Consider the following 56,176-nt stretch of genomic DNA (forward strand, 5'->3'; position numbering starts at 1 on the left):
TCGAACAGGGTCAGCTGGAGTCCGGCGGGGCCCTCCAGGCGGGAGTTCAGGGAGTCCCAGGGGGTTCTGGTCGGTTCGGCGACGAGGGTGGCGCCGGCGTCGGTCAGCTCGCGGGTGACGGCCGTTGAGTCGTCCACCTCGAAGGCGACCCTGATGTGCCCGGCCACGCGCCTGCCCACCTCGACCGCGTCGATGAAGTCCGCCTGGGCGGGGTCGGCGATCTCCAGGGTGGCCCGGCCGGCCTCCAGGATGGTCACGCGGCCGTCCGGCGAGGAGTAGGCGGCGCGCTCGGGCAGGCCGAGCGCGTCGCGGTAGAAACGGACCGCTTCCTCGTAGTCCTCGGCGGTCACGACAAGTCGCAATTCACGTACCTTCATGGGTCAAAGGTAAGACGGGCCGGTCACCCGGTGGCGGAAGGTCCACCACACCCACGCCTGCGAGGCCACCAGGAACGGGATCAGGACCAGGATCACCGGCGTCAGCCAGGCGTTCGCCGCCTCCAGGTGCAGGCCGGAACCGGCCAGGAGACCGACCGCCGCCAGCGCGCCCGCGGTCAGCGCGTACGTGCGCAGCTCGCCGTCGCCGGGGGAGAGCACCCTGGCCCGCTCCCGCAGCGTCCCCGTCAGCCGCAGCGAGGCGAAGGCCAGCCCGTGCGTGCCGAACAGCGCCGCCACCGCCAGCGCCGGCAGGACCGCGGCCGGCCAGGAGATGTTCAGCAGCAGCCCGCTCAGCAGCGTGCCCCATGCCAGCGCCAGTCCCCAGCTCCCCGCCACGATCGCGCCGTCCCAGAACGCCCGCCAGCGGGCCCCCGGCACCCGTCCGCGCAGCCACAGGCCCATGTCGCGGACGATCCACGCGGCCAGCAGCCCCACCACCGCCAGGAAGCCGGGCCAGCCCATCAGCTCACCCTCCACGTGCGGGAACAGCCCCGCGAGCACGCCGCCCGTCGCCACCAGCCACACCTCGTTGCCGAGGAAGAAGGGCGCGATCGCGGCGATCACCTCACGCCGCTCGTCAAGGTCCCTTCCGAGGTACGGCAGCAGCATCCCGACCCCGATGTCGGCCCCGGCCAGGATCAGGTATCCGATGGCGAAGAAGCCCAGAATGAAGATCTCCATGATCGCGTCCTCTCAGAAGGTCAGGGCGGGCCGGACCACGGGAGACTGCTCGACGGCCCCGAGCGCGGCGGCGTCCGGGCCCCGGCGGGCCTGACGGGCCAGCAGCCAGTAGTTGAGCAGGATCAGCACCCCGAACAGGCTCGTGAACACGATCAGCGAGGTGAGCATCTGCCCCGCGCTCACCCGCGAGACCGCGTCCGAGGTCTTCAGCAGTCCGTAGACGGCCCACGGCTGGCGGCCCATCTCGCGGAAGATCCACCCGGCGATCATCGTGACGAACGGCACCGGGATCATCAGCGTCAGCGTCCAGTGCCAGAGCCGGAACCCGCGCACCACCGGCCGGATCAGCATGAACAGGAAGCTCGCCGCCGAGAAGAACAACATCACCGCGAACAGGATCATCATCGTCATGCCCGCCCCCTGCACCCACCCGATCGGCGGCAGGTAGTCACCGGGCCCGAACCGCGCGACCATGTCGGCCTGCGCGCGGGCCATGTCCTCGGCCACTCCCGACCAGACGGCCGCCTTCGCCGGCTGAAGCGTCTCGAAGCCCATCCCGCCGAAGATCGCGGTGAAGAGCGTCGCGGGCAGCGCCACCGCGACGCCGATCCGCAGCGACTTGCGGAAGAAGTCCTGCTCGGTGGTACGCCGCCGCAGGTGGTAGGCGCTCACCCCGGCCATGAAGAACCCGCCCACGACCATCGCGCCGCCCAGCACGTGCCCGAACGCCACCAGCGCCGCCGGGTTGGACACCAGCGCGCCGAAGTCGACGAGCTCCATCACGCCGCCGGTCATCCGGTAGCCGACCGGGTTCTGCAGGAAGCCGTTGGAGATCAGGATCCAGAACGCCGACGCGTACGCGGTCAGCGTCACCACCCAGATCAGCGCCAGGTGCGCCCAGCGGTTCAGCCGGTTCCAGCCGAAGATCCACAGACCCAGGAACGTCGACTCGATGAAGAACGCCACCAGGGTCTCGATCGCCAGCGAGGCGCCGAACACGTTGCCCGCGAACTCCGTCAGCCCGCTCCACGACAGGCCGAACTGGAACTCCATCACGATGCCGGTGACGATGCCCATCGCGTAGTTGATGATGTAGAGCTGGCCCCAGAACCGCGTCATCCGCGTGTGAACCGGGCTGCGCGTCAGCGTCGCCCTGGTCTGGATCACGGCCACCAGCGTGGCCAGGCCCAGCGTCAGGGCGACGAACAGGAAATGCGCCCCTGCCGTGAGGGCGAACTGCAGCCGGGCGAGCTCAACGGTGTCCATGCCAGGGAGAATCCCGGTACGGTCACCTTCCCGGCGTCATGCCCCGGCGGGCACCTGGCCCGCAACTTTCACGGTCCCGGGACGGCCCGGCGTACATCTCAGGGAGTAAGCCACCCCGGCGTGATCATGCCAGCCTCGTACGCCAGCACCACGAGCTGGGCGCGGTCGCGCAGACGCAGCTTGGTCATGATGCGGCTGACGTGCGTCTTCGCGGTGGCGGGGCTGAGCACCAGCTTCTCGGCGATCTCGTCGTTGGACAGGCCCGCGGCCACCAGCACCATCACCTCGCGCTCCCGCTCGGTCAGCGCGTTGAGCTCGGGACCCGGCTCAGGACGCTTGACCCGCCCGGCGAACTCCGCGATCAACCGGCGCGTGACCGACGGCGCGATGAGCGCGTCACCCCTGGCCACGACCCTGACCGCGTGGATGAGCTCGGCCGGTTCCGTGTCCTTGACCAGGAAGCCGCTGGCGCCCGCCTTGAGCGCGCCGTAGACGTAGTCGTCCAGGTCGAACGTGGTCAGGATGATCACCTTCACCCCGTCCAGCCGGGGGTCGGAGACGATCTGGCTGGTGGCCTCCAGGCCGTCGAGCTCGGGCATGCGGATGTCCATGAGCACGACGTCGGGGCGCAGCTCACGGGCTTTGGCGACGGCCTGCGTGCCGTTCGCGGCCTCGCCGACCACCTCGATGTCGTCCTCGTCGGTCAGAATCGACCTGAACCCGGCCCTGACCAGGTTCTGGTCATCGGCGAGCAGCGCGCGGATCATCGCTTTCCATCCTGTACGTGAGTGTCTTCCCTATGCGCCGGTACGGCAGAGCCGCCTCCCGGCCGCCCATCTCCCGGCCGCCCGCCTTCATACCCGGCGCCTTCTTGCCCGGTCGCGCCTGCGCCCTTCTGGGTGGTGGGGGCGGGGCCGTTCCCCTGCGGTGGGGTGGTGATGGGGAGGGTGGCGACGACCGTGAAGCCGCGGCCGGGGCGGGGGCCGACGTCCAGGGTGCCGCCCAGTGCGGTGGCGCGCTCGCGCATGCCCTGCACGCCGAAGCCGCTGCCGTCGGGGTAGACCGCGCCCGGCCCGTCATCCTCCACCCTGATCACGATATTTCCGGACGTGCGGGTGATGGTGAGGTTCGCTTGGTCTGTCCCGGAATGGCGGGTGACGTTGGTCAGCGACTCCTGGATGATGCGGGTGGCGGCCAGATCCACCTGCGCGGGCAGCCCCGACACCTCGCCGGCGACCGTGACCACCACCTTCAGCCCGGAACGTTTCACCAGCTCGTCAAGGCGGTCCAGGCTGTCGGCGGGGGCGGTGGGTGCTTCCTCGTCCACCTGCCGCAGGACGCCGAGCGTGGTCCTCAGTTGTCTGAGCGTCTCCTTGCTGGTGTCCTTGATCGTACGCAGCGCTGACTCGGCGTCCTCCGGCCGCTTCTTCAGCCCGTGGAGCGCCGACCCGGCCTGCACGTTGATCAGGGAGATGTTGTGTCCCAGGACGTCGTGGAGCTCGCGGGCGATGCGCAGGCGTTCCTCGGTCTCGCGGCGCCGGGCCTCTTCCTCCTTGGTGTGCTCGGCGTCGAGGGCGCGTTGCTCGGCCTCGTGCTGGAAGGCCCGCCGGTTCTTGGTCACCCCGCCGAACGCGATGGCGGCCACCACCCAGCCGCCGATCATCACGAACTGCGAGTCGTCCACGTGCCGGGCCTCGCCCATCTCCCCGATCCCCATCCCGAGCACGGAGGCGGCGCCGGTGGCGATCGCGGCGATCAGGTGCCCCTGGTCGGCCGCGCTGTACAGGGCGACCAGGAAGATCAGCAGCAGCGGGCCGTCGAGGTGGGCGTACGGATAGTAGAGCGCCGTGCACACCGCGCTCACCAGCAGCGCGGCCACGGGAAAGCGGCGCCGTAGCAGCAGGGCGCCGCAGGCGATCGCGGGCAGCGCGAAGTCGAGCGCGTTGGGCGTCACCTCGGGCCGCAGGCGACCGGTGAGCACGGTCCCGGCGATCAGCGCCGCGATCACGGCGATCGACGACCACGTGCTCGGCTGCAACCTGGGCATACGCCCATTGTGTACGGCTTCGCCCTCTGGTGGGTAAGTGAGGGGAATGACCATCAAGGATGAACTCCAGCAGGTAGACGATGATCTGGCCAGGTTGCGCCAGTCGACGCTGGAACTGCGGGAGCAGATCGGGGACATGGGAGCGACCGACCAGGTCGAGCGCTCCCAACTGCTGGAGATGGCCGACGGCCAGGACCGGCTGATCGTGGAACTTCAGGGACGACGCGACGATCTCGCCCGCCGCCTGAGGCAGGAGACAGGCTAGGGCGCCCGCCGACGACTACCGGGGATCGGCCCCTCCGGAAGAGGACGGGGCATCCCCGGACCCGGGCAGAACAGATCGGGCCGGAACGCGGCAGCAGAGGCCGGAACGGGGCGGCAGGGGCCAGGTCGGGGCAAGGGGCTGGGCAGCGGGGGTGCGGCGGGGTGGAGCAAGGGGCTCGGGGTCACGGGTGGACGGTGGCCTCGGCGTGGGGCTTGCGGAGGGGGGCGCCGACCTCGTGCAGGTGGCTGAGGGCCTGGCCGTAGGACTCGATCAGGCCGGTCGTCAGGTAGTCGACGCCGATCTCGGCGCAGTAGCGCTCGACGATGGGCTGGGCGCGCCGCAGGTTGACCGCCGGCATGTTCGGGAAGAGGTGGTGCTCGATCTGGTAGTTGAGCTGGCCGGTGGCGATGTCGGTGAACCAGCCGCCGTGTACGTTGCGCGAGGTCAGTACCTGCTTGCGCAGGAAGTCGAGCTTGTCGTCGCTGGTCAGGATCGGCATGCCCTTGTGGTTGGGGGCGAAGGTGCAGCCCAGGTAGATGCCGAAGACGCCCTGGTGGATCACGAGGAAGAGCAGGGCCTTGCCGACCGGCAGGATGGTGAAGATCAGGCCGAGGTACCAGGCGCAGTGGGCGAGCAGCAGCGCCAGTTCCAGGGCGCGGTTGCGCATCGTCGGCTTGGTCAGTGCCTTGAAGCTGGCGATGTGGAGGTGCCAGGCCTCCAGCGTGAGCAGCGGAAAGAACCAGAAAGCCTGATACTTCGCGATAAAACGGGGCAGGCCGCGGCTGCGTTCCACTTGCTCCGTCGACCAGACGATCACCGCGGGTGAGACGTCGGGATCGTGGTCCTCGTGGTTGGGGTTGGCGTGGTGCCGGTTGTGCTTGTCGGTCCACCACGCCCAGCCGAGGCCGACGCCGAGGTTGCCGATCAGCCGTCCGGCGATCTCGCTGGGCCTCCTGGTCCTGAACACCTGCCGGTGCCCCAGGTCATGGGCCAGGAACCCGATCTGGGTGAAGACCAGCGCGAGCAGGACCGCGACTCCCATCTGCCACCATGAGTCGCCGACCCACACGAACAGGGCCCACCCACCGAAGAAGGCGAGGCCCACCAGGCTGCCCCGTACGGCGTAGTACACGAGCCGACGGTCGAGCAGACCGGCTTCCGTGATCTTGCGAGCCAAGCGCGCGAAGTCGCTTCCTCTGATCTCTGTAGTCACGCCCCAACAGTGGCCTATTCGCGGCACATAGGGAAGATCATCGCCGGTCGGACCGTCTTTCCGCAGCTAGAGAACTGATGCGCGCGCGTTGGCGCTCGTACGTTTCCTGGGAGCGCCGGGGGAAATCCACTACGACCGTCGTGGCGGGCACGATCACCTTTCGCCGGTCTCGGAGGTCCGGCCGGGCTGGGGTCAGAGGTCGGCGGCGCGGGCCAGGAGGGCGAGGCGTTCCGACTCACTGTGGGTGCTCTCCGCGGCCCGCCGGAACAGTACGGCCGCGCGCTCCCGGTCACCCGCGCGGGCCGTCAGGTCGGCCTCGGCCGCCACCAGCAACGGGTAGTCGCCCAGCGCCCCACCCGACCGCAGCTCGGCCAGCAGGGCCAGGCCCGCCTCCGGTCCGAAGGCGTACCCGTGCGCCACCGCCCGGTTCAGCTCGATGACCGGGTTCGGCTGGAGCCGTACCAGCTCGTCGTAGCAGCGGGCGATCAGCGGCCAGTCGGTCGCTTCGAGGGTCGGGGCCGTGGCGTGGCAGGCGGCGATCCGGGCCTGCAACGCGTAGGGGCCCGGATGACCGAGCCTGGACAGGATGTCGGTGGCCTCGTGGATCGCGAGGTGGTCCCAGCGGGTGCGGTCCTGCCTGTCGAGGGGGACGAGGCGGCCTTCCGGGTCACGGCGGACGTCGCGCCGCGAGTGCTGCAGGAGGAAAAGCGCGAGCAGCCCCGCCGCCTCCGGCTGCTCGGGCATCAGGCCGGTCAGCAGCCGGGCCAGCCGGATCGCCTCCTCGGCGAAGGCCGGCTCCCCGTCGGCGTTGTACCCCTGCGTGAACAGCAGGTACAGCACCGCGAGCACCCCGGGCAGCCGCTCGCCCAGCGCCGCCCCTTCGGGCACCCGATAGGGGATGCCCGCCTCTGAGATCTTGGTCTTCGCCCTGGTCAGCCGCCTGGTCATCGTCGACTCGCTGACCAGGAAGGCGCGCGCGATGTCGCCCGCCGGCACCGCGCAGATCGTCCGCAGCGTCAGCGCCACCCGTGCCTCCAGCGCCAGCGCGGGATGGCAGCAGGTGAAGATCAGCCGCAACCGGTCGTCCACGACCTCCTCCTGAGGCTCTTCCTCGGTGGCGGCGGTCAGCGCGAGCACCGCCAGTTCCCTCAGCTTGCGCCGCTCGACGGTGGCCCGCCGCAGCACGTCGAGCGCGCGGTTGCGGGCCACCGTCATCAGCCAGCCGCCTGGATTGTCCGGTACGCCCTCACTGGGCCAGCGCCCCAGCGCCACGGCCAGCGCCTCCTGCGCACTGTCCTCGGCCAGCGTCCAGTCGCCGGTGATCCGGATGAGCGCCGCGACGATCCGCGGGTACGCCTCGACGGCGGCCTCGGAAGCGGCGCGGGCGGCGGCGTCCATCAGAGGTCGATCAGCGGCCGGAGCTCCAGGCGGCCGTTGCGTGCCATCGGGTGCGCGCGGGCGACCTCGATCGCCTCGTCCAGGTCGGCGCACTCCAGCAGGTCGAAACCGACGATGACCTCCTTGGTCTCCGCGAACGGCCCGTCGGAGACCAGCAACTGCCCGTCGCGCACCCGCACGGTGGTCGCGCTGGCCGGAGCCGCGAGCGCGGAGCCGTCCAGGCGCCGTCCGGCCGCGTCGTTCTCCGCCACCCACACCTCGATGTCGGGCTCGGGGGTGGTGTCGGTGTCGGGCTCGGTGTCGCTGCAGACGAACATCATGTACTTCATCTTCGGCCTCCTTGGTGTGACTTCACCATGGTGACGATCGGCGGTGGCCGTACCGGACAGCGGGCTTGAAGATTCTTCTCACGTCGCCATCTGGAGCCTGCGGTAGTGGCGGGTGTCCCAGACGGCGACCACGATCAGGATCACCAGGGAAGCGGTGCTCAGGAGCAGCGGCGGCACGACGGGCACCAGGATCGCCAGTACGGCGAAGGCGCACAGCGCGCCGATCGCGGCCAGGCGGGGCACCGAGGGTGTCCCGAAGACGATGTACTTGAACCACGTGTGGCCGGCCAGGTAGAGGGCGGGCCCGCCCAGCGTCATCAGCACGGTCGCCACCCCGGCCCGGCCGCCGGGATGGGCGATCACCAGTTCGTCGCCGACGGCCGAGACGATGATCCCGAGCACCATCGGGATGTGCGCGTAGGTGTACGCGGACCGGCCCAGCCTGCCCGGATCGTCGGAGGACTCGATGCGTTCCGCGGCCAGGTCGGCGGTCAGGTCGAAGTACACCCACCACATGGCGACGCTGCCCAGCAGGCAGATCGTGAACGCCGCCAGCGTCGCCGCGTCCGGCTCGGCCCCGGCCAGCGTGGCGCCGGTGACCAGGATCGACTCGCCCAGGGCGATGATGACGAACAGCTGGCACCGCTCGGCCATGTGCGCGCCGTTGATCTGCCAGTCGCGGGTGGACGTGCGGCCGATGAGCGGAGTGGGGAAGCCGATCATCGGCGCGCCGTAGTCGAGCAGCAGCGCGATGATCCACAGCACCACCTGGAGGGACCCGCCCAGCACGGCGCCGGTGATCCAGAACGCCGCGGAGATCAGGAACCAGAAGCCGACCCCGATGAAGACCTTCTGGAGTTCGGCGCCCGCGGTCGCCCAGATGACCACGGCGGTCCTGCCGCACTGGATCGCCACGTAGGCAAGCGCGAACCACATCGCCCGGTCCCCGAACGCCTCGGGCACCGACGCGGCCATGATCAGGCTGGCCAGCATGAGGCCGCCGAGCATGATGCGGATGACCGGGTGGTTGGGGTCGCAGTAGTTGGTGGTCCACGTCGTGTACATCCACGCCCACCACACGGCCAGCGTCAGGAACAGGGCCTGCGCGGCGCCGCCGACGGTCAGGTGGGCCAGCAGCAGGTGCGACAGCTGGGTGATGGCGAAGACGAAGACGAGGTCGAAGAAGAGCTCGAAGGGGGCGACCCTGGGGCCCTCGGCGCCGTGGTTTCTGATGGCTCTCATCACGGGCCTTCCACAGCGGTGAACAGCGGCAACATGCGGACACCCTAGTGACAGCGGCTGACAGGGCCATGACAGAGGGCCGCGGGAGTGTGTCCGGCATGAGAATCGTACTGATCGTGGGCGCCGGACCGACGGGACTGACCCTGGCCATCGAGCCGGCCCGCCGCGGGCTGGCCTTCCGCGTCATCGAGAGGTCGGCCACTCATCCGGCCGGGGTGCGGGGCAAGGGGCTGCAGCCGCGGACCCTGGAGGTCTTCGACGACCTCGGGGTGGTCGAGGAGATCCTGGCCACCGGCTCCACCTATCCGCCGATCCGCAGCTGGGCCGGTGGGGAGGTGGTCTGGGAGGGGCGGATGAGCGAGATCAGGCAGGCTTCGGCGGCGGTGCCGTACCCGAACCTGATCATGCGGCCGCAGTGGCGGACGGAGCGGATCCTGCGCGAGCGGGGCCGGAGCGGACGAGGCGTTCGAAGACCCACACGTCCACCTCGTCGGAGGTCAGGTCGAGCAGGTAGCCGGAGGGGTGGGAGGCGATCAGGCGACTTTCTGCCCCATGCGGTAGACGCCCAGCGGGCGGCAGAGCGTGGTGACGTCGGACAGCGGGTCGCCCGCCACGACCAGCAGGTCGGCGTCGAACCCGGGCGCGATCCGGCCCTTCCTGGCGCCGACCCGGCAGACGCCGGCCGCCACCGAGGTGACGGCGCGCAGCACGTCAAGCGGCGCGTACCCGGCGTCGACCAGCATCTGCACGCCGTGCGGCAGCAGGCCGTGCGGCTTGATCGGGGCGATGCCCGCGTCACTGCCGATCACGAACGCCACCCCGGCCGTGTACAGGGTCCTGAGCACCTCGATCATCTTCGACAGGCGGGCCCTGATCTCGGGCGGCGGTGCCATGCCGGGCACCGGCACGATACCCGCGGTCAGCGAGACCACGACCGGCGAGTCGGCCAGCGCGGCGATGATGCGCGGATCGGGCTCGATCCCGTCCTCGGTCCAGAAGCCGCAGTGCTCGATCGTGTCGAACCCGGCCCGCAGCGCCTCGGCGATGCCCTCCGGGCTGTGGGCGTGGGCGGCGACGGGCAGGCCGGCGGCGTGCGCCTCGTCCACGGCGGCCTTCAGTTCGGCCGGGCCGTACTGCATGAGGTGGGGTGCCGAGCCCTCGGTCATCTGGCCGCCGGTGACCATCACCTTGATCACGTGGGCGCCGCGCGCGGCCCGCTCGCGTACGGCGGCGCGGACCGGCGCCTCACCGTCGGCCTGGCCGCCGAGCCACCAGCAGTGGCCGCCCGAGGTGGTGATGGGCGGGCCGGAGGCCAGGATCTCCGGGCCTTCCGTGGTGGTCAGGCCGAGGCTGAGCGCCAGGTAGTCGCGGTCGCCGAGGTCGCGCACGGTCGTGACCCCGGCGGCCAGGTGCTGACGGGCGGCCTGGCGCATGCGGGTGGCCAGGTCCGGCCGGTCGAGGTGCGCGACGGGGTCCTCGCTGGCGTCGAAGGCCAGGTGGACGTGGCAGTCGATCAACCCCGGCAGCAGCGTGGCCGTGCCGAGGTCGAGGTCGGCGGGCCCGGGGCCGGAGACCGCGGCGATCCGGCCGTCGCGGATGGTGACCACCCGGTCTTCGTACAGGTCCCGGCCATCGAACAGGCGGCGTGCCCGCATGGTGAACATGCCCTCACCATGGCACCGCGCACGCCGCCTGGCCTGAGTACCCCTTACTCAACCGTCGGCGGCGCCGGCTTCTCGTCGGTCCAGCCGGAGGCCAGTATGGTCTCGATCCGGTCGCCCTTGCCCGGCATGCCGGTGATCTGGTACGACTTCACCATCGAGGTCTCCGGGTCGATGATCACCCGGGCCTGGGTGGGCCGGCCTTCCTGGAGGAGGAAGCCGATCGTGGTCCCCTCGTTCCCGGCGCCTTCGACGATCTTCACCGTCGGCATGCCGGCCAGCGCACGGTAGGCGGCGGCGCGGACGTCGGGCGAGACCGGGAACTGGTAGAGCAGCGACACCAGCATGGCTGCTGTGGAGCCGTCCTCGACCCGGGTGATGTTCGCGGGCGGCTGCCCGGCGGCCGGCCGGTTGAGGTTGGCCAGGAGACGCTCGTTCATCCACGTGGTGAGCTGGCGCGGGTCGGTGGGCAGTTTCTCCAGCTCGGCGAAGCTCACCCTGCCTTCCGCGATGTAGAACGTCCGCGGGCCCTTGCCCTTGAGCAGGGTGGGCTTGTCCGGCCGGGGGAAGCCCCATGAGGTGGGGGAGCCGTTCTCCTTCCACGCCGCCTCGTCGGTCGGCCGGACGGGCAGCCTGATGGAGCCGTGCCAGGTCTGTCCCTTTTTGTCGGTCCAGGTCTCGTAGATGCTCGAGGTCTCCAGGCGGTAGCGGCTGCCCGGCTTGCCGTACTCCTTGGCCCAGCGCATCGTGAACTTCTGCTTGACGTGCCAGTACCGGCCGTCGGGCGCCTTCTCCGCCTGCGCGGCGGCGGCCAGCAGCACCGGCTGTCCGAGCACCGTCGGCGCCTTGCCGGGTTCGGCGGGCAGCATGCCCGGTGCCACGACGACCGCGCCGGTGGCGACCGCGAGCGCCGCCAGCCCGAACTTCCAGGGAAACCTGCGCCGGGCCCCCGCCCGCAGGCGCGCGGCCACCCTGGCCTTGGCGAACGGGTCGCGGGGCGGCTCGCCGTACAGTTCGCGCACCCGCGTCAGGTCATCCATGGTCGCCCTCCATCGGGTTGGCGCCGCCCAGCACGGCGCGGAGCTTGGTGCGGGCACGGCTCAGCCGCGAGCCGACCGTGCCGTAGGAGACGCCGAGCGCGTCGGCGACCTCCTGGTGGGTGAGCCCGGCCAGCGCGACCAGCAGCAGGACGTCGCGCTCGCCCCTGCCGAGCGCGGCGATGGCCGCCGCGAGCGCGGGCCGCAGGCTCTGGGCGCTGACCGAGGCGGTCACGCGCTCCTCATGGCCGGGGAGGTCGGGCGCGGCGCCGTGACGGTTCATGGCGCGAAGGGCTCTGACTTCGGTACGGCGGTGCTTGCCGACCAGGTTGGTGGCGATGCCGTACAGCCAGGAGCGCAGGGCCGCCCGGCCCGGGTCGAAGCGGGCCCGCTTGCGGAAGGCGGTCAGGAAGGTCTCGGCGACCACGTCGTCGGCGTGGTCGGGGCCGAGCCGCTGGGCCACGTAGCGGTGTATCTCGGGGAAGTAGGTGTCGAAGACCGCGTCGAAGTCGTCGAGTGACGCCTCGGGAGGTTTTTCGACGTGAGTGGCTGCCATGCTGAGTATCACCCGATGTGCGGGATCGCTTTCCCTTGCGGCTTCAGGAGAATACGCGGGACTTCAGCGTGGGGAAGCGCTGGACCGTGCGCAGGAAGGTCTTGAATCCGGTTCTGGCCAGGCGGTTGCCGCCGACGAACTGCTTGGCCGCCTTGAGCGAGTCGCGCACGGCGGCGAAGCCGTACCCGCGCATCCGCTCCTCGTACGCGGCGATGGCGGCGAGTTCGTCGCCGTCGCCGGTCAGCGCGAGGCAGAGCAGGCGGGCGTCGCGCAGCGCGGTGTTGGCGCCGATGCCGCGCATCGGGGTCATGCTGTGGATGGCGTCGCCGAGCAGGGTGATGTTGCTCGCCGGCCAGGCCTCGACCGGGATCGAGGTGCGGATCGGCAGCAGGGAGACGGTGTCGGGGTGGGAACGTTCGACCATGGTGCGCAGGTCGGGGTGCCATCCGGAGATCATGTCGCTGACCGCGGCCCGGAGCTCCTCGCCCGGCAGGTCGGCGACGTCGGCGGGGAAGCGGCCTTCGGCGGCGCCGACGGCCCACAGGATGTAGCTCGCGGCGTTGTCCATGAGCGCGCCGTCCTGCTCGGTGGCGCCGATGCCCTCGGCCGGGGCGGTGCCGTCGAGGTCGTGCGGGGCGCAGAACAGGCCGATGCCCTGCGGCGGGATGACGTTGTTCGGGCCGTCGGTGAGCCGCCGGGCGAGCAGGCCGCGGGTCTCGTCGGTCAGCAGGAACTTCCCGGCCACCGTGGTGATGCCGGTGTCGACGCGTTCCGCGTGCGGAAGGTACTGCTTGCGCACCCGTGAGTTGCCGCCGTCGGCCGCCACCACGATGTCGGCCACGGCCGTGTCGCCGTCGGCGAAGTGCAGGCGGACCCGGCCGTCGGGCAGCCGTTCGTAGCGCTCGAAGGACTTGCCGAAGCGCACCACGTCCTCCAGGCCCGCCAGCAGGACCTGCCGGAGCGTGATGCGGCTGACCGAGTGATGGTCGTCGGCGGGGTCGGCGGCCTTGGGCGTCTCGATCAGCGCCAGCACGTCGAGCCGCTCGGTCAGGAAGCCGAAGTCCTGGCCGCTGGTGCCGGTGGTGTCGAGGAAGGCCCGCCACAGCTCGGGCGGCAGGCAGTCGTGCAGGGCGCGGGCGCCGTGCGGGTCGATGTGCACCCGGTAGCCCTGGAGGCGGGCGGCGGGTGTGCGGTCCCGTTCGTAGACGGTGACCTGGACTCCGGCCTTGTGCAGCCCCTGGGCCAGGCAGAGCCCGCCGATGCCGCCGCCGATGATCGCCACATGCTTCTTCGTCGTCATGCCGCTCACTATTATCCGTTCGGATGATTCTGTCAACCAAACGGATGGATGATAGTGTGCGCTCTATGAGACGTGCACCGGAGGAGAAGCAGCGCGACCCCGAGCGCACCAGGGCGCGCATCCTCGACGCGGCCCTGACGGAATTCGCCGCCAAGGGGTTCGCCGGGGCCAGGGTGAGTGAGATCGCCGCGCGCGCCGGAGTCAACAAGCAGCTGATCTCGTACTACTTCGGGGGGAAGGAGGGGCTCTACCGGGAGCTCACCGGGCGGTGGCAGGCGGAGGAGAGCGCGTTCGCCGATCAGGCGGTTTCTCTGGCGTCGCTCGTCGCCGGCTATGCCAGGGCCAACTCCGCCCATCGCGAGCTGGGGAAGCTCATGGTCTGGGAAGGGCTCACCGAGGGGGTGCCCGCCGATCCCGCCTTCGTCGAGGACGTGCGGCGCAACGTGACCGAGCTGGGCAGGCGGCAGAGCGAGGGGGAGTTTCCCGGGGACGTGGATCCGGGGATGTTGCTGGTGGCCTGCTTCGCCATGGCGGCGGCGGGGGTGTCCTTCCCGCAGCTCGTCCAGGCGGCCACCGGGCTCGACCCGGGCTCCGCGGAGTTCGGGGAGCGGTACGCCGAGCAGGTCGCACTGATCGTCGGGCGGCTCGGCTCCTGACCGTTTCCTGCGGTGGGGGTGGTCTGTCCGCGTGCGAAGGTTATCCGCCCCGGTTTGCGGGGGTCTGTCAGCGTGTGGCGGCCTGCCCGACCCCGGTTTGTGGCCGTCTGTCTGCGTGTGGTGGCTTGTCCGGCCCGTTCAGGGCGATCTTTTCGTCTCTGGCGGGCCTTTTCGCGTTCTGTCGGTGATGGGTCCTTTCCGGGAGCCCCCTGTTCCCGGGGGTGACCGGCGGGGGCTATCTGGTGACGAGGCGTTCGAAGAGGTCCAGGGCGGCCTGCCGTACCTCTGCGGGGGCCAGGCCGTCGAGGGTGTTTCTGGCGTGGTTCGTGTCGCGGGTCGTGGCCAGCGTGATGGCCACGGACGAGGCCGCCGCGCGGCTCACCGAACCGGCGGGCGCGTTGTCGGCGAGTTCCTGGGCACTGGCGGCGAGGTCGATGTTGTCAGTCAACGGGGCTCCTCGGCATGGTGGCGGCAGAGGCTCATTGCATCATCTGGGGTGGTGTTCCATCCACCATTCGGTGAATTCCCGGCATCGGCCGTCCTGGCCGAATCTGATCACCCAGAGGTTGCTGAACGTCCGGTCCGGATACACCGTCGTGCCCCGCACGATCGCCAGGTCTCCGGTCACCGTCAGCGGTTGCCAGGTGAAGGAGGTCTGGCCGGGCTCGTCCTGGTTGGCGAGCCAGCCGGCCACGATCGCGTCGCGGCCGTGCCATGGCTGTGCGTGGGGTTCGGTGTAGTAGGACGCGTCCTCGGTGAAGAGCGCGGCTATGTCGGCCGGGTCGTTGGTGTTCCACGCCCGGACATAGTCGGCGATCCACTGTTCGAGGTTCATGTCCCACCAAGGGTAGACCGCGTCAGGCGGCGAGGATGTGGCGGCCCTGGACCGGCGTGGCGGCGGTGCGGGCCAGGGGGATGAACGACACCAGCAGGCACAGGGCGCCCAGCGGCATGAGGTCCTTGTTCATCAGGGGCAGCACGAAGTCGAGCATGACCAGCACGGGGATCCAGTACTTGACCTGCTTGACGACGGCCAGGTGGGTGACCAGCACGAACTGGGCGATGTAGAAGAGGAACGGCCCGCCCTGGTAGACCAGCAGATCGACGCCGGGCACCTCCTGGACGCGGTCGAACAGCACGCCCATCCCGGCGTTGTCGGCGGCCATGAAGCCGACGACGACGTCGATGACGAACTGGGCCATGGCGCAGGCGATGCCGGCGATCCCGGCGACGACGGTGACGGTGGGCAGGACGCCGCCGCCCAGCCTGCGCCTCATGTCCAGAAAAATCGGGACAAAGAGGGCGAGGGCGGCGATGAAGGCCAGGTGGCCGGTCGTCCAGGCGATCCCGGGACCCCGTGAGCCGTCGAGGCCGTCCAGGATGCGGATGACGCCGTAGGCGAGGACGAGGAGCGGGGTGGCGATGTACGCGGTGCGCAGGTTCATGCCTCAATCCTGGGATTTCGCGCCGCGAAAATGATCGCCGGTGCGAGCGATCTCGCCCCTCCCTCGCACGGGGGATCCGAGCGGCTCTCCTTCACACGAGGGGGTCGGTGGAGTTCGGCAGAGACGTCTATCGCGGCGATAGAACTCGCATGGTGGTGTGGGGATTGTCCGAAAGGTAGGCAACCGTTAGCGTCGGACGCCGTGACCCACAACCCCGACGAGGCGGGTCTCGCCCTCCACACCAAGCCCGGCAAGCCCGAACTGCTGGCCGGACCCGCCCTGCGCACGATCCGTGACCGGGGGCCCGCGCGGCGGCTGTCGTGGTTCACCGCCAGTGGCGACGTCGTCATGCATGGTGGCGAACTGCTTGTTTCTTCCTGACGGGAGGTTGACTCCTGTGAAAAGTGCCGGTTTTGGACACACGGTGGGGGAGAACATCTTCTGTGCCTACGTTCCGGCGCAGGTGGCCGCATCTTCCGAGTTCGTGGTGGAAATTATGGGAAACCGGCACCCTGTCCGGCATCACACCGCGCCTCTTTACGACCCTCAAGGTGTAACAATCCGTGCCTAGGCGGGTCGATCATCACCTGTTACGTTCCGAGGGCGACGCGCACCATCGGGGAAATTCTCAGACAAAACCTAGGAGTCCCGTATGCGTACCTCCCTGCGCAGAGGGATCACCGCGATCATCGCGGTGATCACCCTGCCGGTGGCCCTTGCCACCCCGGCCCAAGCCGGGGGTGGTTTGGACGACATCATCGCCAAAGTGATGGTGAAAAAGGTCAAGGGCACGAACGTCAAGAAGCACCTCGACGCACTCCAGGCCATCGCCACCGCCAACGGCGGCACCCGCGCCACCGGCACACCCGGTTACCCGGCATCGCGCGACTACGTGGCCAACAAACTGCGTAAGGCCGGCTACAAGGTCACGCTCCAGCCGACCGACTTCGTCGAAGGCTGGGTGGAGAACAGCCCGCCCACCCTCAACCTGACCGCGCCCAACCAGAAGACCTACGTGCCCAACGAGGACTTCTTCACGTTCCAGCCGTCACCTCCCGGCGACGTGACCGCGCAGGTCCAGGGCGTCGACCTCACCCTGCCGCCCACCCCGACACCCAGCTCCACCAGCGGCTGCGAACCGGCTGACTTCAACGGCTTCGTCGCCGGCCGGATCGCCCTCATCCAGCGCGGCACCTGCGCCTTCGCCCAGAAGATCCGCAACGCCGGCCGGGCCGGCGCCTCCGGCATCATCGTGTTCAACGAGGGCCAGCCCGGACGTACCGAAGCCAACCCCCTCGACATCGGCGAGTGGCGTGGCGGCGTGCCCATGGTCTTCGCCGACTTCGCCGTGGGCAACGAACTGGCCTCCACCCCCGGCGCCACCGTCCGCCTGAAGGTCGACGCCACGCTCACACTCGGCAAGAGTGACAACGTCATCGCCGAGACCCGCGGCGGCGACCCGCGCAACGTCGTCATGGTCGGCGCGCACCTCGACAGCGTCGAGGCCGGGCCCGGCATCAACGACAACGGCTCCGGCAGCGCCGCCATCCTGGAGACCGCGCTGCAGCTCGCGCACTTCCCGGTCAAGAACAAGGTCCGCTTCGCCTTCTGGACCAGCGAGGAGATCGGGCTGCTCGGCTCCGACCAGTACGTCGAACGGCTGAGCGCGGCCGAGCGCAAGCGCATCAGGGTGTACCTGAACTTCGACATGGTCGCCTCGCCCAACTACGCCTTCAAGCTCTACGACGGCGACGACTCCGACGCCACCGGCTCGCCCGCCGGGCCTCCCGGAAGCGCCCACATCGAGAAGCAGCTCAGCAAGTTCTTCAAGTCCCGCAACCTGGCCACCGTCGGCACCGACTTCGACGGGCGCTCCGACTACGGACCGTTCATCGCGGTCGGCATCCCGTCCGGCGGCATCTTCACCGGAGCCGAGGGCATCAAGACCCCGGCCGAGGCCGCGCTGTTCGGCGGGCAGGCGGGCGTCGCCTATGACGTCTGCTACCACCTGGCCTGCGACACCATCTCCAACATCAACATGACCGCCCTGGACGTGGACGCCGACGCCATCGCCGACTCCACCGCCCGGTACGCGTACAACCTGAACGGCATCCCGCAGCACAGCGTCGCCGCGGTAGCGCCGGTGGCGGTGACCACCGCCGAATAGTCCCTGTACGAAAGGGGCCCGGACTCGCCGGAGTCCGGGCCCTTTCCAGGCCCGATTTCAGGGGAAACGAGCGCTCATCCCGCCGTCGACGGCCCACTCCGCGCCCGTGACGAAGCCGGCCGCGTCCGAGGCGAGAAAGCAGACCACCTCGGCCACCTCGTGCGGCGACCCCATCCGCCCCATGGGATGCAGCCCCTCCACCCTGGCCCGCTCGCCCGGATCGGGATGCTTGGCCAGGTACTCCTCCACCAGCCGGGTGGCGGTCCAGCCGGGGCTGACCGCGTTGACCCGCACGCCGTGCGGCCCGACCTCCAGCGCGAGACTCCGCGTCAGCCCGACCAGCCCCGACTTGGCCGCCGCATAGGGAAACATCCCGCGCGTGGTCAGCCGGGCGTGTATGGACGCGACGTTGACGATCGCCCCACGCCCCGCCGCCTTCATCCCCGGCAGCACAGCCTGCGACATCATCCACGCGGCCTTCAGGTCGATCGCGAACACCTCGTCCCACTCGGTCTCCGTCATCTCGACCGGGTCGTGGGAGGCATTGCGCCCCGCGTTGTTGACCAGCACGGAGATCGCCCCCAGCTCGTGCGCGATCTCGGCGACCGCCGACCTCACCTGCTCACCCGACGTGATGTCCGCCCGTACGGCAAAGCCCCGCTCGGCCGCCAGCACATCCACCACCCCGACCCGCGCCCCTTCTCTGGCGGCCACCTCCACCACGGCCGCCCCGATCCCCCGAGCACCCCCGGTAACCAGCACCACCTCTCCCTCAAGCCGCCCACCCATCACCCATCCCACCTCTCATCAGCCATGCCACCCACCCAACACCGGCTTGCCCGGCCTCGCACACCTTCCACCTTCCCTGACCGTCCAGCCACCCCCTCGCCCTCGCTGCCCTGCGACCCCGGCTCCCGCCCCCTGACCCCTCGGGGCCCGCAACCCGAGGGCCCTGCGACCCCGGCCCCCGATCCCCTCGGGCCCGCAACCTGAGGGGCCCTGGCTCCCGTGCCGTCGGCCTCCGGTCCAGGGCCCGGCACCGCCCCGGGGCCCGCCACGCGAGGGTCTCGACTCCCGGCCCGCTGGCCCTCCGGTCCCCGACTTGCCGCCACAAGGCGAGGGGCACAGAAGCGCGAGTGGGCGTGGGGCGTGGGGTGTGGGCTTGGGGGCGGGCTGGGGGGAGGAGGTGGGGTCATGGGGTGGGGTTGAGGGTGGTGAGGAGGGTCTTGACGGTGGTGGTGTCGCCGGAGGTTATGGCGCTGCCTATGCCGCAGGCCACCGCGCCGGCGGCGATCCAGGCCGGGGCGTTTTCCACGGTGATGCCGCCGGTCGGGACCACCGGGGCCTGCGGGAGGGCCTGGAGGAGGTCGCGCAGGACGTCGGGGGAGGAGGCGCGGGCGGGGAACAGCTTCACGGCGTCGGCCCCCGACTCCAACGCGGTCACGATCTCCGTCGCCGTGGCCACGCCAGGCAGTACGGCCAGGCCGTACCGATGACCGGTGGACAGGACCTGCCGGTGCAACGACGGGGAGACCAGGAAGCGGGCGCCGGCCAGGGCGGCGAGGCGGGCGGTGGGTTCGTCCAGGACGGTGCCGGCGCCGATCACCGCGTCCGGGCGGGAGCGGACGATCTCGGCGATGGCGTCGACGGCGCCCGGCGTGGTCAGGGACACCTCGACGACGTCCAGGCCGGCGTCCACGGTGGTGAGGGCGGCCTGTACCGCCGTCTCGGCGTTGATGGCGCGGACGATGCCGACGATGCGGCGTTCGGCGATCCTGTTCATGACCTGCCAGCGGTACATGCTCTTCACTCCACCCGTGCGCCCGACCGAATCGGTTCATCATCCCCGGTTCGGTGGGCTCCGCTACATTCCGTCGCCGTCCCAGCGGCCTCGGGAGCGGGAGCGGACGGGCAGGCTGGAGACGATCGGCGCCGGGATGGGGTCGCCCGGCTTCCACGCCCGCCCGGTGCCCCAGTTGTGCGCGCCCGCGTCGGTGCGTTCGTCCGGATGCTCCAGCGAGGCGGGATCCGCGCCCCAGTCCAAGGCCGCCGCACCCACGTGGTGGGGGTCCTCATCGTGAGGTTCCGCGTGCTCAGGGCCGGTGGCGTGGGAGTGATGGGTGTGGCCGCCCTGGAGGCGGGCGGCGTCGCGGGCCTTGGCGATGGCGAGCAGGCTGTGGTCCGTTCCCTGGCCGTGCGGGACGTAGCCGGCGTCCGTGGAGCCCGTCTGCCGTGAATAGTCCAGCGACGCCCGCAACATCGCCAGTTCTTCCTCGGCCCGCCGTCCCACCCCCAGATCGTGGCTGGACTGCGACCACCGCCCGGCGGGACCGTAGTTGAGCGCCTCACCGCCCCATCGGACCCACTCGTTCTGCGTGTACCAGTTGAACAACTCCCCGTCCGACCGCAGCAGCCACGTGGCTCCGCCCTCCATCGAGGTGAAGTGCCCATGTTTCACCCGGGCGGGCCGGAAGAAGTATGTGCCGAGGTCGAGCGTCCCGAAGTTGTACTCCATGTGCCCCTGAAGCGTGTACGCCTCCTCGTAGCAGGGATGGTGAGCGAGCCGGTGGTCGGCCCAGCCCTCCTGCGCGTGCACCAGCCGGGTGTAGAAGCCCGTCAAAGGGTCCACATGGAGGTATTTAATGAAAAGTCCGGGCATGGGGCCAGGGTTCGGCACCGCGTCCCACTCCATCGCCGCCGAGTCCATCACGATGACGTCCTCCCGGGCCTCCGCCCAGCGCGCGGCACCGGTGTCGAAGCCGGCGTCGCCGTACTCGCGATAGTGGAGGATCCGTGTCCCCTCGGCGAACGTGATCGCCTCGACCGGCACCCCCTTCGGCGCGTACACGTAGCCGCCCTGGCCGAGGTGCCGCCCGCCGTACGTCATCGAGCCTTCGAGCACGTAGAACTCGCTGTCGGCGTGATGCACGCCCGGCCCGCGCCCCCAGCCGGTGTGGAAGTCGACGCGCAGCGACGACGAGCCGTCCTCCTCGTCCACGGACAGGCGCCGCTCGCTCGCCCGCCCCTCGCCGCCGACGAGTTCGGCCGCGTGCCAGATGTAGTCGCCTTCTTGGATCACTTCAACGTGGGGACGCATGCCACTCCTTCAGCTCGCGCTTGAGGATCTTGCCCGCCGCGTTCCGTGGCAGCGCGGGCACGAACTCGATCTGCCGCGGCAGCTTGGCGCCCGACAGCCGCCGGCGGCAGTGCTCGACGAGCTGGGCCGCCTCGACCGCCGCGCCCGGCACCGTGACCACGAACGCCGTCACCCGCTCGCCCCACCGCTCGTCCGGCAGCCCGACGACGGCGGCCTCGGCCACGCCGGGGAAGGCGGCCAGCGCCTCCTCGACCTCGCGCGGCGCGACGTTGACACCGCCAGAGATGATCAGGTCCTTCTTGCGGTCGACGATGTAGAGGAAGCCCTCGTCGTCGCGCTCGACGAGGTCGCCGCTGGTCATGAAGCCGTCGGCGGTGGTGCACGCCGCGGTGGCGCCGGGGTCGCCGAGATAGCCGTTCATGAGGTACGGCGAGCGCGAGAACAGCTCACCCTCGACGATCCTGACCTCGGTCATGAACCAGGGCGTCCCCACGGACCCGACCTTGCGCCGGGCGTCGGCGGGGCGGCAGTCGCTGATGATGCCCGCCTCGGTCGAGCCGTAGAGTTCGTGCACCCCGGCCCCGGGAAAGGCGTCCAGCACCCACTCCTTGAGCGTGCGCGGCAGCGCGGCGGCGTTGAAGAACAGCGTGTCCAGCGAGGACAGGTCGTGCCCGCCGAGCCCGTGCGCGCGCAGCATGTGGGCGTGCGCCGGGACCAGGAACACCGACTGGGCCCGCGTCCCGGCGATCATGGCGAGGAGCCGCTCGGGGTCCCAGGCGCGCAACATCGCGACGGTCCCGCCCGTGTGGACCGGCGCGTACCCGAAGGCGAAGCCCGCGCCGTGGTACATGGGCGCGACCGCGATCGTCCTGCGTCCCGGCCCGAGCCCCCACTCCAGGGCGGCGGCGTAGAAGGTGAGGGCCCGCGAGCGGTGGCTGATGACCACGCCTTTGGGCCGCCCCGTGGTGCCCGAGGTGTAGGCGACGCAGAACGGCTCCCGCTCGTCCACCTCCACCCGCGGGTCGGTGCCCGGCGAGGTGGCGAGCACCGCCTCGTAGGACGGGCCGAGCGACAGAACGGTCCGCGGCAACCGGTCCACGGCCCCGGCGAAGGCCTCGTCGAGCACGATGGCGCGAGCCTGCGAATGGCCGAGGATGTACGCGCTCTCCGCGGCCGTCTGCCGGGGATTCATCGGCACCATGACCAGCCCGGCCTTGGCGATCCCCGCGGCCACCTCCGGATACTCCAGCCGGTTGCCCATCAGCACCGCGACCCGTTCGCCGGTGCGTAACCCGGCCCTGAGCAGGGCGTTGGCCAGCCTGCTCGACCGGTCGTCCAGAGCGCGGAAGGTCAGCTCCCGCCCGCCGTCGATCACTGCGACGGCGGCAGGCGTCGCCGCGGCGAACTCACGCACGCCACCGGCGATCGAGAGCTGCATGTTTCGCATAGTGAAACGCCTTTCCAATACATAGCATGATCCCCGCCCTCGGCGACGTCAACGACAATGGGCGGATGCTGACCATGCGCCCGTACACGGACGCCGACCTGCCCTGGATCCAGGAGACCGTCGCGGAGTGGATCGCCGGCGCCGGCCGCTGCGCCTATGACCACATCGGTGAGCTGCCGCACCGCATCTACGAGAACATCAGGGGCCGCCGCCCGACCGGAGAGGTCGTGCACGTCTGGGAGGACGGCGGCCGCCTGGCCGGCCTGACGGTCAACACCCGCTTCGAGAACGCCTTCGACGTCTTCACCGCCCCGGACCTGCGCGGCAGCCAGGCCGAGGCCGACATGATCGAGGCCGCCTGCGAGACCACCGGCCGGGGCGAGGACGAGGTGCTGACCGATGTCTTCGACTGCGACACGGCCAGGATCGAGGTGCTGGAGCGCCTGGGCTTCACCCGGTTCCGTACCTGGGACGACGTCAACGAGGCCGCACTCACCGACCTGCCCGCGCCGAGCCCGCCCGCGGGCTTCACGCTGCGCGCCGCCCGGCTGGCCGACGCCGATGAGCTGGCCCGCGCCCGCAACAGCGCCTTCGACTCAGAGTGGACCGGCGCGCAGTACCGCGACGAGGTCATGCTCAAGCCCGGCTACGACGTCGAGCGCGAGATCGTCGCCGAGTCGCCGGAGGGCCGGATCGCCTCGTTCCTCGTGTACTGGGTCGACCGGCGCAACGCCATCGGCCACTTCGAACCGGTCGGCACCCACGCCGACTACCACCGCCTGGGCCTGGCCAGGGCGACCATGCTGCACGCCATGCACCGGATGCGCGCCCTCGGCCTGACCACCGTCACCGTCAACCACAACGCGGACAACGTCCCGGCCAGGAGGCTCTACGCCGCGCTCGGCTTCAAGAAGACCCACGAGACCTACGGCTATCGCCGCCCGTCCCGGACATAGCCACGAGCAAGCCCATCACCCCGCCGACGAGCATCAATCCAACGGCGTCCGATCCGTCGGCCAGCCAGTAGCCGCCCCCGCCGAACGCGATGCCGGCGCCGCCCACGATCATGCTGGACCTGTCGACGCCGTGGACGAGCCGCGCACCCCACCAGCAGGTCACGGCCGCGAGGAACGCCCCGCCGACCATGACCACGTTCGCGTCCGTCGCGGGCCGGAGCTCCGCGACGATCGCGGCTACGGTGGGCACGACCACCGCGGCGCCCGCCATGACCAGGCCCGGCTCGGGGTCCCGCCGGTCGAGCGCGTCCCCGACCAGCCCGAGCGCCGTCGCCAGCACCGGCAGGAACAGGACGATCAGCAGAACGATCTGCCAGCCACCGCTGAGGCGGGCGCCGGTCAGGTAGATGACCGCGCTCAACATGCAGACGAAGCCGAGCACGACCAGGTGCCCCGGGACCACCGCCCGCGTCTTCGGCACACGCGGCCGGGACGCGGGCGATGTGGGCGGCACCGGCGGCACGTCCGGCGCGGTCACCGGAGCCACCTCCTCCTCGGCCACCCGTGTGTCCCGTATCTCCATCGCGAGGTGTACGGCGCCGCGTACCACCGCCAGTTCCGGTTCCTCCACCTTCAGCACCGTCACCCCCGAGCGGCGCGAGATCTGCGCGTGCACCATCGGCAACCGGCTGCTCCCGCCCACCGGGATCACCTTGGTCACGTCGTCCCAGGCCAGCTCCTGGTCGCCGAGCAGCCGGTCGCACTCGTCCACGGTCTCGGCCAGCGGCTTGTCGAGGAGTTCACCCAGTTCGTCCCGCGTCATCGTGAACAGGACCGGAGGGTCGAGCTCGGACAGCAGCGCCTGATGCTCCTCCCGCTCCGACAGCGCGTGCTTGATCTTCTCGCAGGTGTCCCTGAGGCCGAGCCGCCTGCGCAGCACGGCCACGCCCGGCTCGGGGTCGGCGAACAGCTCGTCCACCTGCTCGGGGTGGCGCTCCCTGATCGCGGTGAGGATCTCCCGGTCGAAGTCGATCCCGCCCAGCGTGGGGATGCCTCCCGGCCGGCCCACGTCGCGAAAGCCCGCGTCCGTGGTGCCCTTGGTCAGGGCGCAGTCGAAGGTGCCGCCGCCCAGGTCGTAGAGGAGGATCGTCTGCTCGTCGAAGAAGCGCTGCCCGGTGACCGCGCCGCGTACCCCCGCGACCGGCTCGGACACGAGCGTGACCGTCGCCGGGTCGAACCCGGCCAGCCGGGCGGCCTGCGTCATCAGGTCGTGGTTGCCGGCGTCCCAGCTGACCGGCACGGTGATGACGACCGCGTCGGGCTCGCCCGGCGCCGCGCGCCGCGCCTGCGCGCGCAGGAAGCGCAGGACCTCGGCGGCCAGCTCGTGCACGTGGTAGCGGCGGCCGTCGAGGTGGACGGGCGCGTCGTCGCCGAAGTCGCGCTTGAACTCGGTCCGGTAGTTCTGGATGTAGGCGGGCCCGAGCCGTTTCGCGGCCGTGCCCACGTGCAGCCTGCCCCCGGTCGCGAGCACCGCCGTCGGAATCTCGGCCGCGCCCGGCGTCTCCGGATCGGGCACCACGACGACCCGCCCGTCCGCCAGCCCCACCATGATCGAGGAGTTGGACGTGCCGAAGTCGATGCCGTAAACCACTCCCACCGCTGCTGATCCCTCCGTCAGTGGCCGAGCCGCCGCACCCGCTCGCGCGCCGCGGCCAGCTCCCCTCGCACCCGCTCGTACCGCTCCGCCGTGATCGTGAGTTCCGCCATCCGCCGCTGCCGGTCCCGCGCGCTCGCCTCTCGCAGTACGGCCAGCCGTTCGATCGACCGGTCGAGTGCGTCGCGCGTCTGGCGCAGCACGTCGTCGAAGTGCTCCAGCATGAGCACCTTGCACTCCTCGACCGCCTCGGCGAGGTCTTTCTCCGCCTTGGCGGCGTTCCGCTCGACCATGGGCAGCACGGCCTGGCTGAACTGCGCCGACCGCTCCAGTTTGACCTGTGTGAGCACGCGGTGCCGGTGTTCTTGCAACCCGGCCATGACGCCGAGGGCGCCGAGCGCGATCGCCGCGACCGCGCCGATCGCGATGCCGATGCCGGGCAGCAGCGCCCCGGCGCCGGTGAAGATCGCGGTGCCGACGGCGCCGGCCACGGTCACGCCGGAGTTGACCGACGACAGCCGTCCCTCCCTGGCGTGCTCGCGCAGCATGATGTCGGAGACGTCCAGCCGCGGCTGGTAGCCGGGTACCGGCGCGTTGAGCACGCCGATCGGCAGCCGGGTGGCCGTGGCTGTCTCCTCGCCGGTGCGGTCCACGGCGGCCATCAGGTCGGCGCGGGCGGTGTCCAGGGCGTCGGCGAGTGCCCGCGTGGTGGCGTTGATGAGGCCCCCGGCGTCGTCGACGACCGCGCGCGAGTGGATGTGGCCGAGAAAGCGGTCGCGGATCGCCAGGTTGCGCGCGGCCAGCCGTTCGACGACGGGCGCCGCCGCCTCGTCGAACGAGGTCACCAGAGCCTCGCGCCAGGCAGCCCGGCCGGCCAGCAGTTCTTCGGCCCGCCTCCTGTTCTGCCGCAGCTCGGTGGCGATCCTCTCCAGTTCCTCGCCGGCCTCCAGTGCGGCCAGTTCGTTGGTGACCGGAGCCTCGGCCGCGGCCCGTACCTCGTCCAGGAGGTCGAGGGCACGTTCCAGGTGCCGGGCGCCGCAGGTGGCGGCCAGGCGGTCGCGCAGTTGCCGCTCCAGTTCCGGCAGGCCGGACTCGCCGGGCGACTCGGGGCGGCCCTGCTGAAGCGCCCGCAGCCTGCGGTGCGCGGAGACCGGCAGCACGACGAGGTCCTCCGGCGCCAGTCCCGTCGCCGCGGCGATCTTCCGGCGGGCGACCCTGACCTCGTGCTCCTGGTCGAAGACCGACTCCACCTTGGTGATCGCGGTGACCACGACCGGGCAGGCGGCGAACGCCTTCTTGACGTGCGCCAGTTCGTTGACGCTCAGCGTCTCCTCGCTGCTGCCGACATAGAGGATCGCGTCCGCCCGCGACAGGGAGGCGTAGGTGGCGTCGGTGTGGGCGTTGTTCACGGCGCCGATGCCCGGGGTGTCGACCAGGACCAGCCCGTCGCGCAGCAGTTCGGCCGGCACCTCGACGGTGACGACGTGGTCGGCGTTCGCCCGGTCGGCGACGTGCCGGTCGAGCTCGCCGAGCGGGATCTCGCGCCGCTCCCCTGAAGTCTCGTGAACGAACGCGGCCTCCCGCTCGCCCCACCGCAGGACGGTGACGACACAGGTGGTCACGGCCGAGTTCACCGGCAGGAGGCGTTCGCGGCCGAGCAGGGCGTTGATCAGGCTGGACTTCCCGCGGCTGTACTCGCCCATGACGACGACCTGGTACGTCCCGGTCTGAGCCCGCCGGACGCCCTCTTCGAGCTTGGCCCTCAGCGCATCGGTGAGTTCCAGGCCCGCGACCAGGCGCTCGTGCAGGGCGAGGACGTCGGCGCGGACCCTGGCCAGCTCCTCGTGGCTCATCGCGCCTGCTCATCGACGTAGGCGAGCACCTGCTGTGGCCGCAGGACCAGCCCGCGCCGCTGGTAGCCGGGTCGGACGGTCTCGGCGATCGTGCCCGGCAGGCCGGGCTCCGCCGTGGGGCGCACGCCCACGACCTGGTGCCGCTCGGGAACCAGCTCGCCGCTGTCGTCCAGCGGCTCCACCTCGCCCTCGCGCAGCATCAGCGTGAGCTGGCCGGCGACCCAGCCGGCCAGATCGGCCGGCGACTCCGGGCCGGTGGCGAGGTCGCGGCCGCGCAGCTCGTCCAGGCGTTCCGCGAGGTCCACCAGCGCGTTCACCATGCGCGGGGGAGGTTCGTGCGTGCCATTCGCCTGGCGCAGGCGGTCCAGTTCTCCGCGCAGCTCGCGCTGGGTCCGTTCCAGGGTCTCGACCTCGGCCAGCGCGTGCTCCAGCAGGGCAGTGGTGCCGAGGTCGGGCGGGTCCTGGCGGCGGCCGGTGAGGGCGGCCAGCCGTACCAGAAGCTGCTCGGCGAGTTTGCGGGGTTTGACCAGGGGGTCGACCAGCCTGCTCAGCAGGTCTCTGGGTCGAGCAGGCGCCGGGCCACCTGGAGGCGATCCATGATCCGCTCGTAGCTGCGCACCATCGTGTGGGCCGTCTGCTTGTCCACCCTGCCGGTGAGGGGGTCGTTCATCCGGGTGTTCCATTGGTGCGCTCGCTCCTTCGCTCGTCGCATCATCCGGCTGACCGGCTCGTCGTCATCGAAGCCGAGCCGGGCCGCGCATGAGGTGCCCTTCTCGCCGGTGACCTGCAGGAGTTGCTCCGCCTCCGCCGGTCGCAAGCTGGTGGCGCCCTGGTAGTGGGCGGCGAGCGCGGTCAGCTCCGCGAAGCCGTGCTCGGAACGCTGGAACCGCTCGACCCGTTTCGCCACCTCGTCGGCGGCCGTCTTGGCGGCGCCGCCCGGCGGCAGGCCCTCGCGGCAGCTCGCCAGCGCCGCCCGTACCGAGATCATGGCCTGGTCAAGCTTGATGAGTCCGGCGCGGTTGCCGAAGTGCCCGCTGATCAGCCGGCGCAGCCCGCCCACCCCGCTCTCCTCGACCAGGTGCTCGGCGAGGGCCCCGGGGTCGAGGCCGTCGCGCAGCGCGCCGCACGCCAGGTGCACGCCCCAGGCGCCGAGCAGCTCGACGAGCTCTCTCCGGTACGCCGGCCGCAGCGGACCGGCGGCGCCCAGGAACTCGCGCAAATCGCCCAGCTCGCCGGCCAGCTCGGCGGGGGAGACGGCGGCCAGCTCACGCAGCCACGCGAGATGGCGTTCCTCCATCGCCTGCGCGCCGGCGGCGACCTTCGCCGCGATCGGAACGACCAGGTAGAACAGGCGGCTCAGGTCGGTGGCGCCCCGGTAGTGGTCGATGACCTGGCTCGCGCCGTCGCGCAGCGGATGGAAGGCCAGCGGGTCCCCGAACACCGGCGGCCAGCTCTGGTCACACCTGCTGAGCACGCCGAACGCCTTGAACGGCGTCAGCATGCCGGCCCAGTCGCCGAGGAAGGCGGAGACCGCGGCCACGTCCTGGCTGCCGACGTCGCGGCTGAACAGGTACAGGACGGCGTCCGCCTGGTCGAGCTCGTCGATGCTCTCCTGGTGGAGGGTCTGCGGGTCGCGGCCCAGGAGCCGCAGTACGCCGGGGTCCTGGACGCCCATCGTGGCCAGGGTGTTGGCCGAGTCCCGGCCGTAGACGCTGCCCAGGCCGGGGGTGTCGACGAGGTGGAAGTCGTTCAGGAAGGGGTTCGGCAGGCCGTACTCGACCTTGCGGACGCGGACGAGGTCGGCCAGGTGCGCCTCGTCGCGGACGGTCCAGCGCGCGAACTCCGACGGCGCGACCTGCCGCGCCCGCCCGTCGCGGAAGTGCACGGTCAGCTTCGGGCGCGGGGCGTGGACCAGCTCGTTCACGTTGAACGTCAGCTCCTCGCGGCCGGTCACCGCCACCTGTTCGCCGAGCAGCGCGTTGACCAGCGTGGACTTGCCGCGTTTGATCTGGCCCGCCACGGCCAGCCGCATGGGCTCGGCGAGCCGGGCCGCGGCGGTACGCAGGGCGTCGGCCAGCGGGGAGAGTTCGGGGGTTTCGTCCGCCTGGAGCGCGCACTCGCGCAGGATCGTCCCCGCGCGCGCGACCGCGGGCACGAGCAGATGGTCGGGGGATTTCATCAGGCGCATGTTTAGCGACCGAGAGTGACTCCGTCCACCTCTCGCGAGAAAGGACACGTGAAACCAGAAGTTACGGTCGTCCGATACGTAGGTCGGCGAAGACCGCCCGGTGGTCCGTGCCGGGCACGTCGACGATCTCCACCCGGCGCACGCCGATGGAACGATCGACCAGGATGTGGTCGATCGAGATGATCGGCGGGATCGCCCGGCCGCGCGGCCACGTCGGGACGAGCCCCTTGCCCACCTGGGCGGCGGCGTCGGTGTAGCCCCGGTCCAGCAGGGCGCGGAAGGCGTGGTGGTCGAGGCTGGCGTTGAAGTCGCCCGCGAGGATCCGTCCCGGCGCGGCATCCGGAAGCGCCGCCATTGAAACGTTCCACTCCGCGTAGAGGCGGGGCAGAGGCGGGTTCGGGTGCACCGCCACCACCTCGACCGGCCCGGACGGCAGCGCCACCCTGGCCGCCGGCATGTGGTGCCCGATCGGCGTGAACAACCCCTCGATCTTGGTCAGCGGGTAGCGCGAGTAGATGCCGCTGCCGGCCGGCCCCTCCGCCGCCTCCAGCACCGTGTACGGCAGAAGCCGCCCCAGCCCCGCCGCCTCCAGCGCGGCGACCTGGTGGGGTCTGAGCTCCAGTGCGCTGAGGACGTCCACGTCAAGGCGCGTGACCAGATCCACGACCGCGGCGGGGTCGGCCCGCCCGAACAGGTTCGACGAGAGCACACGCAGAGCGGTCCCGCCTTCCGGGGCCGGATCCGATACGACCCTGGGCACGATCACGGCGACCATCGCGATGGCGGCGACCAGGGCGACCAGGGCGGCCAGCCGGTCGCGGAAGAACAGGGCCGCCGCCGAGAGCAGCGCCAGCACGGCGCCGAAGGGCGTCAGCGTCATCAGCTGGGTGATCGGCCAGCCCGCCTCCAGGCCCGTGAGCCGGGCCAGCGCCCAGCCCGCCAGGAGCACCGCCACCAGCCACGACATCAGGCGCGGGCGCCGCTTCTTCGTCGCCGGCTCCGTGGTCGTGTCCAAGGCCACCCGCCCGTCGGTCTCTAGGTTTGTCTGAACTTTAAACGGTCTCGGCATGGCGGCGCGCCCGTTGAGCTGTCCTTATCCGGACATTAGGTACCGTTACACAATTGCGATATAGGGACGACCACTACTACGGACCGCCCGTCCCAGAGCGGCCATCCAACCCCGGCGGACCACCCGACCCGGGTCAGCCCTCGGATCCCCGCCCGAAGGGCAACCACCCGACCGACCCGGCTCCCGGCGACCCGGCTCCCGGCTCCCGGCTCCCGGCTCCCGGCTCACTGCGACCTTAGGTCTGGCGGCCTGGTCCCGGCGATGTTGGGCCGGTCGATCAGGGCGCCGCCGGTGCGAAGCGGCGTACCCTCACGTGGGCTTGGCCGCCGCCCAAGGGACGGCACCACGCGAGCCCCACCAGGCGCACGGCGCTCACCTGACACGGGCGCGGCCCGGCGATCGAGGCCGGGCCGCGCCCCCTCCTTTCCGTGGCGCGAGGACGGATCTAGCCTCGAAGTGGAAGGGACACCGCCATGGAAACCACCATCATCCTTCTGGGGCTCGCCGCGTTCCTCGTCCTGCTGGTCCTGGTGACCGGGTTCAAGGTCGTCAATCAGGTGGAACGCGGGGTCGTCTTCCGCCTGGGCCGGGCGCAGCAGCAGGTACGGCAGCCGGGGCTCAGGGTCCTGATCCCGTTCGTCGACCGGATGACCAAGGTCAACGTCCAGATCGTCACCATGCCCGTCCCGACGCAGGAGGGCATCACCCGCGACAACGTCTCGGTCCGGGTGGACGCCGTCGTCTACTTCCGCGTCCAGGACCCGATGCGGGCCTCGATCGAGGTGCAGAACTACCTGTTCGCGATCGAGCAGGTGGCGCAGACCTCGCTGCGCAACATCATCGGCAAGAGCGAACTGGACGACCTGCTGTCCAACCGCGAGGAACTGCACCGTGGCCTGGCCCTGATGATCGACAGTCCGGCGCTGGGCTGGGGCATCCACATCGACCGCGTGGAGATCAAGGACGTTCAGCTGCCGGAGTCGATGAAGCGCTCGATGTCACGCCAGGCCGAGGCCGAGCGCGAACGGCGGTCCCGGGTGATCGTGGCCGACGGCGAACTGCAGGCCGCCCAGAAGCTGGCCGACGCCTCGGGCATCATGTCCCAGACGCCGGGAGCGCTGCAGTTGCGCCTTCTGCAGACGGTCGTGGAGGTGGCGGCGGAGAAGAACTCCACGCTGATCATGCCGCTGCCGGTGGAACTGCTCCGCTTCTTCGACAAGGCCACACAGACAACCCCGGAAAGGCAGGACACCGCCAAGGAACCGAAGGACACGGCCGAGAAGCCCCGGGCGGTCGGCGAGAGCGAACGGCCCGCGCTCGACGAGGGACAGGGGCCCGCGCCCGAGGCCGCGGGAACCGGCCAGGCGGACGTCGTGGCGGCGAGAACCACGTCCGACGTGAGAAGCGCCTGACGATCGGGCGGTACCGAGGGCGGCGGGGGGCGTGGGCGGTGGCTTGCCGTAACGGGGAGAGGGGGTTGTGGGGTGTACGGGGGGCGAGGGTGCGGGCGGTGGCTTGCCGTAACGGAGGGGGGCGGTTCGGCCTGACGGGATGAGGCGCCGTAACGGATGGTCGTCGGGATGGTGTCAAGAGGTGGCTTGTGGGCGTATGAAACCCGTCAAGAACGGCAAAAACGCATAAATCTCCCGCTTTGCTTACGGAGCAAGCAACTTTCCGGAGCTGAGGAGTGGGGATGGCCGACGTCATCTTCGTCGCCCTGACGATCGCGTTGTTCGTGATCCTGGGGCTAGTGGTGAAGGCGGTGGAGCGCCTGTGAGCGCGATCAATGCCACCGGCCTTGTCGTGGCCGTCGGCCTGGTGATCTTCATGGTCGCGGCCCTGCTGTTCCCGGAGCGGTTCTAGTGGGCTGGATCTTCATCGCCTCCCTCGTCCTCGCGCTGGTCATCACGCACAAGCCGCTGGGCGACTACATGTACCGCGTGTACACGAGCGTCAAGCACAACGTGGTGGAGCGCTTCATCTACCGCCTGCTCGGCGTCCAGGCCGACTCCGAGCAGCGCTGGGCCGTCTACGCGCGCAGTCTTCTCGCGTTCTCGGTCATCTCCCTCCTCGTCCTGTACGGCCTGCAGCGCCTCCAGGACAAGCTCTTCCTGAGCCTGGGCTTCGACCCCGTCCCCGACCACGTCGCCTGGAACACCGCGGTCAGCTTCGTCACCAACACGAACTGGCAGGCCTACTCCGGCGAGTCGACGATGGGCCACCTGGTCCAGATGTCCGGCCTGGCCGTGCAGAACTTCGTCTCGGCCGCGGTCGGCATGGCCGTCGCGATCACGCTGGTCCGCGGCTTCGCCCGCAGGGGCACCGACACCCTCGGCAACTTCTGGGTGGACCTGGTGCGCGGCACCCTGCGCATCCTGCTGCCTATCGCCTTCGTGGGCGCGCTGATCCTCGTGGCCGGCGGCCTGGTGCAGAACTTCACCGGCCCGCACGAGATCGCCGGCCTGACCGGCCCGACGAACATGACCGGCGGCCCCGTGGCCAGCCAGGAGGTCATCAAGGAGCTCGGCACCAACGGCGGCGGTTTCTACAACACCAACTCGGCGCACCCGTTCGAGAACGCCACCAACTGGACCAACTGGTTCGAGATCTTCCTCATCCTGCTGATCCCGTTCGCGCTCCCGCGCACCTTCGGCAAGATGGTCGGCCAGATCCGCCAGGGCTACGCGATCCTCGCCGTCATGGGCGTCATCGCGCTGGTCAGCGTGACGCTGACCAACGTCTTCGAGCTGGCCGGCGATGCCACCGTCCCGCAGGCGATCGGCTCGGCGATGGAGGGCAAGGACGTCAGGTTCGGCGTCGCCAACTCCGCCACGTTCGGCGCGGCCACCACGCTGACCAGCACCGGCGCCGTGGACTCCTTCCACGACTCCTACACGCCGTTCGGCGGCATGATGACGATGTTCAACATGATGCTCGGCGAGGTCGCCCCCGGCGGCGTCGGCGCGGGCCTGTACGGCATGCTCATCCTCGCCGTGATCACCGTATTCGTGGCCGGTCTCATGGTGGGCCGTACCCCCGAGTACCTGGGCAAGAAGATCGGCGCCCGCGAGATCAAGCTGGCCTCGATGTACTTCCTGGTCACCCCGATCCTCGTCCTGGTCGGCACCTCGCTGGCCATGGGCAACGAGGCGGGCCTGGCGGCGATGCTGAACAGCGGGCCGCACGGCTTCTCCGAGATCCTCTACGCCTTCACCAGCGCCTCGAACAACAACGGCTCGGCCTTCGGCGGCGTCACCGTCAACACCCCGTGGTACGACGTGGCGCTCGGCCTGTGCATGCTGCTGGGCCGCTTCCTGCCGATCATCTTCGTACTAGCCCTGGCCGGTTCGCTGGCCAGGCAGACTCCGGTCCCGGAGACGGCGGGCACACTGCCGACGCACCGTCCGCAGTTCGTCGGCATGGTCGTCGGCGTGACGATCATCCTCGTCGCCCTGACCTTCCTCCCGGCGCTCGCGCTGGGGCCGCTCGCAGAAGGACTCCTGTCATGACGACCCAGACGGTCGAGACCCCCAAGAGCACCGGCAAGGTCGGTGGGGGCCTGCTCGATCCACGGCAGATGGTGCGGTCCCTGCCGGACGCGTTCAAGAAGCTGAACCCGGCCACGCTGTGGCGTAACCCGGTGATGCTGATCGTGGAGATCGGCGCGGTCTTCACCACGGTCCTGGCGGTCCTGCGGCCCTCCTTCTTCGCCTGGGCGACGGTGGTGTGGCTCTGGCTGACCGTGATCTTCGCCAACCTGGCGGAGGCGGTCGCGGAGGGACGCGGCAAGGCCCAGGCGGCCACGCTGCGCAAGGCCAAGACCGACACGGTGGCGCGCAGGCAGTCCGGCGAGACGGTCCCGGCGACGCAGCTCCAGCAGGGTGACATCGTGGTCGTCGAGGCCGGGGAGATCATCCCGGGCGACGGCGACGTGATCGAGGGCATCGCCTCGGTGGACGAGTCGGCCATCACCGGCGAGTCCGCCCCGGTCATCCGCGAGTCCGGTGGCGACCGCTCGGCGGTCACCGGCGGCACCAAGGTGCTGTCGGACCGGATCGTCGTCCAGATCACCCAGAAGCCCGGCGAGAGCTTCATCGACCGGATGATCGCCCTCGTCGAGGGCGCCAACCGGCAGAAGACGCCCAACGAGATCGCGCTGAACATCCTGCTGGCCGCGCTCACGATCATCTTCCTGGTCGCGACCGTCACCATGCAGCCGATGGCGATCTGGGCCAAGGGCCAGAACCCCGGCATTCCCGACTCCCTCGCCCTGACCGGCGACGGCGTCAGCGGGATCGTGCTGGTCTCGCTGCTGGTCTGCCTCATCCCGACCACGATCGGCGCGCTGCTGTCGGCCATTGGCATCGCCGGCATGGACCGCCTGGTCCAGCGCAACGTGCTGGCCATGTCGGGCCGTGCGGTCGAGGCCGCGGGCGACGTGTCCACGCTGCTGCTGGACAAGACGGGCACGATCACGCTGGGCAACCGGCAGGCGTCGGAGTTCGTCCCGGTCGCCGGCGTCACCGAGCAGGACCTCGCCGAGGCGGCGCAACTGTCCAGCCTCGCCGACGAGACACCTGAGGGCCGCTCGATCGTGGTCTACGCCAAGGAGAAGTACGGCCTGCGCGAGCGGGACGTGCACAACGCGTCCTGGGTGCCGTTCACCGCCCAGACCCGCATGTCCGGCGTCGACCTGGCGCCGGACCCGGGCGCATCTCACCCCGGCGGGCGCGAGGTCCGCAAGGGCGCGGCCACCGCGGTCATGAAGTGGGTACGCGACGGCGGCGGCCACCCGACCGACGAGGTCGGCCACATCGTGGACGGCATCTCGGCCAGCGGCGGCACCCCGCTGGTGGTGGCCGAGAAGGGCCGCGTCCTGGGCGTCATCCACCTCAAGGACGTCGTCAAGGCGGGCATGCGCGAGCGCTTCGACGAGATGCGCCGCATGGGCATCCGCACCGTCATGATCACCGGTGACAACCCGCTGACCGCCAAGGCGATCGCGGACGAGGCCGGCGTGGACGACTTCCTGGCCGAGGCGACGCCCGAGGACAAGCTCGCGCTGATCAAGCAGGAGCAGGAGGGCGGCCGGCTGGTCGCCATGACCGGTGACGGCACCAACGACGCCCCCGCGCTCGCGCAGTCGGACGTCGGCGTGGCCATGAACACCGGGACCAGTGCCGCCAAGGAAGCTGGCAACATGGTCGACCTCGACTCCAACCCGACCAAGCTCATCGAGATCGTCGAGATCGGCAAGCAGCTCCTCATCACCCGGGGGGCCCTGACCACGTTCTCGATCGCCAACGACATCGCCAAGTACTTCGCGATCATTCCCGCGATGTTCGCGGCGGTGTATCCGGGCCTGGACACGCTCAACGTCATGCGCCTGGCGAGCCCGCAGTCGGCGATCCTGTCCGCGGTCATCTTCAACGCGATCATCATCGTCGCGCTGATCCCGCTGGCCCTGCGCGGCGTCCGCTACCGGCCGTCCAGCGCCTCGAAGCTGCTCAGCCGCAACCTCTATGTCTACGGCCTGGGCGGCATCGTCGCCCCGTTCATCGGGATCAAGATCATTGATCTCCTCATCCAGTTCCTTCCGGGGATGTCTTAAATGGAACGTCTGCCCAGCTGGATCCGCCAGCACCTCGCGGCTGTCCGCGCGGTCGTCGTCCTGACCCTGGTCACCGGCGCGATCTACCCGCTCCTGGTGACCGGGGCGGCGCAGGCCGTGTTCAACCACAAGGCCAACGGCTCGATGACCGGCAAGGGCAGCGAGCTGATCGGCCAGAAGTTCACCGACCAGGACGGCAACCCCGTCAAGAAGTACTTCCAGAGCCGCCCGTCGGCGGCCGGTGACGGCTACGACATGCTGTCCACCGCCGCCAGCAACCTCGGCCCCGAGGACGTCCTGGATGTGCTCCCCGACCCGAACGGCGCCGACGACGCCGCGAAGGAGGGCAAGCAGTCGCTGCTCACCCAGGTCTGCGCCCGCTCCAAGGCGGTCGGCGAGCTGGAGGGCGTCAGCGGCGCCCGGCCGTTCTGCACCGCCGACGGCGTGGGTGCCGTGCTGAAGGTCTTCCCGGCCATCGGCACGCCGACCCGGGCGGTCAGCGTCAACCAGGCCTGCCCCGCCCAGCCCTTCGTCGCCGAGTACCAGGGCGTCAAGGTCGAGTGCGGCAAGCCCGGTGAGGACTACGCGGCCGGCCGTACCGTGCCGGTGCGCGGGAACGTCACCGACGTGAAGGTCCCCGCGGACGCGGTCGCGGCCAGCGGGTCCGGCCTGGACCCGCACATCTCGGTCGCCTACGCGGAGCTGCAGGCGGCCCGCGTGGCCAGGGAGCGCGGCAAGCCCGTCGAGGCGGTCAGGAAGCTGATCGCCGACAACACCACCGGGCGCTCGCTCGGCTTCATGGGTGAGCCCGGGGTCAACGTGCTCATGCTCAACCTGGCACTCGACAAGGAGTAGGGCCATGCCACGCGGCCGGCTGAGGGTCTACCTGGGCGCCGCACCAGGGGTGGGGAAGACCTTCGCGATGCTGGGTGAAGGCCGCCGGGCGCTGGAGCGGGGCAGGGACGTGGTCGTGGGTCTCGTCGAGACCCACGGCCGTCCCAACACCGAGGACCTCCTGGAGGGGATGGAGGTGATCTCCCGCAAGACCATGGTCCACCGGGGGGCCACCTTCACCGAGCTCGACGTGGACGCGGTCCTGGCGCGCGCGCCGAAGATCGCGCTCATCGACGAGCTGGCGCACACCAACGTCCCCGGCTCCAGGAACGCCAAGCGCTGGCAGGACATCGAGGAGATCCTCGACGCCGGCATCAGCGTCATCTCCACCGTGAACGTGCAGCACCTGGAGTCGCTCAACGACGTCGTCCAGCAGATCACCGGTATCCCGCAGCGGGAGACCGTTCCCGACGAGGTGGTCCGCCGTGCCACGCAGATCGAGCTGGTCGACATGTCACCGGAGGCCCTGCGCCGGCGGATGGCTCACGGCAACATCTACGCCCCGGAGAAGGTCGATGCCGCCTTGTCCAACTACTTCAGAGTCGGCAACCTCACCGCCCTGCGCGAGCTGGCCCTGCTGTGGGTCGCGGGAAAGGTCGATGAGCAACTCGACCGTTACCGCAGCGACCACGGCATCAAGGGCACCTGGGAGGCGCGCGAGCGCGTCGTCGTCTGCCTGACCGGCGGTCCCGAAGGCGACACTCTGGTACGGCGGGCCGCCCGCATCGCCGCCCGCACCAAGGGCGCCGACCTGCTCGCGGTCCACGTGACCAGGGCCGACGGCCTGTCCAGCGGCGACCCGGCCAGCCTGGCCAGGCAGCGATCCCTGGTCGAGAGCATGGGTGGCACCTACCACCAGGTGGTCGGCGACGACGTCCCGCGCGCGCTGCTCGACTTCGCCCGCGGCGTCAACGCCACCCAGCTCGTGCTCGGGGCCTCCCGGCGCGGCCGGTTCGCGCAGATCTTCTCGCGCGGCGTCGGCGTGGACACCACGGCGCTGTCCGGCTCCATCGACGTGCACATGATCACGCACGAGGAGGCGAAGAAGGGCCGCCGCCGTCCGCAGCGCACCAGGGCGGCGCTCACCCGCACCCGGCGGCTGATCGGCTGGCTGACGGCCGTGCTGGGCATGCCGCTGCTGACGGCGGGGCTCATCCCGTTCCGCGACGACCTGTCGCTGCCGAGCGAGATTCTCTTCTTCCTGGTCATGACCGTCGGGGTGGCGCTGATCGGCGGCATGTGGCCGGCGATCACGGCGGCGGTGGGCGGGTCGCTGCTGCTCAACTTTTTCTTCACGCCGCCGATCAACGAGTTCACGATCAGCGATCCGGAGAACCTCTTCGCGCTCATCGTGTTCGTGGTGGTGGCGGCGGCCGTGTCCACGATCGTGGATCTGGCGGCCCGCCGTACCAGGGAGGCGGCGCGCGCGAGCGCGGACGCCGAGGTGCTCTCGACGCTGGCCGGGCACGTGCTGCGCGGGGAGTCGGCGGTCTCGGAGCTGCTGGTGCGGGTGCGGGAGACGTTCGGGCTGGCCTCGGTCACGCTGCTCGAACGCCTGCCGGACACCGGCAGGGCGCCCGACGACCACACCGACCCGGCGGCCTGGCGCATCGTCGCCACGACCGGCGGCGCGCCGTGCACGACGCCGTCCGGCGGCGACACCGACGTGGTGATCGAGGAGGACCTCGTGCTCGCCGCGCGGGGCGGCCTGCTGGACGCCTCCGACCGGCGGGTGCTGGAGTCGTTCGCCGCCGAGATCGCGGTGGCATTGCGCCAGCAGCGGCTGGAGGAGGAGGCCGAGCAGGCCAAGCCGCTGGCCGAGGCGGACAAGATGCGCACCGCGCTGCTGGCCGCGGTCAGCCACGACCTGCGTACGCCACTGGCCTCGGCGAAGGCGGCGGTGGAGAGCCTGCGCAACGACGAGATCGACTGGAGCCCCGAGGACCGCCGCGAACTGCTGGCCACGGCCGAGGAGTCGCTGGCTCGCCTCGACCGCCTGGTGGCGAACCTGCTCGACATGAGCCGCCTGCAGGCCGGGGTGCTCGGCGTCGTCCTGCAGGCGGTGGCGCTCGAAGAGGTGGTGCCGCGGGCCGTCGACGACCTGGGCCCGCTGCGCGAGCGGGTCGAGGGCGACATCTCCATCGAACTGCCCGAGATCATCGCCGACCCGGCGCTGCTCGAACGTGTACTGGTCAACCTGATGTCCAACGCGGTCCGCTACAGCCCGCCGGGCAAAAAGGTGATCGTCACCGGGAGCTGGCACGGCGACCACGTGGAGATCCGGGTGATCGACCGCGGTCCCGGCATCCCGCCCGATGCCCACGACCGCGTCTTCCTGCCTTTCCAACGACTGGGTGACCGCGACAACCACACGGGCGTCGGACTGGGCCTGGCTCTCTCCCGGGGCCTGGCCGAGGCGATGGGCGGCACTCTGGTCCCCGACGACACCCCTGGGGGAGGTCTCACCATGATCCTCACGATGCCCATCAAGGAGCTGGCGGCATGACCAGGATTCTCGTCGTCGACGACGAGCCGCAGATCCTGCGGGCGCTGCGCATCAACCTGGTCGCCCGCCACTACGAGGTGGCGGTGGCCCACGACGGCGGCTCGGCCCTGCGCGAGGCCGCCGACTGGCACCCCGACCTGGTCATCCTCGACCTGGGGCTGCCCGACCTGGACGGCGTGGACGTCATCCACGGCCTGCGCGGCTGGACCACCGTCCCGATCATCGTGCTGTCCGGCCGGGCCGGCAATCAGGACAAGGTCGACGCCCTGGACGCCGGCGCCGACGACTACGTCACCAAGCCCTTCGGCATCGACGAGCTCCTGGCCCGCATCAGGGCCGTCACCCGCCGCACCACGCTGCACGAGTCGGAGCTGGCCCGCGTCAAGGTGGGCGAGCACATGGTCGACCTGACCAGCAAAACCATCTCGGGCGAGGTACGGCTGACGCCGACGGAGTGGCACATACTCGAACTCCTGCTGCGCAACCCCGGCAAGCTGGTCAGCCAGCGGCAGATCCTCACCGAGGTCTGGGGCGTGAAGTACGTCAAGGAGACCCACTACCTGCGCCAGTACATGGCCCAGCTGCGCCGCAAGCTGGAGCCCGACGCCGCCCACCCCGCGCACCTGATCACCGAACCCGGCATGGGCTACCGCTTCCAGCCCTGAACACGCCGAAGCCGCGCTCGTGTGTGCACGAGCGCGGCCTTGGTATTGCTAAGGAAGAACCTCCACCAGGAGGGTGATCACCGCGGCGACGGCGATCAGTACGAGGAGCCCAAGCGTTTCGGGGCGCGGCTTCTGCGACCGCATCATGCTCCTTCCGACACGGGTGGGTAGATAATCCGGTATGCCCATCAGAGCCCCACTTCACGCAGGAACAGGGCTTCCGGCTCCTCACGTCTGACGATGAGGTCGTGGCCGAGGGCGCGCATCAGGCCGCTCCGGCGGTGGTGCGGGCCATGACGCCCGCGGGGTCGACGACGACGCCGGTGACGTCGAGGTCGCGGAGCATGCCGCGCAGGGCGGGCTCGCTGAGCCGTACCCAGGTCTGCTCGCTGCCGAGCACCGCGGCCAGGCGCAGCGGCGAGCTGAACGCCACCGCGATCGCCTTTCCCGAGGCGGTGCGGAAGAGTCGCAGCGAAGCGCTGAACCGGCCCTGATGGACCGGGACAAAGAGTGACATTTCATCTCCTGGGATGCGTCGTACCACAGTGACGCTAGGTCGGAGAAGAGCCTCCGGGGGCGTTCGCTACGCGATCCCGACGCGACGGGCCGCAAATGTTGACGCGACGCGCCGCAGGTGTCAACGACGCGCAGCTATCCGGACAAAAGCCGTGCTGAACTCGTAAATGCCGGTTGTGCGAAATGTCGGGACAGGGCTCCTATGGGGGCCGTGAGTTGTGAAGTAGAACATCCCGGTGACCGGCATCGGCTGAGCGTCATCGGCGGGCTGGCCGCGCTGTCGCTCGACGCGATGGCGTCGGTCGCCTACGGTCCCGAGGCGATCGTGCTCGTCCTGGCCCTCGCCGGCGGCGCCGGCCTCGGGTTCACCATCCCGGTCACGCTGACCATCGCCGCGCTGCTGGCCGTGCTGACCTTCTCCTACCGGCAGGTCATCGCCGCCTTCCCCCAGGGCGGCGGCGCGTACGGCGTGGCCAAGGCATACCTGGGCCGCGGGGCCGGTCTGGTGGCCGGGGCCTCGCTCATCATCGACTACGTGCTCAACGTGGCCGTTTCCGTGGCGGCCGGCGTCGCCGCGCTCACCTCGGCGCTACCCGGGCTGCTGCCGTACACCGTGTGGCTGTGCCTGGGGGTGCTGGCGCTCATCACCGCGATCAACCTCAAGGGCATCGCCCACAGCGCCCGCGCGTTCATCGTGCCCACGCTGATCTACGTCGGCTCGATCATGCTCGTGATCGTGGCCGGGCTGGTCCGTGGCGAGGCCGCCGTCGACCCGGGCCATACCGCGACAAGCCTGCAGACGGTCGGCGTGCTCCTGCTGCTGAAGGCGTTCGCGAACGGCTGCGCCTCGCTGACCGGCGTCGAGGCCATCGCCAACGCGGTGCCCTCGTTCAGGCGGCCCAGGGTCAGGCGGGCGCAGAACGCCGAGGTCGCGCTGGGCGCGCTGCTGGCCGTCATGCTGATCGGCATCGCGGCGCTGATCGAGAAGTTCTCGATCGCCCCGGTCGAGGGGGTGACCGTGCTCGCCCAGGTCACGCAGGCGGCGCTGGGCGACGGGTGGTTGTTCTACCTGGTGCAGTTCTCCACCGTCGTGCTGCTCGCGCTGGCCGCCAACACCTCCTTCGGCGGCCTGCCCGTGCTGGCCCAGCTGCTGGCCGCCGACAACAACCTGCCGCACCTGTTCGCGCTGCGCGCCGACCGCCAGGTGCACCGGTACGGCATCGCCTTCCTCACCGTCACCGGCGCCATCCTGCTGATCGTCGCCCAGGGCGACATGAACCTGCTCGTACCCCTGTTCGCCATCGGCGTCTTCGTCGGCTTCACGCTCTCCCAGACCGGCATGGTCCGCCACTGGCTGGCCGAACGACCGGCGGGCTGGAGGTGGCGCGTGGCGCTGAACGGCTTCGGCGCCGTGCTGACGTGCGTGGCGGCGATCGTGGTGACGGTCTCCAAGTTCACCGAGGGCGGCTGGCTCATCGTGGTCGCCCTGCCGCTGATGGTGGCGGCGATGACGTGGGTCAACCGCTCGTACGCGCGGATCGGCGAGCGGCTCGAACTCGGCCGCACGCCCACCCCGCCGCGCCCGCGCCGCTCGCTGGTCGTGGTGCCGGTCCACGCGGTCAACCGGCTCAGCCGCGACGCGCTGGCCGCCGCACTCTCGCTCGGCGACCGCGTGGTGGCCGTCAACATCGCCCACCCCGAGGACGAGGGCGCCGCCCGCCGCTTCGTCGTCGACTGGGAGCTTTGGCATCCCGAGGTCGAGCTGGTCCAGCTCTTCGACGCCCGGCGCCGCCTCGACGACCCGCTGGTCACCTACCTCAGGCAGGTGCCGGAGGCGCACGTGTTCGTGCTGATCGCCGAGGTGGAGCCGGAGCACGCCTGGCAGCGGCTGCTGCAGAACCAGCGCGGTGCCGTCCTGGCCAGGGCGCTGCGCAGGCGTACCGACGCGGTGGTGTGCAGGATGCGCTTCCGGCTGACCGACCCGCTCCGGGTCTAGCCGAAGAACGCGCGGAGGTCGGCGATGAGCAGGTCCGGCTGCTCCAGCGCCAGGTACGCGCCGCCGCGGTCGAACTCGGTCCACCGGGCCACGTTCGTCTCCTGCTCGGCCAGGGCGCGTACGGTCACGTCGCTGGCCGCCACCGCGAACGCGGTCGGCACCGTGATCGGCGCCTTCGGGCCCCAGGCGTTCGGGTCCTCGGAGACGTCGCGGTAGCTCTGCGAGATCGAGCCCTGCGTGCCGGTGAACCACTGGGTGCTGACCTCGGTCAGGATGCGGTCGCGGGAGAAGGCGTCCTCGGGCAGTTCGGCGCTGCCGTCGGTCCACTCCTTGAACTTCTCCACGATCCACGCGGCCTGGCCGACCGGGGAGTCGTGCAGGCCGTGCGAGATGGTCTGCGGCCGGGTGGTCATGATGATGTTGAAGCCCATCCCGTCCTGCATGAAGTGCTGGATGAGGCCCAGCCGCCGCTGCTCGTCCTCGTTCAGCTCGGGCAGGTCCCCGGCCGGGATCGTGACGTAGGCGTTGACGTGGATCCCGGCCAGCCGCTCGGGAACCTGGCGGCCCAGCTCCATGGACAGGTTGGCGCCGCCGCCTCCGCCGTGGGCGCCGTAGCGCTCGTAGCCGAGGCGCGCCATCAGCTCCGCGAACACCCCGGCGGTACGCGGGACCGTCCAGCCGGTGCCGGCCACCGGAGTGGAGAAGCCGAAGCCCGGCATGGTCGGCGCGACGATGTGGAAGTCGCGCGAGAGCGGGGTGAGGACGTCCAGCAGGCCGATGATGCCGCCGGGGTTGTCGTGCAGGAGCAGCAGCGGCAGCGCGTCCTCGCGCTCGGCGCGGAGGTGCCGGAAGTGCACGGTCTGGCCGCTGATCTCGGTCCGGTACTGCGGCCACTGGTTCAGCTCGGCCTCGGCCTTGCGCCAGTCGAAGTCGTTGGCCCAGTAGTCGGCCAGGCCCTTGAGGTAGTCGACGGGTACGCCGCGATCCCAGCCGGCGCCGGGGAGCTCGGGCGACCACCGCGTACGGAGAAGTCGTTCACGCAGGTCATCGAGGGCTTCTTGCGGGATCTCGATCCGGAAAGGCGTCATGGCCGCGACATTAGTTCCCGGGCGAAATGTGGTGAATGAGTCATCTCATAGGTAATAGGCTGCGACTCGTGCTGTGGGGGCGCGACGGCGAGCAGGCCGCGTTGAGCCAGTTGCTGGCGGAGGCCCGTGAGGGCGCCGGCGGCGCTCTGGTGCTGCGTGGCGACCCCGGCATCGGCAAGACCTCCCTCCTCGACCACGCCGCCTCCGTCGCGGGCCCGATGCGCGTCCTGCGCGGCGCCGGTGTCGAGGCCGAGGCCGAACTGCCTTACGCCGGGCTGCACCTGCTGTTACAGCCCGTACTCGGCCACCTGCCGTACCTGCCGCCGCCCCAGGCCGACGCGCTGCGCGGCGCCTTCGGCCTCGGTCCCGCCGCCGCCGACCGCTTCCTCGTCGGGCTCGGCGTGCTGTCCCTGCTGTCGGAACTGGCCGCGGACGGCGGCCTGCTCTGCCTGGTCGACGACGCCCACTGGCTCGACCACGCCTCCGCCGACGCGCTGCTCGTGGCCGCCAGGCGCCTGGACGCCGACGGCGTCTTCCTCCTGTTCGCCGCCCGCGAGCCCGGCTTCCCCGCGCCGGGCCTGTCCGAGGTCAGGCTCGGCGCCCTGCATCCCGCCGACGCCGCCGGCCTGCTCGACGCCACCGCCGGCGACCTGCCGTCCGAGCTGCGCCATCGCGTACTCGCCGAAGCGCGCGGCAACCCGCTGGCCCTCGTCGAACTGCCCAAGTCGCTCGGTCTGCACCCGCTGACCGGACGGCTGCGGGAGGCGTTCCAGCACCGGGCTGACGCCCTGCCCGCCGCCGCCAGGACGCTGCTGACCGTGGCCGCCCTCGACGGCACCGGTCACCTCGACGTGGTGCTGGCCGCCGGACGCGAGCTGGGCTGCACCGCCGCCGACCTGGCGGTGATCAGGGAGAGCGGGCTGGTCACGGTCGAGGGGCGCCGCCTGGAGTTCCGGCATCCGCTCGTGCGGGCCGCCGTTCAGGGCGCCGCCGGTGACGAGGTACGGCTGGCCGTACACGCTGCCTTGGCCGGAGCCCTGACCGACCCGCGCGACGCCGACCGGCGGGCCTGGCACCAGGCGGCCGCCGCGACCGCGCCCGACGAGAAGCTCGCCGACGAACTGGAGAGCACAGCCAAACGGGCGTCCGAGCGCGGCGGCGGAGCGGCCGCCTCCGCCGCCTACCAGCGGGCCGCCGAGCTCAGCGCGGACGCGCACGACCGCGCCAGGCGGCTCACGCTGGCCGCCGAGGCGGCCGAGTACGGCGGGCGCTTCGACCACGCCCGCGCCATCGCCGAGCACGCCACCGGCGCCTACGCCGACCCGGAACTGGCCGCCCGGCTGATCCGGGTGCGCGCCTGCGCCGACTACGGGCTGGGACTGCTGCCGAGCGCCCACGCGCAGCTGTCGATCGGCATCGACCGCCTCGCCGGCGACGATCCCCGTGCCGCGGTCTGGCTGCTGCTCGACGCCTCCTCGCTCGTCTGGCTCGACGGCGACCGCGACATGGCCGCCAGAACCGATCGGCAGCTCGCCGGCCTGCGGCTGCCGGAGGACGATCCGGTGACGCCGGTGTACCTGCTGTGCCGGTGGTTCGCCGCGCTCGCCCTGCGCCGTCCCCCCGAAGGGCTGCCGCCGCTGCCCGAGGTGGTGGCAGCGGGGCGCGAGCTGGCCGCGCTCGACCGGCGGGGGCTGCTGCTGGTCGGCGCTCTGGGCCTGGCCCAGCCCGACCGGCAGACCCACGACCTGGCGACCCGGGCCACCGCCCAGGCCAGGGAGGAGAGCAGGGTCGGACTGTTGCCGCAGTCCTTGACGTACCTGGCCGGCACTCAGCTCGCGCTCGGCTGGCACGCCGACGCCCGTGCCCACGCCGGTGAAGCGGTGCGGATCGCCCGCGACACCGCCCAGCCGCAGTGGGCGACGCAGGCCGGCGCGCTGCTGGCCTACCTGGGCGCGATCGAGGGCGACGAGAACGCGTGCGCGGGATTCGGCGAGGCGCGGGCGCTGCTGGACCTCGGTCTCGGCCGCGCCGAGGCGGCGCTGCTCGCCTTCGAGGATCTCCTGTACGGCAGGGCCCGCAACCAGATCTCCGCCATGCGCGTCGTCCCCGACCTGGTGGAGGCGGCGGTGCGCTGCGGCCGGCCGACCCGGGCGGTCGAGCCGCTGGCCAGGTTCGCCGAGTGGACGGCCATCCTGGACCAGCCGTGGGCGCACGCGCTGGCCCACCGCTGCCGCGCCCTGGTCGAACCGGCGGAGGAGCACTTCACGAGCGCGCTGGCGTTGCACACGCGCCCGTTCGAGCAGGCGCGCACCCAGTTGCTCTACGGCGAGTGGCTCCGCCGGGCCCGCCGCCGGGTGGACGCCCGCCCGCCGTTGACCTCGGCGCTGCAGACCTTCGACCGGCTCGGCGCCCACCCGTGGTCGGCGCGGGCCAGGGCCGAGCTCGACGCGGCCGGATGGTCCACCTCGCGCTCCGGCGCGCGCGACCCGCTGGCCGCGCTCACCCCGCAGGAACGGCAGATCGTGCAGCTCGCGGCGCAGGGGCTGGCCAACCGGGAGATCGCCGCCCGGCTCTTCCTCAGCCCGCGTACCGTGGGCCAGCACCTCTACAAGGCCTTCCCCAAGCTGGGCGTGAGCTCGCGTACCGAGCTGGCCGTGCTGCCGGAGTTCAGTCCTGCCAGGGACGCACCCTGACCCAGCCGGACGCGTCGCCGGTGGCCAGCAGCCCGTCCGGGCTCAAGACCAGGCGCCGGTATCCGCCGCCGCCGGGCAGGAAGGGCGCGTCGTCGCGGCTGTTGACGTCGAGCTGGAGCACCCGGCCCTTGCTCATGTGGAGCAGCCGCCCGCGCGGGGTGCACACCAGGCCCATCGCCTCGGGGAAGAACTGGCTCCACAGGTCCCCGCCGCCCGACCTCGGCATGATCGGTACGCCACGCTCGACGTCGAAGACGCCGGCCCAGCGCGCGGTCATGCCGCCGAGCATGGCGCCGTCGGAGGACAGCGCGATCTGCAGGGCCATGCCGGCCGCCTGGTGCAGCTCGATCGGCGGCCCGGTGGGCACGGGGTTCTGGCCGGGCCGCAGCCGGTAGACCTGGACGTGCCTGCCTCCGCTGACCAGGCCCTTCGCGACGGCCAGCGTGCTCTCGTCGGCTGAGATGGAGGCCGCGACGGCGGTGAAGGAGAGCAGGTCGGCGCCGGTCGCCGTCGAGCGGAGGCGGAAGATCGTGGCCCAGGACAGCAGCGCGTAGGAGGCGGTGCTGGCGAAGTAGAGCTCGCCGGGGTAGGTGACGCCACCCAGGGAGACCGGCGGGTGATCCGGCTCGTCCGGGCGCAGGGCGCGCAGCTGGTAGCCGTCGCGGACCACGACCGGGCCGCCGCCGGGGGAGGCGGCCACGCGCACGCCGTAGCGCGGTGGCATCCAGGTGGCCGCGTGGATCGGGGGCAGTTCCTCGCCGTCGTCGAGCCGCCAGCGGCGGATCGGGCCGCTGAGCGCGGCGGCCAGCAGCGTACGGCCGGGCCCGAAGCACAGGCTGGTGACCGCACCGCCGAGCCTGGCCGCCAGGATCTCCCCGCCGGGGTGGCCGGGCACGGGCTTGACCTTCCTGAGCGTGCCGGCGAAGGCGGCGATGAGGGCGACGGCGAAGGCGGCGGCGTTGGCCGCGGCGCGCTCCTGCGAGCCGGACGCGTCGGCCGCCTGCTTGCGCTCGTCGGCGCGGTCGCTGATGCCGCGGATGGCCAGCGCGTTGGTCTCGCGCTGCTGCGCGCTGATGGCCACGCCCGCCCCCTCCATCTCGATGGCCACCGCGTCCTCGAAGCGCTCGTTCAGCAGGGTGGAGAGCGGGCCGCTGCGACTGGCCAGCAACGTGTCGCCGGAGGCGATCGGCTTGTGGTGCACCCGCGGAGCCTCATCCGGCCAGTCGACGTCAAGGTCGTAGGTGAGGGCGAGGAGGCGGTACCCCGCGTCCCACGTGCGCGGGCGTGACAAGAGCCCCGCGGCCGTCTCCTTGCCGCCGGAGTAGCAGTGCACGCGCTTGGCCACGACGACGTCGCCGAGCCCGACGCTGTCCTTGAGCGAGCCGGCCACGCCCACCAGCAGGACGGCGGCGGGCCGGAACGTCTCGATCGCCCGCTCGGTGATGACCGCCGCCTCTTTGGTGCCGTCGCCGGTGATCACGAGCACGACCTTGGTCCGCACGTCAGGCAACTCGCCGACGTCGAAGACCGTGCCCGACGGGTGCCGGCGGCGTTCCACGTTGCGCATCCGGCGGCGGACCGCGTCGGCCTCCAGGGGCAGCGCCGTCAGCACGACCACCAGGTCGCGCGAGGACCCGTCCTCGCCCTGCCACCACGTCATCGGGTTCACCCCTCACCTTAAAGGTCACCTTGACCTTATCGTACGGCAGTCCTTATAGTCGAACTGACCTAAAACGGGAAGGAGGCTGCATGCGGGACGACTCGGGCCTGCTGCTCCTGGAGTACGAGCACCTCAAGGAGGAGCAGCGGCTGCGCATCTCCACCCGCGACAACCTCGTCTACACCTCGCTCGGCGCGTTCGCCCTGGTGATCGCGGGGGCCATCGAGACGGGCGCGTCCGCCATGCTCACCCTGCTCCCGCCGGTCTGCATGATCCTCGGCTGGACCTATCTCATCAACGACGACCGCATCACCGCCATCGGACGGCACATCCAGCACGCGATCACGCCCGAGCTGGTACGGCTCGGCCACCCGCCCGACGGCGTGTTCACCTGGGAACACCGCCACCGCGGCGACCCGCGCCGGGGGCAGCGCAAGATCCTCCAGCTCGCCGTGGACCTCACCCTGTTCTGCCTCACCGCCTTCATAGCACTCTCGGTCGCCTGGATGAACACCCCGCACTCCGCCGGACTCATGATGCTCATCGCGGTCGAGGCGAGCGGAACCCTGATCCTGGGCGCCCACTTCATCAGAAACACCATGAACGGGCAGGTCTGATGCCTACGATCGACCATGTCCGCGGACAACGCTGACCCTCGTCCAGGCACGGGCCGCGCCTACGCGCCCGCCGTGACCTTCGCCCAGGCAAGGTCCGCCGCCCGAGCCGCCCGCGCTGCCGAACACGGCCGCCAGGTCCGCCGCACCGCCCGGCCGCGCGGCATCTCCGGCGCCATCCGCTCCCGCACTCCGCTGTCACTCCAGCTGTACGGCGCCGCCCTCGAAGGCCGCCTCGTCTGGCGCGGAGAGAACGAGTTCGCGGTGCTGGAACCCCCGCTGGGCCGCCGCCCGCCGCCCGGCACCAGAGGCGGGTGGTTACGCCGGGCCGACCGGCGCTGGGACCTGCTCGTCGCCTTCGTCCTGCCCGCGGTGATGATCGTGCTCAGCCTGGCGTTCATCCCGCTGGTGGTGGCCCAGCGCGGGTTGACGGTCGTGGTGATCGCCCTGCCCGTACTGGCCGTCTGCCATGTGGCCGTCGTCATGCTGGCCATGACGATCAACCTGCTGTGGAAGGCCGTACGCCCGGTCGTGGAACGCGGCCGCGACCACCGCGTCACCACCGAGGAACTGCGCGACGAGCACTGGTCCGTCGCGCTCTGCCACCAGGCGCGGCCCGAGCACGCCGAGCTGCTGATCAGGCAGATCGTGGACCGTCTCACGGCCCTGCCCAAAGGCTGGGGCGACGACCGCGGCAGCCTCGTCTGCGTGCTGAACGGCGTCACCACGGACGCCATGCGCGCCGCCTTCCTCACCCGGGCACGGCACGCCCGTCTCGACGACCAGGGGGACGGCCTGGCGTTCCTGATCTCCCTGCCCCGGCCGCGCCCCCAGGAGCCCACCGAACGCGACGCCACCTCCGGCTTCCTGCTGTACGTGTTCGCCGGCATCACCGTCGTGCTCTGCGGGGCGCTGCCGGTGGCCGACTTCGAGGCCGAGGCCTGCGGGAACGACTGCGCCGGCCGTCCCGCCACCTACTGGGCGGCCGTGCGCTGGCTGTCCCAGCGCGTCCTGCTGACCGACCCGCCCGGCCTGAGCCCCCAGACGCCCCAGGCGGTCGTCGTCGGCTGGCTCACCAGCGTCATGGCCCTCGCCGGCGTCCTGGTCACGCTGACCGCGGGCCGCTGGTACCTGGCGGCCCACCGCCGTCGCCGCGCCAACCTCGACAAGGAGCTCACCGCGATGGACACCACGACGAAGGTACTGCTCCTGGTCGCCACCAGCGTGGAGTACGAGCAGGTCAAGGCGGTGGTGCGCGCGCACACCGAACACGCGCCCGAGGTGGACTTCCACGGCCCGCACGTCGTCTTCGACCTCGGCGTGGTCGGCAAGGCCACCATCCTGCTCGCCCGATCCGAACCCGGCACCACCGCCACCGCCGGAGCCATGCTCACCGCCCAGACCCTCATCGAGGACCTGCGGCCGGACTACGTCATCCTCACCGGCATCTGTTACGGGCTGCGCAAGGGCCCGCAGCGGATCGGTGACGTACTGGTCGCCAGCCAGCTCCGGGTCCTGGACCTCAAGAAGATCGTCGACGGCGAGTCGGGCCCGGTCGAGATCCCGAGGGGCGCCCGCGCGGAGCCGTCGGTCAAGCTGCTCAACGGCTGCTACGCGGTGGACGCCATGAAGCCCCACATAGGAGTCATGCTCTCCGGCAACACGCTGCTCAACTCCGAGGAGGAACGGAACCGCCTGATCGCGGCCCACCCCGACGCGCTGGGCGGCGAAATGGAAGGAGCCGGGGTGTACGCCGCCGCCGCGAAACACCGGGCCGACTGGATCGTCATCAAGGCGATCAGCGACTGGGGAGTGGGCAAGACCAAGCGCCACCAGGCGAGGGCGGCCCGCAACGCCGCCGAGTTCGTCCTCCACCTGATCGCCCTGGGCGCCCTCGACACCCCACCCAACCCCACCTGACCCACCCACCACCCAAGGCCCCACCCACCCCTCCACCACCACCCACCCCGCGACCGCCCACCCCGCGACCGCCCACCCCGCGACCGCCCACCTCGCGACCGCCCACCCCGCGACCGCCCACCTCGCGACCGCCACCCCGCGACCGCCCACCCCGCGACCGCCCACCTCGCGACCGCCCACCTCGCGACCGCCACCCCGCGACCGCCCACCCCGCGACCGCCACCCCGCGACCGCCCACCCCGCGACCGCCCACCCCGCGACCGCCACCCCGCGACCACCCACCCGCGACCGCCCACCCCGCGACCGCCCACCCCGCGACCGCTGACCCCGCGACCGCCACCCCCTGCGACCACCCACCCGCGCCCCGGCCGCCGTCACCCCCGGGCGAGCGCACCCCCCTGCGACCACCCACCCCACGACCACGCGCCCGTGACCGCCAACCCCGCCCCGGCCGCCGTCACCCCCGGCGAGCGCCCATCGCCGGTCGTCCGGCTGTCAGCGCCCGGCGTGCACCCGCTGACCTGCGCGCCCGATCCGGCCCACCGCCGGGCGCGCGTTCGCCGACCGGCGACCAGCCGGCGGCCTCCGGGGCCGGGCGGATGGGGCCTCCCGAGGGACCGGGTGGGTGGCCGACGCCTTCGGGGTGGTGGCGCGCCGGGTGGCGGAAGGTGGGGTGGTGGCGCGCGGGTGGCGGAGCAGGGGGTGGGTCAGGTGGGGTTGGGTGGGGTGGTGGTGCGGACCATGGGCGGGTAGAGGAGTTCGGCTCGGCCGCGGCGGTACAGTTCGGCGGGCCGGCCCACCTCCGGAGCCCGGAACGCCCCGGTGGGAACCACGAAGTCGTCGGCCTTCAGGACCTTGCGCCGGAAGTTGCTCGGGTCGAGGTCCAGGTCCCACACCACCTCGTACACATGCCGCAGGTCGGCCAGCGTGAACGGCTCCTGGCAGAAGGCCGCCGCCACGGTCGTGTACTCCAGCTTGCCCCGCGCCCGGTCCAGCCCCTCCCGCAGGATGGCCTGGTGGTCGAAGGCCAGCTCGACGGAGGGCGACAAGGCTTGGGCCACGGGCATCCAGCGGGCGTGGGCGGCGTCGGTGCCGGCCACGGGAGCGGGGAGGTCGGGTCCGAGGGCCAGGTAGGCGACGGTGAAGGTGCGGACCCTCGGGTCACGGCCCGGCGTGCCGAAGGTGCGGAGCTGCTCCAGATGGAGCTTGCCGCCGTCCACCCCGGTCTCCTCGCCCAGTTCGCGCAGCGCGGCCCCGCGCAGGTCCTCGTGGTCGCGGACGAACCCGCCCGGCAGCGCGAGCCCGCCCATGAACGGTGGCTTGCCGCGCTCGATGAGCAGGACCTGCAGGGCGGATTCGCGGAGCGTGAAGATCACCAGATCGACCGTCACCGCGACCGGCGCCGTCCCGTCGTACTTGGACACCCCTAGAGAATACCTAAGGTCAGCTTGACCTAAACATCGCCCGGTTGATAAGGTCACATCGACCTAAAGTTAGAGAAAAGCCTGATGGGTGATATAGGTGACACGGCGAGCTGGGCAGGCCCTCCCGAGGAAGCCATCCCATACCCGCCGGAAACGCGGCGCGCCGACCACTCCGCGGGAAAGCGCGACGGCCGCCGCAAGCTTCTGGCCGAGCTTCTCCGCCACGTGGCGGAGGAGGGCGAGGACGGCGCGCCCGCACCAGAGACCGCCTACCTGGCCATGCTGACCAGCGAGGCACTCGAACGCATCGCCGCCGAGCGGGTCGCCAGGGACGACGAGCTGGCCAGGCTCGGCGAGCGGCACGGCCAGGCCGAGGCCGCCAAGGACGCGCTGGCCAGGGAGCTGGAGGACGCCAGGCGCCGGCTGCACCTGGCCGTGGAGGAGTGCGCGCGGCCCCTGACCAAGGACGACCTGCGCAGGGGACCGGCCGAGCTCGACCCGCTCACCCATCCGGACGCGCTGATCGAACGGCGCCGCCGTACCGCCAGAGAGAACGCCCGGCTACGGGCGCTGCGCGCCTTCGAGGACCTGCACGCCCGCCTCGACGAGCAGACGGAGCGGGCCGTCTCGCTCGCCGAGAGGCGGGCGCTGCGGCCTCAGGTGGCGCGGGCACGGGCGCTGCGCGTGCACGAGCACTTCCGGCGGCGGCGCGCGGTGTACCTGACCGGGCTGCTGGCCCGGCACCCCGATCCCGGGCTGCTCAACCTGCTGCTCAAGCTGAGCGCGCCCGAACTGCCCCGATGGATCCGCGACGAACCGACGGAGAGCGCATGAGGGTGTTCCAGGCGTTCAGGCGGTGGTGGCTGCGCAGGCGGGACCTGCGCATCACCGGCCTGGGCGGCATGCCGTTCCAGGAGGCGCACGCGCCGCCACCGTCCCGCAACACTTTCCGGCCGACGCCGGTCGATCGGGCGGGACATCTGGTGCTGACCCAGTCGTACGCCGACCGGCTCGCGCCCGGCACCGACGAGCTCACCGCGGGATCACTGGACAACCTGATCAACGCCTGGCACGAGACCTGGCAGCACCAGGCCGCCGCCGAGTACGCGGGCTTCCAGGTGGAGAGCGTGGTCAGGCTCAACACGATCGAGCCGGCCCTCGCCCAGTACGAGAAGAGCGACGCCTACCTCCAGCGCCGCCTGGCCGACGCCAGGACCGCGGTGGACTCGGCCAGGGACCGCCTGGCCGGCCAGGATCCGGAGCGGCCGGGGTTCGCCGACCCGCCGCTGCTTGCCGGGCGCTCACCGGCGACGTTCCTGCACGTGGTGGCGCTGGTGATGGCCGCGGGCGCGGACGCCGCCGCGTTCTGGCAGGTCATGCAGATCCTGCTGGCCGACCTGCCCCCGGTGGCCGGGGCGCTGATCGTGGCAGGGCTGACCACCACCGCCCTGTACCTGAGCCACCAGATCGGCGTCCAGGCCCGCGAGGCGAGCGCCGGGACCAAGCGGCGGATCCGATGGGTCGTGCTCTGCTTCCTGGTCTGGCTGGTGCTGGGCGCGGGCGCCGCGGCGCTGCGCTACTTCTTCGGCGACGCCGGCGAGCCGCCCGCGATCGTCATCGGCGGTCCCGCCGCCGCGCCCGACCTGCCCGCCGCCCTCGGGATGGCCGGCGTCTTCCTCGCGCTCTACCTGGCGACCGGCCTGGTCGCCGCGCTCGGCGGCTACCTGACCACGCATCCGGCCCGCTCCGACTACGCCCGCGCGATGCGCAACCTGCGCACGGTCACCGAGGCCGCCGCGGCCTCCAGCGCACGGCTGAGCAGGGCGCAGAGCGAGCGCACGCAGTACGCCGAGGAGCTGCGCGAGGCCAGGCAGCGGCATCTGGCCGAGATGGGCACCCGCGCCGCGCTCGCCGAGGAGCTGAAGCAGATGGTCCGGGTCCACCACGCGGTGTACCACCAGGATCCCAGCGCCACCAACGCGATGTTCCAGTCCGACCACCGCCCGCACTGGAAGAAGGACCCATGAGAAGAACCGTGCTCGCGGGCATCGTGATGACGGCCGTCGTGACCGGGTGCGGCGTGGATCAGCCGCCCGCCAGGCCGCTGGCCTGCGTCGGCGACGGCGGCTCGCTGACGCTGGTGATCGGCGCCCGGTCGAACTCGCCCGCGCCCGTCATCTCTCCCGAGCTCAACGCCCTCATCAGGAAGGTCCTCATGGCCCGCCACAGCGTGTACGCCGTCCGGCTCGACGGGGACCCGCAGCCGATCTACTCCACCCGGTTCACCTCCACCGCCGCCAACACGCCCGCGCTGGAGGCGAGCGTGAACCGGCGGGTCACCGACATCTCCGCCGCGATCAACGCGCAGGCCAAGGCCGTGAAGGCGGAGGCGGACGTACTCAAGGCGCTGGAGGTGGCCGCCCGCATGGCGGGGGAGGGCGGCAGCATCGTCGTGGTCGACTCCGCGCTGGCCACCACGGGCGACCTGGACTTCACCCAGGACGGCGTCCTGGACGCCGACCCCGACGACCTCACCGACCACCTCGTCGGCGGCAAGCTGCTGCCCGACCTGACCGGGCGGCGCGTGCTGTTCGACGGGCTGGGGCTGGCCGCCGACCCGCAGGTGGACCTGCCGCCGAGGGTGAGCGAGAACCTGGGCGAGATCTGGACCAAGGCCGCCACGGCGGCGGGTGCCGCCTGCGCCGAGATCACGAGGGGCCCCGGCCAGCCCTCGGCCATGCCGGGACTGCCCCCGGTCGCGACGATCGCCATGCCCACGCCGACGCCGGTACGGCCTTGCGGCGACGTCGTCCTGCGGAACGCCGGAGACGTCGGCTTCATCCGCGGCAGGGCGGACTTCCGCCACCCCGCCGCGGCCACGGCCACGCTGCGCGGGCTCGCCCCCGACCTGGCCGGCGCCGACCGGCCCGTCGAGCTGATCGGCACTACCTCCTCCGAGGGCGGCGACGCGATCAACCGCCCGCTGTCCCAGGCCAGGGCGGACAAGGTCAAGCAGATCCTCGTCTCCTTGGGCGTCCCGGAGAACAAGATCACCGCCAGGGGCGTCGCCACCGACTGGCCGGACCACGTCGACGACACCCTGCCCGACGGCCGGCTCGACCCGGCCAAGGCCAACCAGAACCGCAAGGTCGTCATCCGGCGGGAACAATGCCAGAAACCATGAAACCGCTCGCCTACGACGTGCGTACCCGCTGGAGCGACTGGTGGCACGGCCTGCGCGACGGCCTGCGCCAGATCCCCGACCGTCCCAAGGCCCCGCGTCCCCAGCCGATCAGTTCGCCGCACCGCGACGTCATCATCGGCGAGGCGCAGCAGGTCTACCACCAGGAGTACGTCCGCCACCAGCGCCAGATCGCGCCCCTGCCCGGCCTGATCGCCGAGGCCGGCTCCCGCGAGGAGGCCGCCCGCGAGACCTGCCGCCTGGCCGACGCCAGGGTGGCCGCGCTCGAACGCCCGCTCACCGCCGAGGAGGAGCGCGAGCGGCGCCCCGGCGACACCGGGCTCGACGACGCCGCCGTACGCGAGCGCCGCCGCCGTCACCGCGCCCGCCGGCTCGCCGCCGCCCGCGAGGCGGCCGCGCGCGCCAAGGCCGCGCTCGACGCGGCCACCGCCGACCGGGTGCGGACCGAGGCGCTGCGCGAGCAGTCGCTGGAGGTCGCCTCGGCCCGCGTACGGCTGGCCGAACGCCTGTACGGCCGCAGGCTCGACGCCTACCTCCGCTCCCTGCTGCGCTTCCACCCGGACAAGGCGTGGGTCGCCGACCAGCTCCGCTTCGGCGGGCAGGCGCCGGCCTGGGTCAGGAGGGCGGCCACGGTGGCGCCGCCGGTCGAGGTGGAGCCGGTACGCCCGCCGGCCTTCCGCATCGCCCTGCGGCCGGGGGAGAACGTGTTCGGGGCCGACTCGGCGCGGCCGTACCGGCTGGGGGAGCCCTATGCGGCACCCCGGCACTTCCGCCTCGCCCGCGACGGCGAGCACCTGCGGCTGCGTGACTTCGGCCGGGGCAACGGCCCCTACATCGGCGGCGGCGCGGTCCGCGAGGCCATGCTCGCGCCGGGTGACCACTTCGACTTCGGCGAGTACCGCTACTACGTGCTGCCCGGTCTCGACGCGCTCGACGTCAGCAGGCTCGGCGAACGCAAGGTCGTCGCCTTCGGGCTGGAGGCGAGCACCGACCAGTACTACCGGATCAGGGACATGTCGTTCGTGCAGCCGGAGAGCACGTTGCTGGCGATACTCGGGCCGTCGGGGGCGGGCAAGAGCTCGTTGTTCAGCGCGCTGCTGGGTGAGCTGCCGCTGAGCGCGGGCGAGCTGTACTTCGAGGGGCTGTCACTGGCCGGGCACGGGCCGCAGATCAGGGAGCGGCTCGGGTTCGTGCCGCAGGGCACGGACCTGCTGGCCACGCTCACCGTCGACCAGCTCCTGCGCTACGCCTACCGCCTGCGCGGGCCGGGCCGGCGCGCGGGGACGCGCGTGGGCGAGGTCTGCCGCGACCTCAAGCTCGACGAACGCCGCCACCACCGCGTCAGCGCCCTGTCGGGAGGCCAGCAGCGCCGCGTGTCGATCGCGATGGAGCTGCTGAACAAGCCGACCCTCCTGCTCCTCGA

The 56,176-nt window shown here is 71.2% G+C and carries 51 protein-coding genes and 1 pseudogene (2 of these 52 running past the window's edge); 23 read left to right on the forward strand and 29 right to left on the reverse strand.

The window, feature by feature from the left end:
- The 5 genes from ACIBKY_RS21405 to ACIBKY_RS21425 form a co-directional block, all read right to left on the reverse strand.
- Window positions 1–377: the 5' portion of a VOC family protein gene (locus ACIBKY_RS21405; protein ID WP_379618408.1), read on the reverse strand. 13 nt of this gene lie to the left of the window's left edge; only the first 377 of its 390 coding nucleotides appear in the window; the start codon lies at window positions 375–377; the stop codon falls past the left edge of the window.
- 3 nt (window positions 378–380) lie between these two features.
- A complete protein-coding gene (locus ACIBKY_RS21410) occupies window positions 381–1,118 on the reverse strand; it encodes a cytochrome d ubiquinol oxidase subunit II (RefSeq protein ID WP_397098613.1) in 738 nt (245 codons plus the stop codon).
- Between the two features lie 12 nt (window positions 1,119–1,130).
- The gene (locus tag ACIBKY_RS21415; protein WP_397098615.1) at window positions 1,131–2,384 is read right to left on the reverse strand and encodes a cytochrome ubiquinol oxidase subunit I; all 1,254 of its coding nucleotides are present in this window, start codon (window positions 2,382–2,384) and stop codon (window positions 1,131–1,133) included.
- A gap of 98 nt (window positions 2,385–2,482) precedes the next feature.
- A complete protein-coding gene (locus ACIBKY_RS21420) occupies window positions 2,483–3,151 on the reverse strand; it encodes a response regulator (protein ID WP_397098617.1) in 669 nt (222 codons plus the stop codon).
- Window positions 3,148–4,431 (reverse strand): sensor histidine kinase, encoded by a 1,284-nt coding sequence (locus ACIBKY_RS21425; protein ID WP_397098619.1) that lies wholly within the window; start codon window positions 4,429–4,431, stop codon window positions 3,148–3,150. Before ACIBKY_RS21425 ends, ACIBKY_RS21420 begins: the two co-directional genes overlap by 4 nt.
- 46 nt (window positions 4,432–4,477) lie before the next feature.
- Between ACIBKY_RS21425 and ACIBKY_RS21430 the strand changes: the two genes are divergently transcribed.
- A complete protein-coding gene (locus tag ACIBKY_RS21430) occupies window positions 4,478–4,696 on the forward strand; it encodes a hypothetical protein (protein WP_379618418.1) in 219 nt (72 codons plus the stop codon).
- Between the two features lie 181 nt (window positions 4,697–4,877).
- Here ACIBKY_RS21430 and ACIBKY_RS21435 read toward each other — a convergent pair whose 3' ends face one another.
- From ACIBKY_RS21435 to ACIBKY_RS21450, 4 genes are all read right to left on the reverse strand, one after another.
- Window positions 4,878–5,909, reverse strand: a complete 1,032-nt coding sequence (locus ACIBKY_RS21435; protein ID WP_397098621.1) for a fatty acid desaturase family protein — start codon at window positions 5,907–5,909, stop codon at window positions 4,878–4,880.
- Window positions 5,910–6,101: 192 nt separating this feature from the next.
- Entirely contained in the window at window positions 6,102–7,307 is a 1,206-nt protein-coding gene (locus ACIBKY_RS21440) for an RNA polymerase sigma factor (RefSeq protein ID WP_397098623.1), read from the reverse strand.
- Window positions 7,307–7,636, reverse strand: a complete 330-nt coding sequence (locus ACIBKY_RS21445) for a YciI family protein (RefSeq protein ID WP_397098625.1) — start codon at window positions 7,634–7,636, stop codon at window positions 7,307–7,309. Before ACIBKY_RS21445 ends, ACIBKY_RS21440 begins: the two co-directional genes overlap by 1 nt.
- A 78-nt stretch (window positions 7,637–7,714) precedes the next feature.
- Window positions 7,715–8,878, reverse strand: coding sequence for a low temperature requirement protein A (locus tag ACIBKY_RS21450; protein ID WP_397098627.1), 1,164 nt, complete (start codon window positions 8,876–8,878; stop codon window positions 7,715–7,717).
- 98 nt (window positions 8,879–8,976) lie between these two features.
- Here ACIBKY_RS21450 and ACIBKY_RS21455 point away from each other — a divergent pair.
- Window positions 8,977–9,267 (forward strand): annotated as a pseudogene (locus tag ACIBKY_RS21455) (FAD-dependent monooxygenase); the annotation flags it as partial.
- Between the two features lie 144 nt (window positions 9,268–9,411).
- On the opposite strand, the gene ACIBKY_RS21460 reads toward ACIBKY_RS21455, so the two are convergent.
- Genes ACIBKY_RS21460 through ACIBKY_RS21475 form a run of 4 tightly spaced genes read right to left on the reverse strand, consistent with a single transcriptional unit; the run spans window position 9,412 to window position 13,432 of the window.
- On the reverse strand, window positions 9,412–10,542 hold the full coding sequence (locus tag ACIBKY_RS21460) for an amidohydrolase family protein (protein ID WP_397098629.1): 1,131 nt from the start codon (window positions 10,540–10,542) through the stop codon (window positions 9,412–9,414).
- A gap of 44 nt (window positions 10,543–10,586) precedes the next feature.
- On the reverse strand, window positions 10,587–11,579 hold the full coding sequence (locus ACIBKY_RS21465; protein WP_397098631.1) for a CU044_5270 family protein: 993 nt from the start codon (window positions 11,577–11,579) through the stop codon (window positions 10,587–10,589).
- Window positions 11,572–12,132: an RNA polymerase sigma factor gene (locus tag ACIBKY_RS21470; RefSeq protein WP_397098633.1), complete on the reverse strand. Its 561-nt coding sequence runs from the start codon at window positions 12,130–12,132 to the stop codon at window positions 11,572–11,574. The genes ACIBKY_RS21465 and ACIBKY_RS21470 overlap by 8 nt, the downstream gene beginning before the upstream one ends.
- 43 nt (window positions 12,133–12,175) lie before the next feature.
- Window positions 12,176–13,432 carry an FAD-dependent oxidoreductase gene (locus ACIBKY_RS21475; protein WP_397098635.1) on the reverse strand — a complete coding sequence of 419 codons (1,257 nt, stop codon included), beginning with the start codon at window positions 13,430–13,432 and terminating at the stop codon, window positions 12,176–12,178.
- 65 nt (window positions 13,433–13,497) lie between these two features.
- Between ACIBKY_RS21475 and ACIBKY_RS21480 the strand changes: the two genes are divergently transcribed.
- Window positions 13,498–14,088, forward strand: coding sequence for a TetR/AcrR family transcriptional regulator (locus ACIBKY_RS21480; RefSeq protein ID WP_397098637.1), 591 nt, complete (start codon window positions 13,498–13,500; stop codon window positions 14,086–14,088).
- 235 nt (window positions 14,089–14,323) lie between these two features.
- On the opposite strand, the gene ACIBKY_RS21485 is transcribed toward ACIBKY_RS21480, so the two are convergent.
- The 3 genes from ACIBKY_RS21485 to ACIBKY_RS21495 are packed head-to-tail and all read right to left on the reverse strand — an operon-like array spanning window position 14,324 to window position 15,533.
- Window positions 14,324–14,536 carry a hypothetical protein gene (locus ACIBKY_RS21485; RefSeq protein WP_397098639.1) on the reverse strand — a complete coding sequence of 71 codons (213 nt, stop codon included), beginning with the start codon at window positions 14,534–14,536 and terminating at the stop codon, window positions 14,324–14,326.
- Between the two features lie 39 nt (window positions 14,537–14,575).
- On the reverse strand, window positions 14,576–14,923 hold the full coding sequence (locus tag ACIBKY_RS21490) for a YybH family protein (RefSeq protein WP_397098640.1): 348 nt from the start codon (window positions 14,921–14,923) through the stop codon (window positions 14,576–14,578).
- A gap of 22 nt (window positions 14,924–14,945) precedes the next feature.
- On the reverse strand, window positions 14,946–15,533 hold the full coding sequence (locus ACIBKY_RS21495) for a hypothetical protein (protein ID WP_397098642.1): 588 nt from the start codon (window positions 15,531–15,533) through the stop codon (window positions 14,946–14,948).
- A gap of 201 nt (window positions 15,534–15,734) precedes the next feature.
- Between ACIBKY_RS21495 and ACIBKY_RS21500 the strand changes: the two genes are divergently transcribed.
- From ACIBKY_RS21500 to ACIBKY_RS21510, 3 genes are all read left to right on the forward strand, one after another.
- Complete coding sequence (locus ACIBKY_RS21500) at window positions 15,735–15,914, forward strand: hypothetical protein (RefSeq protein ID WP_397098643.1); 180 nt, start codon at window positions 15,735–15,737, stop codon at window positions 15,912–15,914.
- Window positions 15,886–16,104, forward strand: a complete 219-nt coding sequence (locus tag ACIBKY_RS21505; RefSeq protein ID WP_397098645.1) for a glycine cleavage T C-terminal barrel domain-containing protein — start codon at window positions 15,886–15,888, stop codon at window positions 16,102–16,104. Before ACIBKY_RS21500 ends, ACIBKY_RS21505 begins: the two co-directional genes overlap by 29 nt.
- Before the next feature lie 81 nt (window positions 16,105–16,185).
- Window positions 16,186–17,700 (forward strand): M28 family peptidase, encoded by a 1,515-nt coding sequence (locus tag ACIBKY_RS21510; RefSeq protein WP_397098647.1) that lies wholly within the window; start codon window positions 16,186–16,188, stop codon window positions 17,698–17,700.
- Window positions 17,701–17,757: 57 nt separating this feature from the next.
- On the opposite strand, the gene ACIBKY_RS21515 is transcribed toward ACIBKY_RS21510, so the two are convergent.
- From ACIBKY_RS21515 to ACIBKY_RS21530, 4 genes are all read right to left on the reverse strand, one after another.
- Entirely contained in the window at window positions 17,758–18,462 is a 705-nt protein-coding gene (locus tag ACIBKY_RS21515) for an SDR family NAD(P)-dependent oxidoreductase (RefSeq protein WP_397098649.1), read from the reverse strand.
- 430 nt (window positions 18,463–18,892) lie between these two features.
- Window positions 18,893–19,501, reverse strand: a complete 609-nt coding sequence (locus tag ACIBKY_RS21520; RefSeq protein WP_397098650.1) for a bifunctional 4-hydroxy-2-oxoglutarate aldolase/2-dehydro-3-deoxy-phosphogluconate aldolase — start codon at window positions 19,499–19,501, stop codon at window positions 18,893–18,895.
- Window positions 19,502–19,564: 63 nt separating this feature from the next.
- Window positions 19,565–20,797, reverse strand: coding sequence for a DUF4437 domain-containing protein (locus tag ACIBKY_RS21525; RefSeq protein ID WP_397098652.1), 1,233 nt, complete (start codon window positions 20,795–20,797; stop codon window positions 19,565–19,567).
- Entirely contained in the window at window positions 20,781–22,235 is a 1,455-nt protein-coding gene (locus ACIBKY_RS21530; RefSeq protein WP_397098653.1) for a class I adenylate-forming enzyme family protein, read from the reverse strand. Before ACIBKY_RS21530 ends, ACIBKY_RS21525 begins: the two co-directional genes overlap by 17 nt.
- Before the next feature lie 35 nt (window positions 22,236–22,270).
- Here ACIBKY_RS21530 and ACIBKY_RS21535 point away from each other — a divergent pair, with 35 nt between their 5' ends.
- Complete coding sequence (locus ACIBKY_RS21535; RefSeq protein WP_397098655.1) at window positions 22,271–23,200, forward strand: GNAT family N-acetyltransferase; 930 nt, start codon at window positions 22,271–22,273, stop codon at window positions 23,198–23,200.
- On the opposite strand, the gene ACIBKY_RS21540 is transcribed toward ACIBKY_RS21535, so the two are convergent.
- Genes ACIBKY_RS21540 through ACIBKY_RS21550 form a run of 3 tightly spaced genes read right to left on the reverse strand, consistent with a single transcriptional unit; the run spans window position 23,151 to window position 27,027 of the window.
- On the reverse strand, window positions 23,151–24,857 hold the full coding sequence (locus ACIBKY_RS21540) for an Hsp70 family protein (RefSeq protein ID WP_397098657.1): 1,707 nt from the start codon (window positions 24,855–24,857) through the stop codon (window positions 23,151–23,153). The genes ACIBKY_RS21535 and ACIBKY_RS21540 overlap by 50 nt on opposite strands.
- 17 nt (window positions 24,858–24,874) lie before the next feature.
- Window positions 24,875–26,707, reverse strand: a complete 1,833-nt coding sequence (locus ACIBKY_RS21545; RefSeq protein WP_397098658.1) for a dynamin family protein — start codon at window positions 26,705–26,707, stop codon at window positions 24,875–24,877.
- Window positions 26,704–27,027, reverse strand: a complete 324-nt coding sequence (locus tag ACIBKY_RS21550; protein WP_397098660.1) for a hypothetical protein — start codon at window positions 27,025–27,027, stop codon at window positions 26,704–26,706. Before ACIBKY_RS21550 ends, ACIBKY_RS21545 begins: the two co-directional genes overlap by 4 nt.
- Before the next feature lie 15 nt (window positions 27,028–27,042).
- On the opposite strand from ACIBKY_RS21550, the gene ACIBKY_RS21555 reads away from it, so the two are divergent.
- The gene (locus ACIBKY_RS21555; RefSeq protein WP_397098662.1) at window positions 27,043–27,318 is read left to right on the forward strand and encodes a hypothetical protein; all 276 of its coding nucleotides are present in this window, start codon (window positions 27,043–27,045) and stop codon (window positions 27,316–27,318) included.
- On the opposite strand, the gene ACIBKY_RS21560 is transcribed toward ACIBKY_RS21555, so the two are convergent.
- Window positions 27,255–28,886, reverse strand: coding sequence for a dynamin family protein (locus ACIBKY_RS21560; RefSeq protein WP_397098664.1), 1,632 nt, complete (start codon window positions 28,884–28,886; stop codon window positions 27,255–27,257). The two genes, ACIBKY_RS21555 and ACIBKY_RS21560, sit on opposite strands and share 64 nt — an antisense overlap.
- Before the next feature lie 70 nt (window positions 28,887–28,956).
- Window positions 28,957–29,910, reverse strand: coding sequence for an endonuclease/exonuclease/phosphatase family protein (locus tag ACIBKY_RS21565; protein WP_397098666.1), 954 nt, complete (start codon window positions 29,908–29,910; stop codon window positions 28,957–28,959).
- 527 nt (window positions 29,911–30,437) lie between these two features.
- Here ACIBKY_RS21565 and ACIBKY_RS21570 point away from each other — a divergent pair.
- The 7 genes from ACIBKY_RS21570 (at window position 30,438) to ACIBKY_RS21600 (ending at window position 39,640) form a co-directional block, all read left to right on the forward strand.
- A complete protein-coding gene (locus ACIBKY_RS21570; protein ID WP_397098668.1) occupies window positions 30,438–31,376 on the forward strand; it encodes a slipin family protein in 939 nt (312 codons plus the stop codon).
- Between the two features lie 361 nt (window positions 31,377–31,737).
- A complete protein-coding gene (gene kdpF / locus ACIBKY_RS21575) occupies window positions 31,738–31,827 on the forward strand; it encodes a K(+)-transporting ATPase subunit F (RefSeq protein ID WP_184972245.1) in 90 nt (29 codons plus the stop codon).
- Entirely contained in the window at window positions 31,827–33,473 is a 1,647-nt protein-coding gene (gene kdpA / locus ACIBKY_RS21580) for a potassium-transporting ATPase subunit KdpA (protein WP_397098670.1), read from the forward strand. Before kdpF ends, kdpA begins: the two co-directional genes overlap by 1 nt.
- Window positions 33,470–35,575: a potassium-transporting ATPase subunit KdpB gene (gene kdpB, locus ACIBKY_RS21585; RefSeq protein ID WP_397098672.1), complete on the forward strand. Its 2,106-nt coding sequence runs from the start codon at window positions 33,470–33,472 to the stop codon at window positions 35,573–35,575. The genes kdpA and kdpB overlap by 4 nt, the downstream gene beginning before the upstream one ends.
- Complete coding sequence (locus ACIBKY_RS21590; protein WP_397098674.1) at window positions 35,576–36,430, forward strand: potassium-transporting ATPase subunit C; 855 nt, start codon at window positions 35,576–35,578, stop codon at window positions 36,428–36,430.
- A 4-nt stretch (window positions 36,431–36,434) separates the two neighbouring features.
- Complete coding sequence (locus ACIBKY_RS21595; RefSeq protein WP_397098676.1) at window positions 36,435–38,975, forward strand: DUF4118 domain-containing protein; 2,541 nt, start codon at window positions 36,435–36,437, stop codon at window positions 38,973–38,975.
- The gene (locus ACIBKY_RS21600) at window positions 38,972–39,640 is read left to right on the forward strand and encodes a response regulator (protein WP_379618483.1); all 669 of its coding nucleotides are present in this window, start codon (window positions 38,972–38,974) and stop codon (window positions 39,638–39,640) included. Before ACIBKY_RS21595 ends, ACIBKY_RS21600 begins: the two co-directional genes overlap by 4 nt.
- A 265-nt stretch (window positions 39,641–39,905) precedes the next feature.
- Here the strand turns inward: ACIBKY_RS21600 and ACIBKY_RS21605 are convergent, their stop codons facing one another.
- Complete coding sequence (locus ACIBKY_RS21605; protein ID WP_397098678.1) at window positions 39,906–40,157, reverse strand: SAV_915 family protein; 252 nt, start codon at window positions 40,155–40,157, stop codon at window positions 39,906–39,908.
- A gap of 210 nt (window positions 40,158–40,367) precedes the next feature.
- Between ACIBKY_RS21605 and ACIBKY_RS21610 the strand changes: the two genes are divergently transcribed.
- Window positions 40,368–42,152, forward strand: coding sequence for an APC family permease (locus tag ACIBKY_RS21610; protein ID WP_397098680.1), 1,785 nt, complete (start codon window positions 40,368–40,370; stop codon window positions 42,150–42,152).
- Here the strand turns inward: ACIBKY_RS21610 and ACIBKY_RS21615 are convergent.
- Window positions 42,149–43,240, reverse strand: a complete 1,092-nt coding sequence (locus tag ACIBKY_RS21615; RefSeq protein ID WP_397098682.1) for an epoxide hydrolase family protein — start codon at window positions 43,238–43,240, stop codon at window positions 42,149–42,151. The two genes, ACIBKY_RS21610 and ACIBKY_RS21615, sit on opposite strands and share 4 nt — an antisense overlap.
- 68 nt (window positions 43,241–43,308) lie before the next feature.
- Between ACIBKY_RS21615 and ACIBKY_RS21620 the strand changes: the two genes are divergently transcribed.
- Complete coding sequence (locus ACIBKY_RS21620) at window positions 43,309–45,933, forward strand: AAA family ATPase (protein WP_397098684.1); 2,625 nt, start codon at window positions 43,309–43,311, stop codon at window positions 45,931–45,933.
- Here the strand turns inward: ACIBKY_RS21620 and ACIBKY_RS21625 are convergent.
- Window positions 45,908–47,593 carry a hypothetical protein gene (locus tag ACIBKY_RS21625; protein WP_397098686.1) on the reverse strand — a complete coding sequence of 562 codons (1,686 nt, stop codon included), beginning with the start codon at window positions 47,591–47,593 and terminating at the stop codon, window positions 45,908–45,910. The two genes, ACIBKY_RS21620 and ACIBKY_RS21625, sit on opposite strands and share 26 nt — an antisense overlap.
- Before the next feature lie 89 nt (window positions 47,594–47,682).
- On the opposite strand from ACIBKY_RS21625, the gene ACIBKY_RS21630 reads away from it, so the two are divergent.
- Window positions 47,683–48,210 (forward strand): hypothetical protein, encoded by a 528-nt coding sequence (locus ACIBKY_RS21630; protein WP_397098688.1) that lies wholly within the window; start codon window positions 47,683–47,685, stop codon window positions 48,208–48,210.
- A 15-nt stretch (window positions 48,211–48,225) separates the two neighbouring features.
- Entirely contained in the window at window positions 48,226–50,127 is a 1,902-nt protein-coding gene (locus ACIBKY_RS21635) for a hypothetical protein (protein ID WP_397098690.1), read from the forward strand.
- A 707-nt stretch (window positions 50,128–50,834) separates the two neighbouring features.
- Here ACIBKY_RS21635 and ACIBKY_RS21640 read toward each other — a convergent pair.
- Entirely contained in the window at window positions 50,835–51,551 is a 717-nt protein-coding gene (locus ACIBKY_RS21640) for an NUDIX hydrolase (RefSeq protein WP_397098692.1), read from the reverse strand.
- Window positions 51,552–51,635: 84 nt separating this feature from the next.
- On the opposite strand from ACIBKY_RS21640, the gene ACIBKY_RS21645 reads away from it, so the two are divergent.
- The 4 genes in view from ACIBKY_RS21645 to ACIBKY_RS21660 are tightly spaced (each overlapping or abutting the next) and all read left to right on the forward strand, a layout consistent with a single transcriptional unit that may run on beyond the window.
- Window positions 51,636–52,385 (forward strand): hypothetical protein, encoded by a 750-nt coding sequence (locus tag ACIBKY_RS21645; RefSeq protein ID WP_397098694.1) that lies wholly within the window; start codon window positions 51,636–51,638, stop codon window positions 52,383–52,385.
- Window positions 52,382–53,578: a hypothetical protein gene (locus tag ACIBKY_RS21650; RefSeq protein WP_397098696.1), complete on the forward strand. Its 1,197-nt coding sequence runs from the start codon at window positions 52,382–52,384 to the stop codon at window positions 53,576–53,578. The genes ACIBKY_RS21645 and ACIBKY_RS21650 overlap by 4 nt, the downstream gene beginning before the upstream one ends.
- On the forward strand, window positions 53,575–54,735 hold the full coding sequence (locus ACIBKY_RS21655) for an OmpA family protein (RefSeq protein WP_397098698.1): 1,161 nt from the start codon (window positions 53,575–53,577) through the stop codon (window positions 54,733–54,735). Before ACIBKY_RS21650 ends, ACIBKY_RS21655 begins: the two co-directional genes overlap by 4 nt.
- Window positions 54,732–56,176, forward strand: the 5' portion of a protein-coding gene (locus ACIBKY_RS21660) for an ATP-binding cassette domain-containing protein (RefSeq protein WP_397098700.1). It continues 1,219 nt past the right edge of the window; the window shows 1,445 of its 2,664 coding nt (coding positions 1–1,445); the start codon lies at window positions 54,732–54,734; its stop codon lies beyond the right edge, outside the window. Before ACIBKY_RS21655 ends, ACIBKY_RS21660 begins: the two co-directional genes overlap by 4 nt.

Source organism: Nonomuraea sp. NPDC050394, from assembly GCF_044459065.1.
Lineage (GTDB): Bacteria > Actinomycetota > Actinomycetes > Streptosporangiales > Streptosporangiaceae > Nonomuraea.

Coding starts and splice junctions, on each gene's coding strand:
- ACIBKY_RS21595 (WP_397098676.1), top strand. CDS start 36,435: ATGCCACGCGGCCGGCTGAGGGTCTACCTGGGCGCCGCACCAGGGGTG.
- ACIBKY_RS21420 (WP_397098617.1), bottom strand. CDS start 3,151: ATGATCCGCGCGCTGCTCGCCGATGACCAGAACCTGGTCAGGGCCGGG.
- ACIBKY_RS21655 (WP_397098698.1), top strand. CDS start 53,575: ATGAGAAGAACCGTGCTCGCGGGCATCGTGATGACGGCCGTCGTGACC.
- ACIBKY_RS21645 (WP_397098694.1), top strand. CDS start 51,636: ATGGGTGATATAGGTGACACGGCGAGCTGGGCAGGCCCTCCCGAGGAA.
- ACIBKY_RS21475 (WP_397098635.1), bottom strand. CDS start 13,432: ATGACGACGAAGAAGCATGTGGCGATCATCGGCGGCGGCATCGGCGGG.
- ACIBKY_RS21505 (WP_397098645.1), top strand. CDS start 15,886: ATGGTGGCGAACTGCTTGTTTCTTCCTGACGGGAGGTTGACTCCTGTG.
- ACIBKY_RS21460 (WP_397098629.1), bottom strand. CDS start 10,542: ATGTTCACCATGCGGGCACGCCGCCTGTTCGATGGCCGGGACCTGTAC.
- ACIBKY_RS21650 (WP_397098696.1), top strand. CDS start 52,382: ATGAGGGTGTTCCAGGCGTTCAGGCGGTGGTGGCTGCGCAGGCGGGAC.
- ACIBKY_RS21535 (WP_397098655.1), top strand. CDS start 22,271: ATGATCCCCGCCCTCGGCGACGTCAACGACAATGGGCGGATGCTGACC.
- ACIBKY_RS21615 (WP_397098682.1), bottom strand. CDS start 43,240: ATGACGCCTTTCCGGATCGAGATCCCGCAAGAAGCCCTCGATGACCTG.
- ACIBKY_RS21520 (WP_397098650.1), bottom strand. CDS start 19,501: ATGTACCGCTGGCAGGTCATGAACAGGATCGCCGAACGCCGCATCGTC.
- ACIBKY_RS21490 (WP_397098640.1), bottom strand. CDS start 14,923: ATGAACCTCGAACAGTGGATCGCCGACTATGTCCGGGCGTGGAACACC.
- ACIBKY_RS21630 (WP_397098688.1), top strand. CDS start 47,683: ATGCGGGACGACTCGGGCCTGCTGCTCCTGGAGTACGAGCACCTCAAG.
- ACIBKY_RS21590 (WP_397098674.1), top strand. CDS start 35,576: ATGGAACGTCTGCCCAGCTGGATCCGCCAGCACCTCGCGGCTGTCCGC.
- ACIBKY_RS21635 (WP_397098690.1), top strand. CDS start 48,226: ATGTCCGCGGACAACGCTGACCCTCGTCCAGGCACGGGCCGCGCCTAC.
- ACIBKY_RS21425 (WP_397098619.1), bottom strand. CDS start 4,431: ATGCCCAGGTTGCAGCCGAGCACGTGGTCGTCGATCGCCGTGATCGCG.
- ACIBKY_RS21560 (WP_397098664.1), bottom strand. CDS start 28,886: ATGAAATCCCCCGACCATCTGCTCGTGCCCGCGGTCGCGCGCGCGGGG.
- ACIBKY_RS21495 (WP_397098642.1), bottom strand. CDS start 15,533: ATGAACCTGCGCACCGCGTACATCGCCACCCCGCTCCTCGTCCTCGCC.
- ACIBKY_RS21430 (WP_379618418.1), top strand. CDS start 4,478: ATGACCATCAAGGATGAACTCCAGCAGGTAGACGATGATCTGGCCAGG.
- ACIBKY_RS21570 (WP_397098668.1), top strand. CDS start 30,438: ATGGAAACCACCATCATCCTTCTGGGGCTCGCCGCGTTCCTCGTCCTG.
- ACIBKY_RS21525 (WP_397098652.1), bottom strand. CDS start 20,797: ATGCGTCCCCACGTTGAAGTGATCCAAGAAGGCGACTACATCTGGCAC.
- ACIBKY_RS21550 (WP_397098660.1), bottom strand. CDS start 27,027: ATGGTGAACGCGCTGGTGGACCTCGCGGAACGCCTGGACGAGCTGCGC.
- ACIBKY_RS21445 (WP_397098625.1), bottom strand. CDS start 7,636: ATGAAGTACATGATGTTCGTCTGCAGCGACACCGAGCCCGACACCGAC.
- ACIBKY_RS21410 (WP_397098613.1), bottom strand. CDS start 1,118: ATGGAGATCTTCATTCTGGGCTTCTTCGCCATCGGATACCTGATCCTG.
- ACIBKY_RS21625 (WP_397098686.1), bottom strand. CDS start 47,593: ATGACGTGGTGGCAGGGCGAGGACGGGTCCTCGCGCGACCTGGTGGTC.
- kdpB (WP_397098672.1), top strand. CDS start 33,470: ATGACGACCCAGACGGTCGAGACCCCCAAGAGCACCGGCAAGGTCGGT.
- ACIBKY_RS21440 (WP_397098623.1), bottom strand. CDS start 7,307: ATGGACGCCGCCGCCCGCGCCGCTTCCGAGGCCGCCGTCGAGGCGTAC.
- ACIBKY_RS21470 (WP_397098633.1), bottom strand. CDS start 12,132: ATGGCAGCCACTCACGTCGAAAAACCTCCCGAGGCGTCACTCGACGAC.
- ACIBKY_RS21465 (WP_397098631.1), bottom strand. CDS start 11,579: ATGGATGACCTGACGCGGGTGCGCGAACTGTACGGCGAGCCGCCCCGC.
- ACIBKY_RS21450 (WP_397098627.1), bottom strand. CDS start 8,878: ATGAGAGCCATCAGAAACCACGGCGCCGAGGGCCCCAGGGTCGCCCCC.
- ACIBKY_RS21510 (WP_397098647.1), top strand. CDS start 16,186: ATGCGTACCTCCCTGCGCAGAGGGATCACCGCGATCATCGCGGTGATC.
- ACIBKY_RS21530 (WP_397098653.1), bottom strand. CDS start 22,235: ATGCAGCTCTCGATCGCCGGTGGCGTGCGTGAGTTCGCCGCGGCGACG.
- ACIBKY_RS21545 (WP_397098658.1), bottom strand. CDS start 26,707: ATGAGCCACGAGGAGCTGGCCAGGGTCCGCGCCGACGTCCTCGCCCTG.
- ACIBKY_RS21415 (WP_397098615.1), bottom strand. CDS start 2,384: ATGGACACCGTTGAGCTCGCCCGGCTGCAGTTCGCCCTCACGGCAGGG.
- ACIBKY_RS21600 (WP_379618483.1), top strand. CDS start 38,972: ATGACCAGGATTCTCGTCGTCGACGACGAGCCGCAGATCCTGCGGGCG.
- ACIBKY_RS21605 (WP_397098678.1), bottom strand. CDS start 40,157: ATGTCACTCTTTGTCCCGGTCCATCAGGGCCGGTTCAGCGCTTCGCTG.
- ACIBKY_RS21480 (WP_397098637.1), top strand. CDS start 13,498: ATGAGACGTGCACCGGAGGAGAAGCAGCGCGACCCCGAGCGCACCAGG.